Genomic DNA, 55,813 nt, shown 5'->3' with positions numbered 1-55,813 from the left:
CCGGTAACAGGATCGGCATCAGGGCCAGGGCGACCACCGGGGCGACCAGCAGCATCGCCACGCCGCCCACCAGGGCGCCAAGCAGGCTGCCGACCAGGCTGAACACGCCACCGACGATACCGAACACCAGTTTCAGCATCGCGCCGATCAGGGCGAAGACCAGCCAGAAACCGGCGGCGAGGACGACGAGCGAAGTGAGGACGATCATGGCGAAGCTCTCCGTTACGCAAGGCCGCCCGTGGGCGGTTCGTTCCTTGGATGCGGCCTTTCGCAAAAGAGTTTAAAGACGTTTTCGCGACCGGGGGTTACGAGTGTTTAACAGCCCCCATGCTCCACTTTCCCCCAGTCGATTTACGGGGCGGGCCCTTCCATGGGTAAACGTTCATCCATCATCACCAGCTTGCGCGACATCGCGTTCGACCTGTCGGACGGCGAACACCCGGACCTGGCCTCCATGGGGCGCGAGATCGGGCGCGAGCTGCACGCGCGCAACGGCGAGGTCCTGGCATCCCTGGGAGCGCTTCGCGAGCGTCGCCGCGGCTTCGAGCGCTGGATGCTGGCCGAGCGTTCCAAGCCACCCGTGAGCGTGCTGGTTATGGCGTGGCCACCGGATTACTCCACCCCCGTGCACGACCATGGCGGATTGTGGGGGCTCGAAGCCACCATTGCCGGCGCGCTCGAGGTCGAGTCGTTCGACAAGGGCGACGACGAGCACTCCCTGCGCAGCAGCGGCCGCACCTGGCTGGGTCCGGGCGACGCCACCTGGTTCGACGGTGCGGAAACCCATGCACATCGCTGCCGCAATCTGTCGCGGCACGACACGGCCCTCACGCTTCACGTGTATGGTGGCGATCTGGCACAGTACCTCGCGTATGAGCAGCCCGGTCCCTCCGGACACTGGATCGCACGACCGAGGCAGTCGATCATTGCGGGACGCCTGACGGCCTGACGGTCTCACGGCCCTCCACCCCACCCTACGGGCGAAGGACCAACACATGTTTCAGAAAGTCGCCATCATCGGCGGTGGCGCAGCAGCGGCGACGCTGGTGAGTGAATTACTGGAGCGGCGAACCCCCAAGCCGCTCCATCTCGACTGGTACGCCGGTCGACCCGACGCCGGTCGCGGCGTCGCCTATGGCACGCCGTCGGAGCGTCACCTGCTCAACGTACGTGCCGCTTCGATGGGCATGTTCGTCAGCAAACCTGGCGGTTTCCTCGAGTACGCGCAGTCGCTCGACCCGCACGTCAAGGGTTCCGATTTCCTGCCGCGCAAGTTGTACGGCGATTTCCTGCGATCGCGTGTCGAGCAGGCGATCGGAAACGCCCACACGTTCAAGCACCACATCAACGTCGTGCCGTTCACCGCCGATTCGCTGGTGCCTTCGAAGGAAGGCATCACCATCGGCTACGGCGACGAGTCCGCCCATGCGGACGCGGCCGTGCTCGCGATCGGTTCGCTGCCTCCGCGCCCGCTGCCGGGCGTGCAGGACGCGGCGATGGCCAGCGGTCGCTATGTCACCGATCCGTGGCCTTACCTGGCCTCGGCCTCCGAAGACGACAGGCCCTTGCGTGTCCTCGTGATCGGGCTGGGCCTCACCGCCGTCGATGTCCTGCTGGAGCTGTCGGCGAAGTGGCCCAATGCGCGATTCACCGCGCTATCGCGCCACGGCAAGCTGCCGGAACCGCACCTGGATTCACCGTCGGTACCCGGTGACGACGGCAGCGACCTTATCGAGGCGCTGCGCGACGATCCCAACGCACGCAACTGGTCGAAGCGCCTGCGCAAGGCGATGGGATTGGGTCGCTACGCGCACGGCGCCAACAGCGACGAAGAACGCGCCGTGGACTGGCGTACCGTCATCGACGGCATGCGTCCGCACACGCAGTCCTTGTGGGCCGACCTTCCCGTGGCCGAACGCGCCAGGTTTCTGCGCCATGCGCGCTGGGCGTGGGAACGTGCACGCCATCGTATGCCGCCGCAGGTCACCGACGCGGTGATCAAGCTCGAAAAGGCCGACCGCCTGAAGCGCCTGCGCGGTCGCATGCGCTCGGTGAGCCTCTCGCCTGACGGTGAACTCGCGGTGCTGCGCGCCCTGCCCGGCGGCAACGAAATCACCGAAACCTACGACATCGTCGTGCAGACCGTCGGCCTCAACACCGATACGCTGCGTACTAAGCATCCCCTGGTACGGCAGTTGATCGTCGACAATCTCGTGCTGCCCGATTCGCTGGGCCTTGGCCTGAAGGCGCAACGCGACGGTCACCTGCTCGATCACGATGGCAAGCCACGCGCGAACCTCTTCGCTATCGGCAGCCTGCTGCGCGGTGCGCTGTGGGAATCCACGGCCATCCCCGAGATCCGAAGGCAGGCGCAGTCGGTGGCGAACATGCTGGTGTCCAACAAGCCGGAAAAGGCGACGAAGTAGCGTCGTCGCCTTTCAGGTTTCTGTTTTCAAAGCAACGATAGCCCACCTATCGTCGTTCCAGCGAACGCTGGAACCCAGCGCGAGGCGAGCGGTTGTCGCGTCGCGGCCTCCTACGCAAAGGCCGATGCAGCGCCCTCGCCCTACTGGCGAACCGAGGCGCTGGGTTCCTGTTTTCACAGGAACGACGAGCTCGCGATCCGTCGTTCCAGCGAACGCTGGAACCCAGCGCGAGGCGAGCGGTTGTCGCGTCGCGGCCTCCTACGTGGAGCCGATCCAGCGCCCTCGCCCTACTGGCGAACCGAGGCGCTGGATTCCTGTTTTCACAGGAACGACGAGCTCGCGAACCGTCGTTCCAGCGAACGCTGGAACCCAGCGCGGGGCGATCGGCTATCGCGTCGAGGCTTCCTACGCACAAGCCGATGCGGTGCCCTCGCGGTGCTGGTGAACCGAGGCGCTGGGTTCCTGTTTTCACAGGAACGACGAGCTCGCGAACCGTCGTTCCAGCGAACGCTGGAACCCAGCGCGGGGCGATCGGCTATCGCGTCGCGGCCTCCTACGCAAAGGCCGATCCAGCGCCCTCGCCATGCTGGTGAACCGGGGCGCTGGGTTCCTGTTTTCACAGGAACGACGAGCGAGCGAACCGTCGTTCCAGCGAACGCTGGAACCCAGCGCGGGGCGATCGGTTGTCGCGTCGCGGCCTCCTACGCAAAGGCCGATCCAGCGCCCTCGCCATGCTGGTGAACCGGGGCGCTGGGTTCCTGTTTTCACAGGAACGACGAGCGAGCGAACCGTCGTTCCAGCGAACGCTGGAACCCAGCGCGGGGCGATCGGTTGTCGCGTCGCGGCCTCCTACGCAAAGGCCGATCCAGCGCCCTCGCCATGCTGGTGAACCGGGGCGCTGGGTTCCTGTTTTCACAGGAACGACGAGCGAGCGAACCGTCGTTCCAGCGAACGCTGGAACCCAGCGCGGGGCGATCGGTTGTCGCGTCGCGGCCTCCTACGTAGAGCCGATCCAGCGCCCTCGCCCTACTGGCGAACCGAGGCGCTGGGTTCCTGTTTTCACAGGAACGACGAGTGAGGCTGTCGCAGCCTTGCTCGTTTACGCCATATCAAACGCAACCGGCGGTGACAGCCGTCGTCGCCGCACGTCGCTCCAGCGCCACGCTCACAATCGTCGCCAGCAAGCCAGCCACTGTCACGGCGGCGCCCGCCAGGCTGACGACCGGCAGCGCGTAACCCGCGGCGATCACCGCACCGCCCAACCACGCACCACCGGCGTTACCGAGATTGAACGCCGCGATATTCAGCGTCGAGGCGAGGTTCGGCGCGTCGCCCGCCACATGCACCACGCGGGACTGCAACGGTGCCACCGTGGCGAATGCCGCGACGCCCCAGACGAAAACCGTGACGATCGACGCGACGGTCGAGTGCATCGTCCAGGCGAAGGCGGCCATGAGCACGGCCAGCACCACGAGGATGCCCATCAGCGACGGCATGAGTTTCCAGTCGGCCAGGCGGCCACCGAGCATGTTGCCGATGGTGGTGCCCAGACCGAACAGAACCAGCACGGCACCCGTCCACTGCGGGCTGATGTGCGACTGCTCCTGGAGGATCGGCGCGATATAGGTGAACACGGTGAACACACCACCGAAGCCCAGCACGGTCATCGCCAGCGCGATCAAGGCCTGCGGCTCGCGCAGCACCTTCAGTTCACGTGCCATGTCCGGCGCCTTGAGGTTCGGCAGGGCCGGGACGAAACGGACCACCGCCACCGCCGCGATCACACCGAGCAAGGTCACCGCCCAGAACGTGGAGCGCCAGCCAGCCCACTGGCCAAGGAAGGTACCGAACGGCACACCCAGCACATTGGCCAGGGTAAGGCCGGCGAACATCATCGCGATGGCGCGGGCGCGCTGGTTGGCGGGCACCAGGTGCGCCGCCACCACGGCGCCAATGCCGAAGAACGAACCATGACAGAACGCGGCCACGACACGAGCCGCCATCAGCACGTCGTAGCCGGGCGCTACGGCGCAGAGGAGATTGCCCAGGATGAACAGGCCCAACAGCAGCAACAGGGCGCGCTTACGTTCGAGCTTCGCGGTGAGGGCGGCCAGTACCGGCGCGCCGACCGCAACGCCCAGGGCGTAACCGGACACCAGCATGCCGGCGGAAGGGATGCTCACCTTCAGGTCGGCGGCCACCTCGGGCAACAGACCCATGATGACGAACTCGGTGGTGCCAATGGCGAAAGCGGCCACCGACAACGCCAGCAGGGGCAGACGGGACGACGGGGTATGCATAGGATAGGCTCGGAAGAAAGCGATGGTGTCCATTCTCCGGCCGGGCCAGGCATGCAAAAACTCCTCTACGCGACAAAGATTGTTGCCGCAAACTTGAAGATCGAAGGGGCCGCCCCGTGATCATCACCCTGATTGCCCTCACGGCCCTGGGCCTGCATGTCGCCGGCGTCTTCGCCGCCATGCACGCCGTGATGCACACCCGCACCGCGCAGGGCGCCTTCGCCTGGGTGCTCGGCCTCGTGCTGCTGCCCTACGTCACCCTCGTGCCCTACCTGTTCCTGGGCGCCAGCCATTTTGGCGGCTATGTCGACCTGCACCGCCAGCGCCAGGCGCGCTTCTTCATGCTCCACGAAGAAGCCGGCAAGACCCAGAATGCCCTGCTCCCCCATCCGCCCGCGGTCCAGGACGAGCGGTATGCGGCGATCGGCCGGATGCTGAAGACCGCCATGCACGGCGGCAACGCCCTCACCTTGCTGGTGGACGGCGACGAAGCCTTCGACGCGATGTTCGCCGCCATCGGCAAGGCCGAGCGTTACCTGCTCGTGCAGTTCTTCATCATCCACGACGACGGCCTTGGGCGCCGGCTGCGCGATGCCTTGCTCGAACGCGCGGCGGCCGGCGTCGAGGTCTGCGTGCTCTACGATGGCATCGGCAGCCACGCGTTGCCCGACAGCTATGTCGCCACGCTCCGCGACGGCGGTGTCCGCGTGCATCCCTTCGCGACGCGGCGCTGGCGCAACCGCTTCCAGCTCAACTTCCGCAACCATCGCAAGGTGCTGGTGGTGGATGGCACGCACGGTTTCGTCGGCGGCCTCAACGCCGGCGACGAATACCTCGGCGAGAAGCCGCCGCTGGCGCCCTGGCGCGATACCCACATGCGCATCGAAGGGCCGGCGGTGGCCGACCTGCAACGCGCGTTCGCGGAAGACTGGTACTGGGTGACTGGTGAGCGTCCTCCTTCGCAGCCTCCGCAGGAACGCTGCGGCCGCGCGAATACGATGATCGTCGCCACTGGTCCGGCTGACCGGCAGGAAAGCTGTTCGCTGTTCTTCACCACGGCCATCCATGCGGCGAAGAAGCGCGTGTGGATCACGACGCCCTACTTCGTGCCCGACCAGGCCGTGTTCGGCGCGCTGCGGCTGGCCGTGTTCCGTGGCGTGGACGTTCGCATCCTCATTCCCATCCGCCCCGACCACCGCACCGTCTTCATGGCCTCCACGCTGTACGCGCACGAGGCCACGCTCGCGGGTATCCGCATGTTCCGCTACCGACCCGGCTTCGTGCACCAGAAGGTCATGCTCATCGACGACGACACCGCAGTGGTGGGCAGCATGAACCTGGACAACCGCAGTTTCCGGCTGAATTTCGAGATCACCGCGTTGAATGTCGACGAGGGGTTCGCGGCCGATGTCGAGGCGATGCTGGAAAGGGATTTCGCGGAAAGCGACGAGGTGAATCCGAACGACTACCGGCGCCTGTCCTACTTCCGGCGCGTGTCGCTGCATGTCGCGCGGCTGTTCGACCCCGTGCTCTGACGCCTTGCGCAAACCCCGTTACTTCGCTCCACTGCGACAAGGTTTCGGAGATATCGCATGTTGCGCACCCTGTTCTTCCTCGGCGTCGCCGCCATGACCGCCCCCGCCTTCGCCGCGTCGGATCGCTTCGTCGAGCGCAGCGTGGACGTCCAGGGCCGCACCTATCGTTACCGCGTCTTCGTTCCCACGGTGTCGTCGAAGCATCCGGCCGTGGTGCTCTTCCTGCATGGCAGCGGCGAGCGCGGCGACGACAACACGAAGCAACTGGCCCAGGGCCTGCCGCCCTGGCTGGAGACGCATCCGGACTTTCCCGCCGTGGTGGTCATTCCGCAGGTGCCCGATGAGCAGGAATGGACCGATCCGGCGAACGCCGCGATGGCCATGGCCGCGCTGGAAAAAAGTGTCGAGGAATTCCACGGCGACCGCCACCGGCTCTATCTCACCGGTCTGTCCATGGGCGGTTACGGCTCCTGGCAGCTTGCCGTGGACCACCCGCACACCTTCGCGGCGGCAGCCATCATCTGCGGTGGCGTCACGGCACGCCTCAACGGTCGCGCCCTGTATGTCCACGGCGTGCCGGAAGGCGAGGATGCCTACGCCTGGACGGCGAAGAAGGTCGGCAAGCTACCGGTCTGGCTGTTCCATGGGGGCGACGACGACGTGGTGCCGACCGAGCAGTCCCGGCGGATGGACGCCGCGCTCACCGCGCGCCACGCCAAGGTGAAATACACCGAGTTCCCCGGCGTGAATCACGGCTCGTGGGACAAGGCTTATGCGACGCCCGACCTGTGGACCTGGATGTTCGCGCAGAAACGCTGATCCGGCCGGCTCGCTCAGGAGCCGCGCACGTGCCCCATCAGGCGCTTGAAACCGCCGGAGAACAGGGCCCAGCCGATGCAGACGCCGATCAGCGCGCCCACCAGCTCGAACAGCACGCGCAGGCCGATGGCGTCGGGATCGTGCACGGCGGCCAGCTTCAATCGCAGCAGCGTGGTGGACTGCATCGGCACCACGTTGAAGTAGAAGAGGTTCCACATGTCCTCGCCACCGGCAACGACCAGGGTGAGCACATAGGCGATGGAGAGCTCCTTGCCCGCACTCCAGCCACCGCTCTTGCCGAACAGGAAGCGCACCAGCAGGTAGATCACGATGCCGACGAGCAGGGCGATGCCGCCCGCTTCCAGGGCACCGTCGATGCCGTAGCCCATCCAGCTGCGATCGTATGGCATGCAACGCTCTCTTGAAGGTTCAGGAGCGCATTATGCCCGGGCGTCGGCCCGGGATTCGCGTTCAGGCTCGTCGCGGCCGAAACGCAGGTAGAGCGACAGGGACAGAGCCACCGCCGCCAGCGAGGCCATGCCCGCCAGCAGGAAGATCGCCGGATAGTCGAAACGGCCCGCAACCCAGCCACCCACCGGACCGGTAAGGCCCAGCGCCACGTCAAGGAAGACCGAATACGCGCCCAAAGCCGCGCCTCGGTTATGCATGCTCACCCGGCTGACGGCCTCCACGCCCAGGGCGGGGAAGATCAGCGCGAAGCCCGAGCCGGTCAGGGTGGCACCGGCCAGCGCCAGGTGCGGGGTGTCGCCCAGCCACAGCATGGCCAGGCCGACGCACTCCACCAGCAGCGAGGCGATGGCCACCCGGTAGCCGCCGAAGCGGCCGATGGTGTTGCCGAAGACCAGCCGCATGCCGATGAAACAGCCGCCGAACACGGACAGCGACAGCGCCGCGTCGGCCCAGCCACGGCTCGCGTAGTACAGCGCCACGAAAGTGGACAGCGAGCCGAAGCCGATCGAGCCAAGGGCAAGGCCCGCGCCGTAGGGCATCACGCGGGACAGCACGCTCTTGAACGGCAGGCGCTCGCCATGGCTTGGCGGCACGCGGGCCTTCCAGAACGCCAAGGGCAGCGCGACAAGGCCCAGCGCAAAGGTGAGGATGCCCAGCGAAATGAAACCGAAGTGGCCTGCCAATGTCACGCCCAGCGGCGCGCCCAGCGCGATACCGCCGTAGGTGGCGATGCCGTTCCAGGAGATCACCCGTGCGGTGTGCTCGCCGCCGATACCGCCGATGCCCCAGGTGATCGAGCCGGTGCTCACCCAGCTCTCGGCAAAGCCCAGACCGAGGCGGCTCATCAGCACGAGTGCCAACGACAGCACGGGCATGGTCGGCACGAGGGCTGCGAGGGCCAGGAACAGGCCCGAGAGTGCCAGCACGATCAATCCGGCGATGACGGTGCGTTTGGGTCCCATGGCGTCGGCCATGCGTCCCGCGTGCGGTCGGCTCAGCAGAGTCGCAAGATACTGCGCGCTGACCGCCAGGCCGGCGAGCACGGTGGCATAGCCCAGGTTCGCGTGTACGAAGCCCGGCAGCACCGCGAGGGGTATGCCGATGCTGAAGTAGCACACGAACGTGAAGACGACCGCGGAAAGGATGCGCGCGGTGACGGCGAATCGCCGTCCACGATGGGGAACGAGAGGGGGGAAGGACATGGCTACCTATTATAGGCGTCGTTGCTGCAGTGCGTCATCGTGTCGCATGAAGCTTTTTTCATGCGGACGGGGAAATCGCGCGCAAGCGCGCTCCTACATCAGGAGCGGGCTTGCGCGTGACGGTTCAGTCCAGCATCACCGGCTTGCCGCTCTGCAATGATTCGCGCATGGCGATGGCGATGCGGGTGGCTTCCACGGCGTCGTCCATCGTCATGTCGAACGGCGTGTCGTCGAGGACCGCATCCACGAAGTGCTTCGCCTGGGTCACGAAGGCCGGGGCGAAGCGCTCGTAGAACGACGGCACGACCGTGTTGCGTACGCCCGCCGCGTCGGAAATCTCGATCCGGTCCGCGCGCGGGTTACGCCCCACGCTCACCTTGCCGGCCGTGCCGGTGACGTCGGTATGCGTGTCGTGCCCGTGCGCCTGCGTGCGCGAGGCATGGAACATCGCCATGCGGCCGCCTTCGAACTCGACGATGGCGATACCGTTGTCGACATCGCCGATGTCCTTCAGCGGCGGATACATCGCGACGGTGCCGGTGGCATAGGCTTTTACCGCCTTCGGACGACCGAGCAACCAGCGCGCCAGGTCCACGTCGTGCACGCTGCAATCGAGGAAAATGCCACCGCTGGTCGGCGCGAACTTGAGGAACGCGCCGGAGGGGTCGGCAAGATCCGCCGTCTGCGAGTACACGAGGAAGGGATGGCCAATGCCGCCCGCGGCGATGTGCTTATACGCGTTGCGATAGCTCTCGTCGAAACGACGCACGAAGCCAACCATCGCGCGCTTGCTCGCCTTCGCCGCGTGGGCGGCGGCTCGGCGGCATTCGTCGAGATCGAGCGACAGCGGCTTTTCGCAGAACACGTGCTTGCCGGCGTCCAGCGCCTGTTCGATCTGCGCCGGGTGCAGCGACGTGGGTGTCACCAGGAACACGGCGTCGATGGACGGATCGGCGAGCATGCGCTCGTAGCTGTCGTGGATGGTCGCCACGCCCAGCGTGTCGCGCGCCCAGTCGCGTTCGCTTTCGACAGGACTGCACACGGCGACCAGTTCCGCCCGAGGCACCGCCCGGGCGAGGTTTTCGGCATAGCGCTGGCCAAGCCGGCCGAGGCCGGCGAGACCGATACGAAGGGTGGTCATGGGCGTGGCCTTTAGATGTTCACCTGCACGGCCTGGCCTTCGCGCCAGGAACGCGCGGCGGCTTCGGCCAATTCCAGCGCCTTGATGCCGTCGGCGATGGTCGTGCGCACCGGCGTGCCGGCGGCCAGCGCGTCGAAGAAATGCGCGATCTCCGCCGCATAGGCATCGCGGTAACGCTCAAGGAAAAAGTGCTCGGGCAGGTCGTGCGCGATGTTAGTGGCCGTATGCGCCACGACCTGGGTCGGCGTGACGTTGCCGGCCTGGAGCATGCCCTTGCTGCCGAGCACCTCGAAACGCTGGTCGTAGCCGTAGGCGGCGCGACGCGAGGTGTTGATCTGGCACAGCTTGCCGCTCTTGGTGCGGATGGTGACGGCGGTGGTGTCGATGTCGCCCGCACCTTCGATCGCCGGATCGGTCAGGCAGCTACCGGCCGCGTGCACGCTCACCGCCACGTCGCCGAGCACCCAGCGGAAGATGTCGAAGTCGTGGATCAGCATGTCCTTGAACACGCCACCCGAGCTCTTGATGTAATTCACCGGCGGCGCGCCCGGATCGCGGCTGGTCACCACCAGCACTTCCGGCGTGCCGATCTCACCGTCGTCCAGTCGCTTCTTCAGCGACGAGAACGTGGGATCGAAGCGACGCTGGAAGGCGATCATGCAGACCACGCCCGCCTTCTCCACCGCGGCCTGGCAGGCACGCGCGCGCTCCACGTCGAGGTCCACCGGCTTCTCGCAGAAGATCGCCTTGCCGGCGGCCGCCGCGCGCTGGATCAGGTCGGCATGCGTGTCGGTGCTGGAACCGATCACCACCGCGCCCACCGCCGGATCGTTCAGCGCCTCATCGACGCTGGCGACCTTCGCGCCGTGCTTCGCGGCCAATTCCTTCGCCGAGGGCTCGTGCACGTCCACCACGTAGCGCAGCTTCGCTTCGGGATGTCGGGCGACGTTGCCCGCATGGATCTTGCCGATGCGACCGGCACCGAAAACGGCAACTTCAATCATCGTATTCTCCTCGGGAAATCGTTTCTTCGACGGTCAGTTCAAGCTTGTAGGCCAGCGCGACGAACAGCGCCTGGCACAGGCACATCGTGCTGGTGAGGCCACGGAAAGCGAACGCGCTGCCCTCCTTCACCTTCAGCAACACATCCGAGTGGCGTGCCAGCGGGCCGAGATCGCTCTCGGTGATCGCCAGCACGTTCGCGCGATGCTGCTGCGCCACGCGCATCGCATAGAGGGTTTCCTTGCCGAACGGCGGAAAGCTGATGGCGATCAGCGCATCGCCCTTGCGGATGCTGCGCAGCTGCTCGCGGTACATGCCGCCCAGGCCGTCGACCAGGTGCACGCGTTTCTGCGTGTGCTGCAGGGCGTAGGCGATGTAGGTGGCGATGGCGAACGAGCGGCGCACGCCGACCACGTAGATGTTCTCGGCGGCGGCGAGCAGTTCCATCGCCTTCTGGAAACGCGGCTCGTCGAGTTCGTGGGCCAGTTCGTCCAGGCCCGCGCGGCTGGCGTCGATGAAGCGCGAGGCGATCTCCACGGCGGGCATCGCGCTGTCGCGGTCCTCGATCACCTTGCGGATTCGCTGCTGGTAGCTACGCGCCGGCGAGGCCTGGGCGGTCCAGGCGTTACGGAACACGGCCTGCATCTCGGTGAAGCCGGAATAGCCGAAGCGCTGGGCGAAGCGGACCACGGCCGAGGCGTGCACGCCGCAACCCTCCGCGATCTCACCCACCCTCTGGACCATGATGGAACTGCGGTGTTCCTCAAGGTACCGGGCGACACCCTGCAACTGGCGCGGCAGGGCCTCGAACTCCTCGGCGATGCGCTGCATGAGCGCGTCGGCTTCGCTGCGTTTGGCCATGAATGGCTCCGTGTCGGGGGACGGACGGCATTGAAGCACGCGATGGAACATTTTTTCCAATTATTTTTTTGCTGCAATGCAAGTTGCAACCGGCATTCCACGGAGCCATGCTCGGCCCGCTTTCGGCAAACAGCGGCCGCGAGGCCGTATCGCGTTCGACACCATCCCCGGCCGGGCTCCCGGCCACCTGTGGAGGCACTATGCGATCCAAACTGTTCCACGCCTCATTGGCGGCCGCCCTGGCCCTGGGCCTCGGTCTTTCCACCCCTTCCGCCCATGCCGCCCCCGGCGACCGCTACGTGCTGGTCTCCCACGCCGCCGACTCGGATTCCTGGTGGAACACCATCAAGAACGCGATCAAGCAGGCCGGCGAAGACTTCGGCGTGGCCGTCGACTACCGCGGCTCCGGCAACGGCGACCTGAGCGAAATGGCCCGCCAGCTGGAATCTGCGGCCGCCCGCAACTACCAGGGCGTGTCGTTCGACATCGCCAGCTTCGCGGTGCTGAAGGCGCCCGCCGCCAAGATCTCCGCCAAGGGCATCCCCATCGTCACCATCAACTCCGGCACGCGGGACGAGAGCAAGAAGCTCGGCGCGATCATGCATGTGGGCCAGGGCGAATACGACGCCGGCAAGGCGGCCGGTGACCGCGCCAAGGCCGCCGGCATCACCAGCTTCGTCTGCGTGAACCACTACGCCACCAACAACGCCTCGTTCGAGCGCTGCCAGGGCTTCGCCGACGCCATCGGCCTGAAGGACTGGCGCAAGACCTCGATGATCGACACGGGCATGGACCCGACGGTGGTCGCCAGCAAGCTCAGCGCCTACCTGCGCGCCAACCCGAAGACCCAGGCGATCCTCGCCCTGGGCCCGAACGCGGCGGAACCGGCCATCAAGGTCGTGCAAGACATGCACCTGGTCGGCAAGATCAACTTCGGCACCTTCGACCTGTCGCCAGCCATCATCGACGGCATCAAGTCCGGCACGATCCAGTACGCCATCGACCAGCAGCCCTATCTGCAGGGCTACATGGGCATCGCCGCCCTGGTGATCGCCCACGACCAGAAGACCAACGACCCGGCGAAGATCATCGCCGCGCTCAAGGCCAATCCGAAGTTCCAGGCCCGCCTCAAGCAGTACGACCTCAAGCCCATCTATACCGCCACCGGCGTCAGTTCGGGTCCCGCGTTCGTGACCAAGGACAACGTCGCCACCGTGGAGAAATACGCCGGCCAGTACCGCTGACCGTCGGGAGTCGAACATGAGCGCCATCAACGAGAGCGTCACGCAAATGATCCAGAGTCAGCGCGCGCAAGCGCCGCAAGCCACGAAACCCTCGGATGAGCGGGTCAGGAAGGTATCCCCCTGGCGCATCCTCCTGGAGAGACCCGAGCTGGGCTCGATCGCGGGCACCGTGCTCGTTTTCGTGTTCTTCGGCTTCACTGCCGGCGGCTCCGGCATGTTCGCCCTCGATGGCGTCATCAACTGGGCCCAGGTGGCAGGCTATCTCGGCATTCTCGCCGTAGGTGCCTGCCTGCTCATGATCGCCGGCGAATTCGATCTATCGATGGGTTCGATGATCGGATTCTCCGGCGTCCTGGTCGCCATTCCCCCCATGTACCTCGGCTGGCCCCTGTGGGCGGCGGTGATCTTTTCCTTCGTCGCCTCCATGGCGCTGGGCTGGCTCAACGGCTACCTCGTGGTCCGCACGAAGCTGCCGTCGTTCATCGTCACCCTCGCTTTCATGTTCATCCTGCGTGGCCTGACGCTGGTGCTGTCCACCGGCTTCGCCAACAGCACCATCGTCAGCGGCGTGGGCGACAAGTTCACCAGCGACCCGGTCATCAGCGCGTTGTTCTCCGGCACCACGATGCACTGGCTGTTCACTGCATTGGCCGGCATGAACCTGATCGACAAGCTGCCTAGCGGCGACCCGGTCGTGGGCGGCATTCCGAAGGTGCTGCTGTGGTGGGCCGCCATGGCCATCGTCGCCGGCTTCGTGCTTGCCCGTACGCGCTTCGGCAACTGGATCTACATGGTCGGCGGCGACTCCAACGCCGCCAAGAACGTCGGCGTACCCGTGCGTCGCGTGAAGATCTCCCTGTTCGTGCTCACCGCCTTCTGCGCCTGCCTGTTCGGCGTGCTGCAGGTGGCCGACGTGGGTTCGGCGGCGGCCGATCGCGGCCTGCAGAAGGAGTTCGAGGCCATCATCGCCGTGGTCATCGGCGGCACGCTGCTGACCGGCGGCTTCGGTTCGGTGATCGGCGCCTGCTTCGGCGCGCTCATCTTCGGCGTCGTGCAGATCGGCATCTCGTACACCAACATCGATTCGGACTGGTACCGCGTATTCCTCGGCGGCATGTTGCTGCTGGCGGTGCTGTTCAACCACTACATTCGCAGCCGCGCTGCGAGCAACAAGTGAGGACCGCCGCCATGGCCGACGAATACATCCTCGAACTGGACAACGTCAGCAAGTTCTTCGGCACGGTGATCGCCCTGCAAGGCGTCACCCTGCGCTTGAAGCGCGGCGAGGTCCATTGCCTGCTCGGCGACAACGGTGCAGGCAAGTCCACCCTCATCAAGACGCTCGCCGGCGTGCACCAGCCCAGCAGCGGCGAGTACCGCGTGGAAGGCCAGGCGGTTCGCTTCGGCTCACCGCGCGAAGCGCTCGATCGCGGCATCGCCACGGTCTACCAGGACCTTGCTTTGGTACCCCTGATGAGCGTGGCCCGCAATTTCTTCGCCGGTCGCGAGCCGCGTCGCAAGCTGTTCGGCGTGATCCCCGTGATCGACATGAACTACGCCAACGAGACGGCACGCGAGAAGCTGGCCGAGATGGGCATCTTCGTGCGCGACGCCGGCCAGGCCGTGGGCACCATGTCCGGCGGCGAACGGCAGTGCCTCGCCATCGCCCGCGCGATCCATTTCGGCGCCAAGGTGCTGATCCTCGACGAACCGACGGCCGCTCTTGGCGTCAAGCAGTCGTGCAACGTGCTCAAGCTGATCCACAAGGCCCGCGAGCGCGGCATCTCGGTGATCTTCATCACCCACAACGTACATCACGCCTATCCCATCGCCGACAGCTTCACGCTGCTCAACCGTGGCCAATCCATGGGCACCTTCGCCAAGAGCGACATCTCGAAGGAAGAAGTGCTCGACATGATGGCCGGCGGCACCGAGATCCAAAGCCTCGTCGACGAACTGGAAGGCCGCGCGGCCTGAACACGGAAACCACTCATGCGTAGCCCCCTGCCCCGTTCCTCCTCCCGTCCCATCGACGTGGCCTGCCTCGGCCGCCTCGCGGTGGACCTTTATGCCCAGCAGATCGGTGCGCGTCTCGAGGACGTCACCAGCTTCGCCAAGTACCTGGGCGGCTCATCGGCCAACGTAGCCTTCGGCACCGCGCGCCTCGGCCTGCGCTCGGCCATGCTGGCCCGCGTCGGCGACGACCACATGGGGCGATTCCTTACCGAGACACTGGCCGGCGAAGGTAGCGACACCAGCCAGATCCATGTCGATCCGGACCACCTCACCGCCCTGGCGATCCTGGGTATCAAGGATCGCGAGACCTTCCCCCTGCTGTTCTATCGCGAGAACTGCGCCGACATGGCGCTGACGCCCGACGATATCGACGAGGGTTTCCTTGCCGGTTGCCGTGCGCTCGCCATCACCGGCACGCATTTCTCGCAGCCCGGCGTGCATGCCGCCGCCAGCCGCGCGCTGGAACTGGCCCGCAAGCACGATGTCCGCACCGTGCTGGATATCGACTATCGCCCGGTCCTGTGGGGGCTCACCGGCCGTGCCGATGGCGAGCAACGCTTCATCGCCGGCGGCAGCGCCGACCTGATCGCGGCGTTGCGTGCGGTTCGTGCCGTCAGCGAGGCCACCCTCGTCGTAAAGCGCGGCCCGCTGGGATGCAGCATCGTCGACGGCCCCGTGCCCGCCGACATCGACGACGCCCCAACCTATCGCGGCAGCCGCGTCGACGTATTGAACGTGCTCGGCGCTGGCGACGCCTTTCTGTCGGGCTTCCTCGCCGGCTGGCTCGGCGGCGAATCGCTGGAACGCGCCTGCGCCTTCGCCAACGCCTGCGGCGCCATCGTCGTTTCCCGGCATGCCTGCGCACCGGCCATGCCGTGCCGCGACGAACTCGACGCCTTGCTCGCACGCGACGGTGCCATCCGCCGCCCGGACCTCGACGCCGAACTGTCCCACCTGCATCGCACCGCCATCGCTCGCAAGGTGTGGGACGAGCTGTACGTGTTCGCTTTCGATCACCGCACCCCGTTCTTCGAACTGGCGCGCGAGGTCGGCGGCGACGAAGCGCGCATCCCACGGCTGAAGGAACTACTGGTCCAGGTCATCGCCGATACCGAACAGGCCGGCAAGCTGCACGGCCACGTCGGCCTGCTCTCCGACGATCGCTACGGCCAGGACGCGCTCAACGCCGCCACGGGGCGTGGCTGGTGGATCGGTCGCCCGGTCGAGTTGCCCGGTTCCAACCCACTCGAATTCGAACGCGGTCGCTCGATCGGCAGCCAGCTCGTCAGCTGGCCGAAGGAACACGTCATCAAGTGCCTGGTCGCGTTCGATCCCGACGCACCGGCCATGCATCGCCTGGAACAGGAAACCCAGCTTCACGCCCTGTACGACGCGGCGAAGATCAGCGGCCACGAGTTGCTGCTCGAAGTCATTCCGCCGAACTGCCGTGACCAGGCGCATCGTGACGAGCTCACGCTGCGCTCGCTCAAGCGCATCTACAACATCGGCATCAAGCCCGACTGGTGGAAGCTGTGCCCGCTGGGTCGCGACACCTGGCAAGCCGTCGACGCGCTGATCGAGGAACGCGATCCCTACTGCCGTGGCGTCGTCCTGCTCGGCCTCAACGCGCCGGTGGAAACGCTGGCCGAAGGTTTCGTGGCCGCCGCCGGCAGCCGCACCTGCCGTGGCTTCGCCGTGGGCCGCACGCTGTTCAAGGAACCCGCTGGCGAATGGCTGGCCGGCCGCATCGACGATGCCACCTTCATCGCCCAGGCACGTGCCGCCTTCGAGCGGATGATCGAACTGTGGCGCCAGGGCCGGAAGACCTCGCATCCCGCACTGAAGGAAGGCGCCGCCGCATGAGTGCCACCGTCCGCCTCACCTGTGCCCAGGCCCTGGTGCGCTACCTCGCCGCGTTGCGCTGTCGCGACGCGGATGAGGAGAACGCCGTGCCGCTGTTCGGTGGCGTCTTCGCGATCTTCGGGCACGGCAACGTGGCCGGTCTCGGCGAAGCACTGCATGCGGCGCGCGACGAGCTGCCCACGTTCCGCGCACATAACGAACAGGCAATGGCCCATGCCGCTATCGCCTACGCCAAGACAAACATGCGTCACCGCATGATGGCGGTCACGACCTCCATCGGCCCCGGCGCCACCAACCTCGTCACCGCCGCCGCGCTCGCGCACGTCAACCGCCTGCCCGTGCTGCTGTTGCCGGGCGACATCTTCGTGTCGCGCGCGCCGGACCCCGTGCTTCAACAGCTGGAGGATTTCTCCGACGGCACCGTCTCGGTCAACGACTGCCTGCGACCGGTGTCGCGATACTTCGATCGCATCGTCCGACCGGAACAGTTGCTCACCGCCTTGCCGCGCGCCATCCGCGCGCTGACCGACGCCGCCGCCTGCGGCCCCGTGACGCTCGCCCTCCCGCAGGACGTGCAGACCGAGGCCTACGACTTCCCCGCGTCCTTCTTCGAACCGCGCGAAATCGTCTTCCGCGCGCCGATCCCCACCGACGACGAGCTGATGGCGGCCCTCGACGCCATCGAAGCCTCGGAGCGGCCGGTGATCGTCGCCGGCGGCGGCACCCTCTATGCCCGGGCCACGCCCGAACTGATCGCCTTCGCCGATCGCCACGGCGTGCCCGTCTGCGAGACGCAGGCCGGCAAGGGCGCGATGCCGTGGAACCATCCGCTGCAACTGGGCCCCGCCGGCGTCACCGGTTCCACCGCTGCCAACACGTTGCTTCGCGATGCCGACCTCGTGATCGCCGTCGGTACGCGCCTGCAGGATTTCACCACCGGTTCCAATGCGCTGTTCCGCCATGTGCCGATCCTCTCGGTCAACGTCAACGCCTTCGATTCGCTCAAGGGCGATGGCGTGGAGGTGGTCGGCGACGCGGCCGTGGTGCTCGACGACCTGAGCTTCGGCCTGGAGGGCTGGGCCGCACCGGAGACCTGGACCCAGCGTGCCCGCGACGCGGCACGCGAATGGGTCGACACCGTCACCCGCATCACCGGCGAGCGCAAGGCGCCTCCCGGACAGCTGCCTTACGACGGCGAGGTCATCGGCGCCGTACAGCGCTCGTCGCCGCTCTCCGCGCAGCGCGACATCGTGGTCTGCGCGGCCGGTACCTTGCCTGCCGAACTGGAAAAACTCTGGCGCACCGAGACGGCCGGCGGCTACCACATGGAATACGGCTACTCGTGCATGGGCTACGAGATCGCCGGTGGCCTCGGCGCGAAAATGGCCGCACCGGATCGCGAAGTGATCGTGATGGTCGGCGACGGCAGCTATCTCATGATGAATTCCGAAATCGCCACCTCGGTGATGCTGGATGCCAAGCTCATCGTCGTCGTCCTCGACAATCGCGGCTACGGTTGCATCAATCGTCTCCAGCAGGCCACCGGCAGCGCCCCGTTCAACAACATGTTCGATCACTGCGTGCAAGGCCGTCACGGCGCGCCGCATATCGACTTCGCCGCGCACGCCCGCGCCATGGGCGCCATCGCCGAGCACGTCGCGGACATCGCCGGCCTTGAAGCCGCCATGGAGCGCGCCCGGGCCGCGGACCGCACCTACCTCATCAGCATCGACACCGATCACACGCGCACCACCGCCGATGGCGGCGCCTGGTGGGAAGTGGCCGTGCCGGAAGTCTCCACGCGGGAATCGGTGCGCGACGCGCGTGCCGGCTACGAATCCGCCACCGTGGGCCGCAAGGCCAGGAACACGTCAGCATGAAGAACGATCCCATACGCATCGGCATCAATCCTATCTCCTGGAGCAACGACGACCTTCCGTCGCTGGGTGGTGAAACGCCGCTCTCCACCGCGCTCACCGAAGGTAAGGCCATCGGCTACGAAGGCTTCGAGCTGGGCAACAAGTTCCCGAAGGATCCCACCGAGCTGCGCGAGCTGATGGCCGGTTACGGCCTCGACGTGGTCTCGGGCTGGTACTCCGGTCGCGTCGCGGCGCGCAGCGCGAAGGAGGAATGCGAAGCCGTCGGCAAGCATCTTCGCCTGCTCGCGGAGAACGGTTGCAAGGTGATGGTTTACGGTGAAGTGGCCGATGCCATCCAGGGCGAAGCCGTACCGCTCTACAAGCGCCCCCGCTTCCGTACGGCCGCCGAGTGGAAGGCCTACGGTGACCGTCTCACCGAATTCGCGAAGTTCACGCTGTCGCACGGCGTACGCCTCGCGTATCACCATCACATGGGCGCCTATGTGGAATCGCCCGATGATGTTGATCGCCTGATGGAAAATACCGGCGACGATGTCGGCCTGCTGTTCGACAGCGGCCATACCTATTTCGGTGGCGGCGACCCGCTGACCGTGCTCGATCGTCATATCGAACGCATCTGCCACGTGCATTGCAAGGATGTCCGCCCGGGCGTCGTGCGAATCGCGCGCAATCGCCACTGGACGTTCCTGCAATCGGTGCTCAACGGTGCATTCACCGTACCGGGTGACGGCATCATCGACTTCGCCGCCATCATCGAACGCCTGAAGTCGCACGGCTACCGCGGCTGGCTGGTCGTCGAGGCCGAACAGGATCCCTCGGTCGCCCCGAGCTACGAGTTCGCCAACAAGGGCTATCGCACCCTGCGCTCGCTGCTCGACCGCGAAACGGTCCAGGAGGTCGCATAAGCCTGCTTGTCAAAGCGGCGGATCGTGGTGAAACCATCGTCACCGTCACGCCGGAGTCCGCTCACTGGAAGCACGTCGGCTTCGAGGCACGCCGCGTGCGTGCCGGCGAATCCACGACGGTGAGCCTGCCGGCCGACCGCGAGGGTTGCCTCGTCGTGCTCACGGGTACCGTCGACATCTCGGTGGACGGCCAGGACTTCAAGAACCTTGGCGGCCGGAGCAGCGTGTTCGACGATCGTTCGCCGCACGCCGTCTACGCACCGCCTTCTTCCGTGTACCGCATCCGCGCCTCCAGCGACGCCGAACTGGCGATCGCCAGCGCGCCCGCCACCGGCAAGCTGCCGGTGCGCCTGATCGATCCGGCCACGATGAAGCGCTCGGTGCGTGGTACGGGTGCCAACACGCGCTACGTCTGCGACATCCTTCCCGAGACGGAAGCCGCCGAGTCGCTGCTGGTGGTGGAGGTACTCACGCCTGCCGGCCATTCGTCCAGCTATCCGCCGCACAAGCACGATACCGACGCGCTACCGGAAGAGAGCGTGCTCGAGGAAACCTACTACCACCGCATCGATCCGCCGCAGGGCTTCGCCTTCCAGCGCGTCTACACCGACGAGCGCGACATCGACGAATCGATGGCCGTCGGCGATCACGACGTGGTCATGGTGCCGCGTGGCTACCACCCCGTGGTGATGCCGCACGGCTACCGCGGCTATTACCTCAACGTGATGGCCGGCCCGCGCCGCGAATGGCACTTCCGCAACGATCCCGCCCACGAATGGATGATCGCGCGCTGACGCGCGATCGGAGTACAGCGAACATGTCCGCCCAGCCGTCCAGCCAGTCCCTTCCCCGCATCGGTCATTTCATCGCCGGCAAGCCCTACGGCGGCGCGCCGATCGGTAGCGCCCCCGTCTACAACCCCGCCCACGGCCAAGTGGCCGCCGAGGTGGACCTCGCCTCCGTCGCCGATGTCGACGCCGCCGTGCGCGCCGCGCATGCCGCCTTCGGCACGTGGTCGCAGACCCCGCCCCTGCGCCGCGCGCGCGTGATGTTCCGCTTCAAGGAGCTGATCGAGCGCGACATGGATCGGCTCGCCCGGGTCATCGTCGCCGAGCATGGCAAGGTGCTCTCCGATGCCAAGGGCGAACTGGTGCGCGGTCTTGAGGTCGTCGAGTACGCCTGCGGCATCCCCGAACTGCTCAAGGGCGAGTACACCGAACAGATCTCCAACGGCATCGACGCGTGGACGATGCGCCAGGCGCTCGGCGTCTGCGCCGGCATCACCCCCTTCAACTTCCCAGCCATGGTGCCCATGTGGATGTTCCCCATGGCCATCGCCTGCGGCAACACGTTCGTGCTCAAGCCCTCCGAACGCGATCCCTCTCTAGCCCTTGAGCTGGCCCTGCTGCTCAAGGAAGCCGGCCTGCCGGACGGCGTGTTCAACGTGGTCAACGGCGATAAGACCGCCGTGGATGCCCTGCTCGACCATGACCTGGTGCGAGCGGTCAGCTTCGTGGGCTCCACGCCCATCGCCGAGTACATCTACGCGCGCGGTACCGCCCACGGCAAGCGCGTCCAGGCGCTGGGCGGCGCCAAGAACCACATGGTGATCATGCCGGACGCCGACCTCGACAAGGTCGCCGACGCGCTCATGGGTGCCGGCTACGGCGCGGCGGGTGAACGCTGCATGGCCATTTCCGTGGCCGTCGCCGTGGGCCAGGCCACCGCCGATGCCCTCGTGGCCAAGCTGAAGCCGCGCGTGGAAGCCCTGCGCATCGGCCAGGGCTTGGACGAAAGTATCGAGATGGGTCCGGTAGTCACCGGTGTCCACCGCGACCGCATCACCGGCTATATCGACGACGGCGTGGTCGCCGGCGCCGAGTTGGTGGTGGACGGGCGCGGCTACCAAGTACCGGGCTGCGAGCAAGGCTTCTTCGTAGGGGGAACCCTGTTCGACCGCGTTACTCCCGATATGCGCATATACAAAGAGGAGATATTCGGACCGGTACTGTGCGTCGTACGTGTGCCGGATTTCGCCAGCGCATTGAACCTGATCAACGAACATGAATATGGTAATGGCACGGCGATCTTCACGCGGGATGGACAAATCGCACGCGAATTCGGACACCGTGTACAAGTAGGCATGATCGGCATAAACATTCCCATTCCGGTGCCCATGGCATTCCACAGTTTCGGTGGATGGAAGAAGAGTCTCATGGGTGACCACCACGCCCACGGCCCGGAATCCGTGCGCTTCTACACAAAACAGAAGGCCATTACACAGCGTTGGCTGAACCACGATGAAAGCGCCGGCGCGGAATTCGCCATGCCGACGCATTAGTAAGACAAAACCCTTAGAATGCGCCGGTTGAACGCCGTGAAAATGTTGTGCGTTGCAACTTAAATAATCAAAACCCAATCACGAAAAAGCGTAATTTTGTCATTTCAGGGAGAAGGGTACATGCGCATTAATCTCAAACAACGGCCACTTGCCGGGCTCATGGTCGCCTGCCTCGGTTTCGCCGCTTCCGCGGCCCATGCCGACGACCTTGCCAACAGCAAATACCTGTTCGGCGACTGGGGTGGCGAGCGCACCCGCCTCGCCGAGAAGGGCATCACGTTCGACTTCGGCTACGGTTTCGAGGCGGCACATAACTTCTCCGGTGGTGACAAGCACATCACCCGCTACACCGACCAATGGAAGTTCGGCAGCACCTTCGACCTGGACAAGCTCTGGGGTTGGCGCGGCGGCACCTTCAAGCTGATCATCACCGACCGTAACGGCCGCAACATCGGCGCCGACGCCAACATCGGCAACAACCAGCTGATCCAGGAAGTCTACGGCCGCGGCCAGACCTGGCATCTGACGATGTTCGCCCTGGAGCAGAAGTTCTTCAACGACCGCCTGACCTGGACGATCGGCCGCCTGCCGGTCGGCGAGAACATCGGCTCGTTCTCCTGCGACTTCCAGAACCTGACCTTCTGCGGCGCCCAGCCCGGCAACATCGTGGGCGATTACTGGGTCAACTGGCCGACCAGCCAGTGGGCCACCATCCTCAAGCTCGACACCACGAAGGACACCTTCGTGCAGATCGCGGCCTACCAGGTCAACCCGAACTACGTGAACGACCAGTGGGCCCGTCGCAACGGCTGGAAGCTCAACAACCCGGGCGGCACCACCGGTGCGCTGATCCCGCTGGAGTTCGGCTGGAAGCCCATGGTCAACGGCCTGCCGGGTTCGTACCGCGTCGGCGTCTGGTACAACACGTCCAAGGGCAACGACCTGTTCTACGACGTGAACCACCAGCCGATCGCCCTCACCGACGCCAAGCCGCTGCAGCATGACTCGCGCCAGGGCGCGTGGATCACCTTCCAGCAGCAGATCACCGGCGAAGCCGGCGGCAAGGGCGCCACGGTGTTCCTGAACATCACCTCGGCCGACCACTCGACCTCGCAGACCAACAACCAGATCGCGCTGGGCATGGAGTACAAGGGCATCTTCGATCGCCCGAACGACTTCATCGGCGTGGCGTTCGGCGGTTCGCATGCCAACGGCGAGTACGCCAAGCGCCAGCGCCTGTTCAACGCCGCCAACCCGGGCCAGGCGCAGATCGTGCAGAGTGGCTACGAGAAGGTGACCGAAGTGTTCTACAGCTGGTCGCCGATCCCCTCGATCGCCATCCGTCCCAACCTGCAGTACATTCAGGATCCGGGCGGCAGCAACAAGCGCGACAACGCGTTCATCCTGGGCCTGAAGACCAGCGTCGCGTTCTGATCCACAAGGCCCGGGGCATCCCCGGGCCTTTTCGTTGGATCACCCCTCGTTTTCCGCCGAGGCGGAGAGGTCGAAGGTGTCATCCCCTTCGTCCACCACCAGCCGCATCACGATGGGGCGGCAGCAGACCTGGCAGTCCTCGATGTAGGTCTGGCTGCCGGCGGAGGTGTCCACGGCGACCTCGATGGTCTCGCCGCAGTAGGGACAGGCAATATCGGTAAATTCGTACATGGCGCTATGCTACGCCGTTGCGGCATGACGGATACCTACTCCATGATCGAACTCATCGGCTTCGACGGCGACGACACTCTCTGGCACAGCCAGGAGTTCTACGATCGCGCCCAGGACGAGTTCGAGGCCATCCTCGGCAAGTACATCGACCTGGGCAGCCACGGCCTGCACGACAGCCTGCTCGCGACCGAGCGCGGCAACATCGCGCTGTTCGGCTACGGCGCCAAGGGCATGACCCTGTCGATGATCGAATCGGCCATCGAACTGACGGAGGGCCGCATCGAGGCCCGTGACATCCACCGCATCGTGCGCCTGGGCAAGGACGTGCTGGCCCACCCCGTGGACCTGCTACCCGGCATCCGCGACGCCGTGGAGACCGTGGCGAAGACCCACCGCGTGGTGCTCATCACCAAGGGCGACCTGTTCCACCAGGAAAACAAGGTCGCCCGCTGCGGCCTCGCCGACGTGTTCCACCGCATCGAGATCGTCTCCGAGAAGGACCCGGCCGCCTATGCGCGCCTGTTCCGGGAGTTCGACGTGCCGGCCGAGCGCTTCGCCATGGTCGGCAACTCGCTGAAATCCGACATCGCGCCGGTCGTGGAACTGGGCGGCTGGGGCGTATACATGCCTTATCACAGCACCTGGGCGCACGAAGTGGTGACCGGCTTCACGATGACCGAGCGCGTGGTGGAAGTGCGCGGCGCGGCGGGGATTCCGGAGGCCATCGCGCAGATGGGCTGAGGCCTCCGCCCCTCGCTCCACGTTTCTTTCGCGCCCCACCTACCACCCTGTCCCCGTACCGACGGAGGACACGCGTGGATCGACGGATCAAACTCGGCTGGCAGGTCGTCCGGACCACCGCCAAAGGCTTCAGCGACGACGAGCTGATGACCCGCGCGGCGGCGCTGGCGTTCTATTCCGCCCTTTCCTTCGCGCCGCTGCTCGTGCTGTTGCTCTGGGTGGTGGCGTCGCTGCGCCCGGAATGGCAGGCCCAACTCGTGGACAGCCTCAACGGCCTCGTGGGCCCGCGCGCCTCCGACGCCGTGAAGCTGTTGATCGCCAACGCCAAGGAGAAACCCAGCGTTGGCAGCATGGCCGGCGTGATCGGCCTGGGGGTCACCCTGATCGGCGCCTCGGCCGTGTTCGCCCAGCTCCAGGGGGCGCTGAACCGCGTGTGGAACCTGCAACCCAGGCCGGGCAACACCAGCCGGGCGATCCTGGGCTGGTTGCGCGCCCGCCTGCATGCGCTCGGCCTGCTCCTGTCCGTGGCCTTCCTGCTGGTCATTTCCTTCTCGGCGAGCGCCATGATCGCCGTCTTCGTCCGCGGCGGCACCACGGGCTGGCACGTGCTGGAGATGATCGTTTCGCTGGCCGTGTTCATCGTGGTCTTCGGCGCGATCTACAAGGTGCTTCCCGACGCCATCATCGAATGGCGCGATGCCGTGATCGGCGCCAGTCTCACGGCCCTGCTCTTCGTGGTGGGCAAGTTCGCGATCGGCATTTATCTGGAACGCAGCAATGTCGGCGGTCCGTATGGACCGGCCGGCGGCGTGGTGGTGCTGCTGGTCTGGGTCTATTACTCCGCGCTGATCCTGCTTTTAGGGGCCGAACTGACCGAAGCCGTGGCCGAGGCGCGTGGTACGCCGATCCGTCCGCGTCCCTACGCCATGTCCACCAAGGCGTCCGCTGTTGACCCGGCTGTCACGGCACCGGCGGTACTAGTGGAGGCCACCGAAAAGGAGGACACGCCATGAAGCTCCACCTCATCGCAGCCGCCGCGCTCACCCTCGCCGCAGGTACCGTCGCGACCGCTCCCGCCCAAGCCCAGGCCCGCCGCAGCCAGCATCAGGTCTGCCGCGACGTGCAGGTCAAGCAGATCAACTCGAAGGACGACAACCGCCTGATCGGTACCGGTGTCGGCGCCGTCGCGGGCGGACTGATGGGCAACCAGGTGGGCGGCGGCAAGGGCAAGACCCTGGCGACCGTGGCCGGTGCGGTAGGCGGCGGCTACGCGGGCAACCAGATCCAGAAGAACCACCAGGACAAGAACGCCACCTACACCACCAAGCGCGAATGCCACTGGGTGGACGATTGATGTAAGGCGAACGCGGGACGACCGGTCTTGATGGGAGGGGCGCGATGGCGCCCTTCCCTGCTCCCGGAGGTTGTATGAGCACCGATCCCGAGCGCCGTCGTTTCCTCGGCGTCCTGGCCGCCACGGCGGCCTTTTCCGTGTCCCTGCCGTTCCTGTTGCGCGGGACGCGTCCTGCCGTCGCCGCCGAGGCGCCGCCGCCGGCCACGCCCGGCGAGGTGACCCTCGACTGCTTCGCGCCGGATAAGAAGCCGCTGGGCGCCTGCAAGGAGCCGCGCGTCGTGCTGACGGACGCGCAGTGGCGGGCGAAGCTCGATCCGCGTGCCTATGTCGTCACCCGGCAAGAAGGCACCGAGCGGCCCTATTCCGGGCCTGGCTGGAATCGCCACGACAATGGCATCTATCGCTGCATCGGCTGCGACACGGCCTTGTTCGACTCGGCGACGAAGTTCGATTCGGGTACCGGGTGGCCGAGCTTCTGGCAGCCGATCTCGCGGCGGAACGTCGTGCAGAGTGATGACCGGAGCCTGGCGTTCGAGGATCGTACGGCGATCAGCTGTGCCCGGTGCAGCGCGCACCTGGGGCATGTCTTTGACGATGGACCCGATCCGACGGGGCTGCGTTACTGCATGAACGCGGTGGCGATGCGTTTCGTGCCGGTATCCGCCGCCTGACGCGTGGGATCGCGCGCAAGCGCGCTCCTACAGGTCAGCGGGGCTCTGCTTTTGTAGGAGCGCGCTTGCGCGCGATCACGCCAGCGCGCTCCTACGGGATCACCGCTCGATCGGTGTCAGCTTGAATTCCTTCGGCGGCGTTTCCTCCTTGAGGTAACGCACGAAGTAATCCCAGCGGCGACGGGTCATGTACTGCGTGGCCGCGCCGTAGCCGTGATGGGCGTTCGGGATCATCACCAGATCGAAGTCCTTGTTGGCCTTGATCAGCGCGTCCACCACCAGCAGCGACTCGTACGGCGGCACGTTATCGTCCGAGGTGCCGTGGGCGATCATCAGGTGGCCCTTGAGCCCGTCGACCCACTTCTGGTTGGCCTGGTCGTCGTAGTTCGACTTGCCGTCCTTGTCGGTAACCAGCAGGCCCTGCCACTTCTCGGCCCAGTCGTCTTCGTAGTTGCGGTTGTCGTGGTTGCCCGACTCGGAGATGCCCACCTTGAACACGTCGGCATAGCGGAACATCGCGGTGGCCGTGGCATTGCCGCCACCCGAATGGCCCCAGATACCGACGCGGTTGCCGTCGATCCAGGCGTTCTTCTGCACCAACTGCTTCACCGCCGCGACCTGGTCGGGCAGCGTGTTATCGCCGATGTTCTGGAAGTAGGCGTCATGGAAGGCCTTGGAACGCCACGGCGTACCCATGCCGTCCACCGCGACCACGACGAAGCCGAGCTCGGCCAACGCCTGGTTGTCGCCATGCGAGGGCACGAAGCTGCGCGTGCGCACCGAACCGGTCTGCGGACCCGGATAGATGTAGACGACCAGCGGATACTTCTTCGACGCGTCGAAGTTCGACGGCTTGAACATGTGGCCGTAGAGATCGGTCTTGCCGTCGCGCGCCTTCACGGTGAATGCGGTCGGCGGCACCCAACCGGCAGCCTTCAGGCGCGAGATATCGGCGCGTGCGACTTCCTTCACCGTCGCACCCGTGTCGCCGCGACGAACCAGGGCGACCGGCGGCGTATCGATGGTGGAGTACGAATCGAAGAAGTACGTACCGTCCTTCGACATCGAGACCGTATGGTCCGCGTTCTCCGGCGTGAGCAGCGTGAGGCCCTTGCCGTCGAAGCCCACCTTGTAGAACTGCTGGTAGTACGGATCGACGCCCTTCTCGCGGCCGACGCCACGGAACCAGATCGTCTTCGTCTTCGGATCGATGCGCAGCACCTCGGTGACGTTCCAGTCGCCGCTGGTGATCTGCTGTTCGAGCTTGCCGGTCTTCAGGCTGTACATATACAGGTGGCCCCAGTTGCTCCGTTCGGAGAACCAGATCACCTGGTCGGTCTCGGGCACGTACTGCCAATTGGCCATGCCGTTGCCGCTTTCGAAATAGGTCTTGGCCTTTTCCTCGAACACGGTGCGCACGGCGCCGGTTTCCGGATTCGCCACGCGGAACCACTCATGCGTATGGTCGCGCGAGGTCGACACGAAGGCAATGCTCTTGCCGTCGGCGGCCCAGCGCACGTCATCCCATACGCCCGGGCTGCACGAGATGTCGTCGCAGAGTGTGGAACGATGCTGATCGGCCGGCATCTTGAAGCGGACCATCTTCTTGGTCGGCACGTCGATCACGACGCGCTCAATCATCGTCACGTCCTTGTCGCCCGGCAGCGGGTACTTCCAGGTATCGACCTTCGGGTGGCCCACGTTGACGCTGACCAGCGTCATCTCGCCCGTTTTGCGCTGGTCCTGCTGGAAGGTCGCGATCTTCTTTGAATCCGGCGACCACACGAGGATGGCCTCGTCGGTGTGCTTCCAGCCGGCATTATCCGTGGCGTAGCCGAAATCCTTGACACCATCGGTGGTCAGGCGAGTCTCGGCACCGGTGGCGATATCGCGCACCCAGAGGTTCCAGTCGCGGATGAAGGCTTCGGACTTGCCGTCCGGCGACTTCAGGCCCGGCTCCTCGCCGTAGGGCTTGCCGTTCGGGTCCTTCTTCACCGCTGCCAGGTCGCACTTGTCGAGCAGCTTGTCGCAGACGTACTGCTTGCCACCGGAGGTCACGTCGAGGCCGTCGTCGGGACGCACTACGAAATCGCTCACCGGCAGCTTGCCGGCGTCCACCTTCTTGCCGGTGGCCGTGGCGAGGGCCTTGGCCAGCTTGTCGCGATCGAAGGCGTGGCTGGCCTGGCCCGTGGCGAGGTCCAGGCGCAGGTACTGGTCACCGTCTTTGTCGTGGTCGCGGTACCAGAGGTGACCGTCGTCGATCCACTTCACGCGCTGGACCGAGTGGTCGACCAGCGGCATCGTGTTGTTGGCCAGCATGCTGTCGGCGCGGCGATAGTCGTCGACGCTCACCGCCTGGGCGGAGGCGGCCCCGATCAGACCGAAGAAGATGGCACCAGCCAGCGCCGGATGATGTTTGGACATAGGAGGGATTCCCCGTGATGGCACGGCGGCACGGGTCGCGCCGCGAACCGGACGAGGCTAGCCCCCGGGGACCGCCCCGGCGTATGCCATTGGTCATGGTCCCGACCGGTCGCCCCCCACGCGGAACCGATGCGCCTGGCGCTCGACCATCTTCAGGGTCAGGGCGTCCGGAAGCAGCTTGAAGAGCACTTTGATCGCCGTATTGACCTTGCCGTTGACCAGCACGACCTTGCCGGCTTCCACCGCGTCCATGCCCTGCTTCGCCACCGTGGTGGCATCCATCCACAGATACCCGGGCATCTTGGAAACCATGTCACGCGAGCCGTTCACATCGTGGAATTCCGAATAGGTGAACCCTGGGCAGAGCCCCGTGACGTGAATCCCGCTGCCCTTGGTTTCCAGCGCCAGCGACTGCGAGAACTTGATGAGGAAGGCTTTTGAAGCCCCGTAGAGCGTATGCCCCGCTGAACCCGGGATATGCCCCGCCAGCGAGGCGACATTGACGATGCGGCCATAGCCGCGCGCCTTCATGCCTGGCAATAGCCGGTAGGCCAGTTCGACGGGCGCCGTCATCATCAGCTGGATGAACGCGGCATGCGCCGCCCAGGGCTGCTCGTCGAGGTATCCGGGCAAGCCGTAACCGGCGTTGTTGATCAGCACGTCGACATGCAGATGCTGCGCGTCGAGCGCGGCGACCAGCGCCTCGGGGCCGTCGACGCGCGACAGGTCGAGCGGCGCCACGATCGCTTCCACACCGTGGCGATCGCGCAATTCGGCGGCCAGGGATTCCAGCCGATCCGCGCGACGCGCCGTCAACACGAGATCGTGGCCGCGGCGCGCGAGTTCGCGTGCGAAAGCTTCGCCGATACCGGCGGAGGCGCCGGTCACCAGCGCGCGTCGATTGGATGCCATGGGTGCGTCTCCCTGCAATGAATCAGTCTCGAGTATGCACCGGACGAGCATGAACGAATGCACGTCCGTGGTGGAGGTGGCGACAGGGTCTTCACGATGCCGTGCCGCCCACGAACGCGATGCTGGCACCTCCCGCAACCCACGGAGATACGCCATGACCAGCACCGACCATGACATCAAGATCCTCAACGGCCTCATCGAGACCACGATCGACAGTGCCGAAGGTTACGGCGAGGCCGCCAAGGATGCGCACAACACGCGTTATGCCGCGTCGTTTCAGCAGCGCGCCGCCGAACGTCGCCAGGTGGCGACGCGTCTGCAGCAGCAGGTGAGCTCGCTCGGCGGCAAGCCCGAGGACGATGGCACCGTACTCGCGAAGGCCCATCGCATGTTCGTCGAACTGCGCGCGAAGATGGGCTCGAAGGACGATGTCGCCATCGTCGATGAAGTCGAGCGCGGCGAAGACCATATCAAGGCGAAGTACGAGGACGCGTTGAAGGATAACGACGTCACTGCCGGTACGCGTTCGTTGATCAACGAGGCGTACGTTTCAGTGAAAAGCGGGCATGATCAGATGCGTGATCTGAAGCATGCGCTGCATGGTTCGAAGTAAGACATAAAAAAGCGGAGGCCTTTGCCGGGCCTCCGCTTCTTTGCTTCGTTGGCTATCGCGCGCGAGCGCGCTCCTACTGGTGGAGCGCACTTTCGCGCGATGCGTTTATTTACCCTGGTCTTCCGCCATCAAGGCGTTGATCTTGTCCTTGTGCGCCTCGTAGAAGGCCACGTTCTTCTGGTTCACCTTCGACTGATCGACGTAGCCGGCCAGCTGCGGGTTGTTCTTGGCTTCCGAAGCGATGGCCGCGTTGGTCACCGCGAGATTGGCGAGCAGGAACTCGCGCGGGGTGAAGCCATTGGCCTTGATCAGGGGCCCGATGCGCGGATCGGAGTCGGTGATCTGCTTGGCGAGATCGTCGAGCGAGTGGATCTTCGAGAAGTCGGTCTGCGCGTTCTTCGGCTGGATGCCCTGCTTCTTGGCTTCCTGCGACACCTTCACGATGCGGTTGAACACATCGTCGTTCAGGTTGTAATTCTGGATGGCCTGCTTGTCGGCGGCGGGAATCTGCGCGGCCGGGTTGGCGGCCGGCGCGGCCTCCTGCTGGGCCTGCGGAGCCGGGGCGGCCTTCTGCGGCTGCGCGAAGGCGGCCGGGGCGAGCGAGGCGGTGGCCAGCAGCGCGGCGAGGATGTAGCGATGTTTCACGGGCTTCTCCTTGGGAGGTCGTGGCTGGACGGGTGGGCCAGCATAAGCGGCCAAATGTTACGTATGTGTGGGCGCGGTCAGAGAGTCTTCAGGAATCTTCGGCACGTTCCAGCCCATGGCGTTGTAGAGCTTGTAGCGAAGCACGCCGGTGTACTCATGGATGGCGAAATCCGCGAAGAAGATGTTTTCCGACGACGGCAGCCAATCGTAGCGGGCGGTGACGTAATCGCCACGCACCGGTTCGGCACGGATGCCGAAATGCGAGAAGTACAGCACGGAACGCTTCAGGTGCACGGCCGAGGAGACCAGCACCACCTTGTCCGCGCCGAAGCTCATCAGCAGCGGGCGAGTGAATTGCGCGTTCTGGAAGGTGTTCATGCTGTTGCCTTCCAGGACCAGGTCCGCGCGCGGCACGCCGAGGCGATCCAGCGTAATGGCGTAGGTCTCGGCTTCGGAGCGCCCCAGCTTCATGGCGTCACCGCCACTCACTTCCAGCTTGCACTCCGCGCCCGTGGCCTTGCACGAGCGATACAGCTCGGCGGCCCGCAGGATGCGGCCGTTGGCGTAGAGGCTCTGCTCCACGATGCCAGGACCACTGCGCACGGTACCCGCGCCCAGCAGGATGATGAAGTTGCGCTGCCCCCAGGTCGCCACATCGGGGGCGAAACCCGACTGCAGGTTACCCAGCAGCAGGCCGGTCAGCGGCCCGCAACCGGCAAAGAACAGCCAGGCCAGGGCCAGTACGATGAAGACCGGCCCCGAACGGCGGCGGCGACGCCACAGCAGCAGGAGACCGATGACGAGGAGCAGCAGAAAGAAGGGCAGGATCATGGGCGCGGAGCGTAGCAAACCCGAACGACCTGCGCGCAACCCCCTGGGGTGTACATTGCCCCGACCATCAGGGAATGGAACGGATACGTGGCGATCGACGAAGCCATCACCCCCGAACGCGACGAACGGCTAAGCGCCGAGCGCGCCTACGAGCTGTACTGGGCCGACCTGCTCGGCGCCGACGCGACCTTCCTCTGCGTGGGCCAGGGTTGCGAGGCGCACCTGATCTGCGCCTGCCTGGAAAAACCCGAGCAGAACCTGCGTATCCGCCCGTACTTCCGCTCGCGACGGCTGGAAGACCACGCGGCCACCTGCGAGGTAGTGCACGCGCGTGGCGGGGAGAAAGAAGAAAACAAACCCGACGTCTTCGAGGCCCAGCGACCGGCGGATCATTTCCGCGCCGCGCCTTCCGTGACCGCGCCTGCCAGCGTATCGCACGACGGGCTAGCCCCCCGTCGTACCAGCGGCGTCACCGGCACCGCGAAGCGCGCGAGCCATTACTACCGTCTCTCGTCGCTGGTGCAGAAGTTCCTCGAGCATCGCCGCGACGACGACCTCGACGAAGCCAGCGTGGAGATCGGTGGCGAAACCACCACCTACGCCGCGCTGTTTCGCAACGTCTACCGGCAGAAGGTCGCCGAGCTGACCGGCACGCGCGCCGTATGGTGGGGCAAGGCCTCCATTCGGGCGACGAAGGAAGGCGGCTACTTCCTCACCTTCTCGCGGCCCTTCCGCCACGACGACACCGAGCTACGCCCCACGATCACCCTCGCGGCGAAGGACATCGAGGCCTATGCCGTACGCAGGCTTCTCAAGGCCCGGCTCGACAAGTTGATCGACGAGGGTGGCCGCTGCGTCGTCTTTGCGTGGGCCAAGCCCTGGATGCCGACGAACGCCGAATCGGCCTTCGTGCGGTTCTACGTGAACAACCTCGACCATATCGACGTCCGCGGTACCGAGGTGCTCGACGAGCTGAAAAACACCTCGCGCGTCGCCCGCTGAGCGACGTAGCGTTGACGCGCGTCGGCGGACCATCGCGCCATGTCCCGCCGCAAACGCCTACGCCTTCCCTTCGTACGCCACCCGCGTGACGCATCGCATGATTTCGACGATGCCAGCTACGACGGCGGTATATCGGGCGGCCCGTACTTCCGGCACATCGTCCTCGCGGTGATCCTGGTAGTCGCCCTGGTCGCCATCGTGCGCTGCGTCACATAACGTTTTCGACCCCTACCCCATTCGGGGGTAGGGCGTAATCTTTGCGTGCGCAATGCTTCGATCCTCCCCCCGAGCGCCGAGAGGATCGGCCCGATGTACCGCATCGAAAACCCCCTTCCCCAAGCCACACCCCGCCCGGCCACCGTGATCGTCGACCTCGCCCAGCGCTCCGCCGCACTGGATCGTGGCGACCGCCCCGGTGCCGAAAACCTCCTCGAAAACCTTCGCGGCCGCGCCGCCCTGACCGAAATCGTGCTCGACGGCACGGCCGACGACCTGTTGCTGGTCTATCGCGCCGCGCGTCCCACGGACGGCGATGGCACGGGGGCGATCCTGTTCCGCCGGCATGCGGAGGGGCTGACCTGCACGCAAGGCCACCCCCCGGCCGTGCGGACCCTGGCCAGCATCCTCTTCGACAGCCTGCGCACCGACATGCCCAATACGCCGCTGGTCGCCCACGTCGCCCTCGCCCTGCGAGCCATCCTGCCGTGCGGCACTTCCGTGCCGGAGCCCAACGGCATCACCCGCGGCGGCCTCGCCGGCTGGCAGGAGCGCCGCGCGGTCGCGTTCATGGAAGAGCGGCTCGACCAGTCCTTCCCGGTCTCCGCCGTCGCGGAAGCCTGTGGCCTGTCGGTGAACCACTTTTCCCGCGCCTTCCGCCGCAGCATGGGCAAGCCACCGCATCGCTGGCTGCTTGATCGGCGCATCGAGCGCGCGCAGACCCTGCTGCGTTCCAGCGACATGACCCTGGCCGATGTCGCGCTGGCCTGCGGCTTCGCCGAGCAGAGCCATTTCACCCGAGTGTTCACCCGCACCGTGGGTATCCCGCCGGGCGCATGGCGGAGGTCGGCAAACTGATGGACGTCGAAGCCAAGGCCCCTGCGGCCCCCAACGCCGATCGTCCCGCCTTTGAACATGGCGACATCATGATCGAGCGCGACACGAGCCCTTCCGCCGCCCTGGCCCTGGGGCGCGACCTCATGCTGGCCGGCTCCCGCCTTCGCGACGCGGTGGGACGCCGCGCCCAGCGGGAGTTCGGCATCACGGCCCTGCAGGCCGAGATGCTCCTCCTGCTGGCCGGACGCCGGAGCATGATCTCCACGGAACTGGCCATGGCCTGCGGCGTCAACGCCAGCACGGTCACCCATGCCGTGGATGCCGGCATCGAACGGGGCCTGATGGGCCGCGAGCGCAACACCGCCGACCGGCGCCTGGTGGACATCGCGCTGACCACCCTGGGCAAGCGCATGGCCGACCGGGTCAGGACCCTGGTGGCCGAGGTGGCGGCGGATGCCCTGCGGGGCATGCTGCCGCCTGACCTGGCCCGCTTCGCGACCAGCCTGGCGCAGGTGGGGCGGAACCTGGAAAAGAGCTAAACAGGGAGGGCGATCCTCAGATCGCCCGGCGACCGAGGATGAGGTGCAGGCCGAACAGGGTGAAGATCGCCCCGGCCCCACCGTCGATCCAGCGCGCGGCGCGCACATAGCCCCGACGCATCGCCGGCAGGGCGAAGATGGCCGCCACCACACCGAACCACAGGGCGGTTTCCGCCGTGACCAGCGCCCACAAGCCCCAGCGCGCGGCCGGCTGCACGCCCTCGCCGAGGAAGGCCGAGAAGATCGAGGCGAAATAGATCGCGGCCTTCGGGTTGGCGAGGTTCGTCAACAGGCCGCGCAGCAGGGCGCGGCCCGGGCTGGAATCGTGGACGTCCACCACGGGAACGGCCGCGTCCGGCTTGGCCTTCCACGAGGCCCGCAGCATCTGGATGCCCATCCAGCACAGGTAGGCGCCACCGGCGATGGCGATGCCGCGTTCCAGCCAGGCCAGGCGATGCAGCAGCAATTGCAGACCCAGCAGGGCCAGTGCCGCCCAGACCGCCACGCCCAGGGCGATGCCGATCACCCCCGCGATCGCCTCGCGTCGCGAGCGGCTGGCGGCGAGCTGGGAGACGAAGAAGAAGTCCGGACCCGGGGTGATCAGGGCCACCAGCTGGACCAGGGCGATGGTGAGGAAAAGATTCATGAGGCCGGCCTGCTGCCTTGGGTGGGGATCGCCGATTAGGCGCCTTCGCCTGGCCCGACGCAAGGCGGTGGACACCGGCCTGCGCCGGTGCGACGAGCCGGTCGCCCCGGGTTGTCTCCGCTGATACGAAAGGCTTTTCCGCAGCGCGCCTTGCCCCCTGCGCCCACCTCCCGTAACCTCGCGTTTTTTAAAGCGGTCACGGGGCTACCCCCGGCCTTCGCAAGGGGTAAGTCACGATGCTGGGTCTCTTGGGCCACGTACTGTTTGGCCTGTTCGGTTTGGCGACGCTGATCGCCATCGCCTTCTGTTTTTCCAACAACAAGCGCGTGGTCGACTGGAAGCTCGTCGCCACGGGTGTTGGCCTGCAGATCGTCTTCGCGGCGATCGTGCTGAAGGTGCCCCTGGGCCGCGACGTCTTCGACACCATCGCCACGGGCTTCGTGCGCCTGCTCGACTACGTGGACGTGGGGTCGCGCTTCATCTTCGGCAGCCTGCTCGACAGCGAGAAGTTCGGCGTGATCTTCGCCGTGAAGGTGCTGCCCACCATCGTGTTCTTCGCCGCCCTCACCGGCGTGCTGTACCACCTGGGCGTGATGCAGCAGATCGTCAAGGGCATGGCGTGGGTCATCACCAAGGTGATGCGCGTGTCCGGCGCCGAGACCACCAGCGTCTGCGCCAGCGTGTTCATCGGCCAGACCGAGGCCCCGCTCACGATCAAGCCGTACATCGAGCGCATGACCCAGGCCGAGCTGATGACCGTCATGATCGGCGGCATGGCCCATATTGCCGGCTCGGTGATGGCCGCGTACGTCGCCATGCTCGGCGGCGACGATCCGGCACAGCGCATGTTCTTCGCCAAGCACCTGCTCACCGCGAGCGTCATGGCCGCCCCGGCTACCATGGTGCTGGCCAAGATCCTCGTGCCGGAAACCGAAGAGCCGCTGACCCGCGGCACGGTGCGCATGGAAGTCGAGAAGACCACCGCCAACGTCATCGACGCCGCCGCCGGTGGCGCGGGCGACGGCCTCAAGCTGGCGATGAACGTCGGCGCCATGCTGCTCGCCTTCATCGCCCTCATCGCACTGGTCAACGCGCCGGTGCAGTGGGTCGGCACGCTCGGCGGCGATCACAGCGTCAACGCCTGGCTGACGGCGCATGCCGGCCATCCGGTGGTGCTGAGCCTCGAAACCATTTTCGGCTGGGTCCTCGCGCCGGTCGCCTGGCTCATCGGCGTGCCCTGGCAGGACGCCACCCTGGTCGGCAGCTTCATCGGCCAGAAGGTCGTCATCAACGAATTCGTGGCGTATGCGGACCTCGCCCGTCACCTGCAGGACCTGCAGCCGGAAAGCCGCCTCATCGCCACCTATGCGCTGTGCGGCTTCGCCAACTTCTCGTCCATCGCGATCCAGCTCGGCGGCATCGGCGGCCTTGCCCCGAACCGTCGTGGCGATCTCGCCCGTCTCGGCCTGCGCGCCGTGCTGGGTGGCACCATCGCCACCTTCATGACGGCGACCATCGCCGGCGTGCTCGAACGCTTCTGATCGAATGCCCGCCGTCCGTCTCCTGGTCGTCGGCGGTTACCACGAGGAAGAGCGCTGGCGGGTGCCACGTCTTCCTCGTCCCGGCGAGCCGGTCACGGCCTCCGCCTTCGAACGCTCTCCCGGCGGCAAGGCCTGGCACCAGGCCGTCGCCGCCGCGCGGAGCGGTGTCGTCACCGGCCTGATCGCCGCTATCGGCGACGACGTGATCGATCCATCCGGCCTGCCCGGCCATACCGTCGCCCGCTGGCAGCTCGTGCCCGGCACACGCACGGGTCGGGCCACCGAGATCGGCGATGGCAAGGGCCCGACGCTTTCGGTGCTGTCGCACGGCGCCAACGATCATCTTTCCGCCGCCTTTGTGGCAAAGCAGAGCGATCTCTTCGCCGAGGCGCGTGTGTTGCTGGTTTCCGCGCAGACGCATATCGACACCGTGGCCGCCACGCTGGAACTGGCCGGCGAGCGACGCATGCTGCGCCTATTCGACCCGGGCCCGCTGCCGCCGGGGCTATCCGTTCGCGAATTCGCCAGCACCGATGTGCTGCTGCTGGATGTCTACGAGTTCGCCCATGCGTGCGGACACTTCCTCAACATCGACATCAGCGCGCAGGCCGTTACCGGCATGGGCGATACGACCATCAACGCGCTGGCTCGTCGTCTTTGCGCGGGTACCGTGGTGGTCTCGCTGGATCGCAGCTGTCTCGTCTCGCACGGTGCAGACCGTCGCGGCGACGATGCCGAGCTGTATCGCCTGCCGACCTGCGGCATGGGCGACCGCTTCAAGGGCGTGCTGGCGGCGAAGCTCGTCGACGCCGAACGATTCCGCGATGCCCTGACCGCCGCCTGCAACGTCTGAGCCGGTCCGCACCCACAAAAAAACCCCGCCGACCGCAGGTCGACGGGGTTTCCCTTCACCTCATCAGCCGTTCTTCTTCAGCCACGCATCCACGGCAGGCAGACGCTCCTTGCGCACCTGGTTGCGATAGCGGATGTTGGCGACCGCGCTTTCAGCCTCGCGACGCGACGTAGCCGCGATGTACTTCTGGGCGAAGGCCTCGATCTTCGGGATCGTCGCCAGGTCGAGCGAGTTGCGCGCCAGTCCGGGGTAGTAGCGCGACGATGAGGTGCCGTCGACGAAGGTATCCACCTTCTCCTTGTGCGCGGTGGCGAATTCGAAGGCCAGCTCCGGATGCCCGTTACCCACGCGGGAGATCATCGCAGCGCTATTGGTCGCACCCGGCTCGTCGGTGAGCGCCAGCTCCAGCGCACGCTTGGCCAGCGCATTGTCCTTCGGCGCGGCAAGTAGCGTGTACAGGCGATCCTTCACCAGCGGGGTCTTCTCCGCCTTGGCAGCGGCGTGCATCTTGTCCCAGGTGGCGGCATCGGCGTTATACGCGACCACGGCCAGAATCACCTTGCGCAATTCCGCAGGCATTTTGTCGGTTTCGTAGCGACGACGCGCTTCGGCAAGCACCTTCGGATCGCCCAGGCGGCCCAGCGACGCGATCAGGTCGGAACGCAGGATCGCCACCGGCGATGCCTCGCCGGCCTTCGGCTCCCAGCCCAGCTCGTCGAGCTTCGGCGAAAGGCGGCTCACGGCGTACTTACGCAACACGGCCTGCTGCTTTGCATCGCCGTCGTAGTAGGCGTCCAGCGAAGTGAAGTTGCCGGAGATTTCATCCCACAGCAACGGCGACGCGTCCAGCGGCGTCGCCTTGATCAGGTCGAGTACATTCGAGGTGGGCTGGACGCCAGCCATGCCCTGTGCCCAAGTGTCGGACACGAGGCCCAGCTGGTCGATCGGCTCGAGCTTGGTGAAGACGTCCTGCAAGGCCTTGAACTGCTCGGGCTTGTACGCGGTGCGGTAATACGCCGTCTGGCCCGCATTGACCAGCACCGGGCCGCAACCGGCGACGGTCAGCGAGCCTTGGCCGTCGAGCAGGGTCGAGGCCGGCGCGCCGCCGACGACCTTCGCGGTCACCGGCACGTGCCAGCGCAGCGGCGTCTTGTCCGGGCGATCGCGGGTGAACTCGCCCTGCGACAGCTTCAGCGTGGTGCTGCCGTTGGCGCAGGACACCGACTCCACGCGCACGAGCGGAATGCCCGGCTGGAGGGTGAAATCATGCGCGATGGTGCTGACCGACTTGCCGGCGGCCGTGTCGATCGCCTTCCACAGGTCGTCCGACACGGTGTTCGAATAGGCGTGGGCCTTGATGTAATCCTGCACGCCCTTGCGCCATGCGTCGGGACCGACGTAGGCCTCCAGCATGCGGATCACCGACTCGCCCTTGGAGTAGGTGATGCTGTCGAAGGCCTGGCTGGCCTGCTCCACCGTCGCCACGTGCTGCACGACCGGATGCGTCGTCGCGATGGAGTCCTGATTCATCGCCTGCTCGCGGATGCCGACGGCCTCGAGCTCCGTATGCCATTCCGGATGCAAGCGCTCCGTGGTGCGCGACGCCAGCCACGAGGCGAAGCCTTCGTTGAGCCACAGGTCGTCCCACCAGCGCATCGTCACAAGATCGCCGAACCACTGGTGGGCCATTTCGTGCGCGGCGGTGTTGAACACTTCCTGCTTGTCGGACGGCGTGGAGAACGACGGGTCGAGCAGCAACGCGTATTCGAAGGTGTAGATCGCGCCCCAGTTCTCCATCGCCGAGAAGAACTGGCTCTGGCCCGGCGACGCGATGTTGTCGAGCTTCGGCAGCGGATACGGCACGCCGAAGTACGCGTTGTATTCCTGCAACACGGCCTTGCCGCTGTCGAGGGTGAACTGCGCCTGCGAGATCTTGCCCTTCTGCGTGATCACGCCGATTTCCACGCCATCGGACATCGTGGTGGCACGCTCGAAATCACCCAGGCCGAAGAACACCAGGTAGGTCGACATCTTCGGCGTCGCGGCGAAGCTCACCTTCGTCAGGCCATTGCCGAGATCCTTCTTCGAGGCGGCCGGCATGTTGCTGACGGCCATCTGGCCCGAGGGCACCGTGGCATCCAGGGTGAACGTGGCCTTGTACGCCGGCTCGTCCCACGACGGGATGAAACGACGCGCGTCGGAGTTCTCGAACTGCGTGTAGAGCGCGCGCTTCTTGCCGTCGTGCTCGGTGTCGTAGTCAATCGCGAACAGGCCGTTGGCCTGCGTGCCGATCTTGCCCGTGTATTCCAGCGACAGGCGATAGGCGCCCGCCGGAATGGCATGGTCGAAGGTGAAGGTGGCGGTCTGGGCATCGGCGTCGACGGCTACCTTGGGCGCGGCGAACGTCGCCTTGCCCTTGGCCGGCGCGAGCGAGACCTTCCCGAAGGTCATCCCCAGCGCATTGAGGGTGATCGAGGTGGTGGGCTGGGCCACCGTGACATCGATCGACACCTTGCCGTCAAAGCTGAGCTTCTCGGCGTGCGGCACGATGGAGACGTCGTAATGCGTGGGCGTGACGCCGCGCGGCAACTGGGTCGTGGTCTGTTCGGCAGTGTCGGCTGCCGGTGCGGCGAACGCGACCGGAGACAGGCCGGCGAGCGCGACGGCAAGCGCGCGGACGAGAGGTTTACGCATGGAGGTGTCGCCCCTGGGGATAAGTGCCCCGATGGTCGCGCCGCCCGACGCCGGGCGAGAAGCGCCGGAAGTCATGGGTGACCTACGACCAGAACTTCCACCAGGGCCGTGGATCCAGCCGACGCATGGCCTTCAGGTGGCCGCGGGCGGCCGCCTTGCGATACCAGGCACGGGCCACCGAAAGATTTCGCGGCACGCCATCGCCGTTCTCGTGGAAGCGGCCCAACTCGTACTGGGCTTCGGGATAGCCCTGCGTGGCGGCCATGCGATACAGGCGTATCACTTCCTCGACGTTGCGCGGCACGCCGCGACCGCCATCGATCATCTGGGCCAGCAGGCATTGCGCGGCGACATGATCCCGCTCCGCCGCCAGGGCGAGCCAGCGCACGGCCTCCGGGTCGTTGCGGGCGACACCGTCACCCGTGGACAGTCGGCGGCCCAGATCGAACTGCCCTTCGGCATCCTGCGGTCCCAACCGTGACGCGCGCTCGGGCGACTGTACCGACGCGGGTTCGGCGTCGAGCGAGGCAAGACGCTGCGTGGCCTCATTGTCGCCTTGCGCGGCCGCCAACCCCAGCCAGTGCCGGGCCTGCTGCGGATCCACCGGCAAGCCGTCGCTGCCGTCCATGAACATGCGGCCGAGCGCGAACTGGGCGCTGGCGTTGCCCAGCTCCGCCGCCCGCCGATAGTGCAGCGCGCCAAGACGCGTGCTGCGCGCCACGCCAATGCCATCGCAATACATGTGCGCCACGCTGCACAGGGCGTCGCCGTAGCCACGCGCGTCCGGGTTTCCGCGCTCCACCGCCTTGCTGTAGAAGGCGAAAGCCAGTTCCGCGTCGCGGGGGACGCCACGGCCGAAGTAATGCGACACCCCCAGATTCACGCAGGCCTGGACGTGCCCCTGGTCGGCCGCGAGACCCCACCAGTGCAAGGCCTGTTCGCGGCTGGATTCCACGCCATGCCCTCGCGCATACATTGAACCCAGCGCGCACTGCGCTTCGGCGTACCCCGTATCCGCCGCCCGCCGATACCAGATCACCGCTTCGGCATGATCGCGGGGCACACCGAGCCCCTCGGCATAATGCGCCGCCAGCCGGCATTGCCCTTCCAGGTGGCCCTGTTCCGCCGCGCGGCGGAACCAGTGCGCCGAGCGCTGGCGATCCCGAGCCACCTGCTCACCGTCGAAATACGCCGTACCGACAAGGAACTGGGCTTCGATATCGCCCAGCTGCGCGTCACGCTCCATCCTGCCGAACGCCTGCAAGGCGTCCATCGTCTCGGCCAGTTGCCGTTCGACCGGGGGCATCGCTGTTTTCCCTTCAGACATCCCTATAGCCCCTGATGCGGCGTGTGCCGTGGCCGCATCATAGGGCCGGCCGCAGTGACTGGATATCGGCTTTTTAGGCAGGACGGCATTTTCAACGAAACGGCGAAAGTGATGACGCCCCGGGCCGGTTTTTCCCTTCCATGGCGAGGAGCACCATAGCCCTATTCCCTCAACGGACATCCGCCCATGAAAGCGATCGCCTACCTCCAGAACGGCCTGTCCATCGACGACCCGCAGAGTCTTGTCGATGTGGAACTCGCCCGCCCTGTCCCCGGCCCGCGCGACCTGCTGGTCGCTGTCCGCGCCGTTTCCGTCAACCCCGTCGACACCAAGGTGCGCAACGGCATGCCCACGAGCGAGCCCCGCGTGCTCGGCTACGACGCCGTGGGTCGCGTGGAAGCCGTCGGCAGCGAGGTCAGCCTGTTCAAGGTGGGTGACGAGGTGTTCTACGCCGGTTCGCTGATCCGTCCGGGCAGCAATGCCGAACTCCAGCTCGTGGACGAGCGCATCGTCGGCCACAAGCCGCGCTCGCTCGACGACGCGCACGCCGCTGCTCTGCCGCTGACCGCCATCACCGCGTGGGAACTGCTGTTCGACCGCTTCGGCATCGCCGAGAAGGGCGGCAAGGGTGAATCGCTGCTGCTGATCGGCGCGGGCGGCGGCGTAGGTTCGATCCTCGTGCAGCTGGCCCGCCAGCTCACGAACGTCACCGTCATCGGCACCGCGTCACGCGACGAGACGAAGCAGTGGATCGCGGCGCTGGGCGCCCATCACGTGATCGACCATGGCAAGCCGCTGGGCCCGCAGCTCGAAGCCCTCGGCATCGACGGTGTCGATTACGCCATCGGTCTGACCCACACCGACGCGTATTACGAACAGCTCGTCGAGATCATCCGCCCGCAAGGCAAGTTCGCCTTCATCGACGATCCGAAGACGCTCGATGGCATGAAGCTGAAGCGCAAGAGCATCTCGCTGCATACGGAATCGATGTTCACGCGTTCGACCTACCAGACACCCGATATGATCAAGCAGCACGAACTGCTCGAACGCATCGCGTCCCTGATCGACGACGGCACGCTGCGCACCACGCTGGGCGAACATTTCGGAAAGATCACCGCGGAAAACCTGCGACGCGCGCACAAGCTCATCGAAAGCCACACCGCGAAAGGCAAGATCGTGCTGGAAGGCTTCTGAGGAAGGCGGGTCAGGCCAGCATGCGTCCGACCCGCACCAGAAGGTCGTCGATCTCGAAGGGCTTGGTGATCATGTCCATGCCCTCGCCGAGAAAACGCGCTCGCTCCATGGCGTTCTCCGCGTAGCCGGTCATGAACAACACCGGCAACGTGGGGCGCCAGGCGCGTGCCACGTCGGCCAGTTCACGCCCGCTCATGCCAGGCATGCCGACATCGGTCAGCAACAGGTCGAAGGGCTCGTCGCCGCGAAGCAGGTGCAGAGCCTCTTCCGGCTCGGCCCTGGCGACGCATTCGTAGCCGCCCGCGGTGAGGATTTCCGCCGCCATCATGCGCAACGACGCGGTGTCCTCCACCAGCAGGATACGCTCGCCACGCCCGGTCTCGACACGCCGGCCCACCTTCGGAATGTCCTGCACGGCCTGCGTGCTGGCGGGAAGCAGCATGGACACGTCGGTCCCCTGCCCTGCGGTGCTCCGGATATGTGCCTGCCCACCGGACTGGCGCGCGAAACCGTAGATCATCGACAGGCCCAGGCCGGTGCCCTGGCCCAGGGGCTTGGTCGTGAAGAACGGCTCGAAGACCTTGCCGATCACATCGTCGGGAATGCCGGAGCCATTGTCGGATACGGTCAGCACCACATAGTCGCCATCGGTCAGCTCCGCGTCGCCACGGACACACACGGTCGCCGTACCTACCCGAATCGCACCGCCGGCAGGCATGGCGTCACGCGCGTTGATGACAAGGTTGATCACCGCGTTTTCGAACTGGTTGGGATCGACATTCGCAACGGCGGTGCCATCGGCCAGTTCGAGCACCAGTTCCATGTGCTCGCCGATCGTCCGACGCAGCATGTCTTCCAGCGAGCGCACGCGCTCGTTGAGATCGGTCGGTCGCGTGTCCAGCGGCTGCTGACGGGCAAAAGCCAGCAGGCGATGGGTCAACGCGGCCGCACGTCGTGCCGAACCCAGGGCCGCATCGGCAAGGCGCGGCACGCGGTCCGTATGGCCCGCATCGACCTGCCGGTTGATCAAGTCGATACCGGTGATGATGCTGGTCAGCAGATTGTTGAAATCGTGCGCGATGCCACCCGTGAGCTTGCCCAGGGCGTCCATCTTCTGCGCCTGCAACAACTGGGACTCCGTGCGCTCGCGCTCGGCGATCTCGATGGCGAGCTGTGTATTGGCGGTATCGATACGCTCGAGTTGGTCGCGTTCGCGACGCCGCTGATCCGTGACATCGTCCACAAACACCAGGCCTGCGCCAGGGCGATAGGGCGTGATGCGCCACTCCGCCTCGCGCAGCCCCATGGCGGAATGCATGGCCAGCACACCGCGCCATCGCTTCTGTGTATGCAGGGCATCGCGCATCCCGGCGATCATCGCGTCCTGTCCCTCCTGGAAACACGCCGGCAAGGACTCGTCGCATCCCTCGTCGCCGACCAGCCGACGAAAGGCGTCGTTGGCCTCCATGACTTTCAGGCTGCCATCCACGACCGCGATGGGCGCCGCGATATTGGTGAATATCTCGCGGAAGCGCGTCTCGGCGTCGCGCAAGGCATCTTCCGCCTTACGCACGCGAAGCAGCGTACCGATGGTCGCGAGCAGGACATCCGGGTCGACCGGATGGATGAGGTACGCGTCCGCTCCATTGTCGAGGCCCGTGATGAGGTCCCCCGTATCGATGGATGCCGCCGACACGTGGATCACGGGCAACAGCGCCGTCGTCGGCATGGCGCGCAAGCGCCGCACGACATCGAACCCGCTCATGTCGGGCAGGTTCACGTCGAGGATCACGGCGGCGACCTCGTTGGCCCCGAGCATGGCCAGGCCTTCCGAACCCGTACCCGCCTCAAGGGCGACGTAACCGTGATGCTCCACCGTTCGCCGCATGGCATAACGGGTGGCGACGTTGTCGTCGACGATCAGCAGCCGGTCACGCGTTTCCATCGGGCACCTCGGCCGGCAGCTTCAACGGCAACACCACGTGGAAGGTGGAACCTTCGCCCGGGACACTGATGACGCCCACTTCACCCCCCAGAAGATGAGCGAACTGTCGGCAGAGCGACAGCCCCAGGCCCGTGCCACGCACGCGCTTCTGCAAGGGCGAATCCACCTGGGTGAAATCCTCGAAGAGAATGCCCTGGAGATCGGGTGGAATGCCGATGCCCGTGTCCCGCACCGAGAACCGCACGCGATCGGCGGCTTCCAGTTCCGCAGAGACACGCACCTCGCCACGCGGCGTGAACTTGAGGGCGTTGGAAATGAAGTTGCGCAGGATCTGGGCAAGCTTCTTGTCGTCGGTATACAGCTTGGGCATGCCGCGCGGCTCCTCAAAGACGAGGTCTGCCTCGGTGCTGTCCACGATGGGCCGGAACATGCCGCGCAACGCGGCGAACAGATCCATCAACTCGAACCATGCCGGAGAGATGGTGATGCGCCCGGCCTCGATCTTCGCCAGGTCGAGCAGGTCGTCCACCATGTCGCTCAGTTCGCGCGCCGCGCCCGACACGAAGCCGACCTGCTTGTGCTGCTCCTCGTTGAGCGGGCCATCGAGTTCGTCCACGAGCAATCGCGTCATGCTGAGAATCGAGTCCAGTGGCGTGCGGAACTCGTGGCTCATGTACGACAGGAAGCGGCTTTTCAGCTCGGAGGCCTGCCGCAGCTGCTCCGCCTGGTTGTCCAGTTCGGCGTAGAGCGCCAGCACGCCCTGGTTGGTCTCGTCGAGTTCGGCACGCAGTGCCTCGTTCTCGGCGCGGAGACGGGCGATATCGTCGCTGTCGTTCATGCGCGTCCCTCCAGGGCGATGGCGAAGACCGTGACATCGTCACGGCCGCGACTGAAGTCACGATACAACAGCGCGGTGATCACGGCCGGATGGCGTGTCAGCAACCCGGGGTAGTCACGCAGGCTCCAGCGCGATTGCAGGCCGTCGCTGTGCATCAGCAGGAGCTTGCCACCGGCTTCCGGGAAATCGAACGCCTGCGCACGACGGGTCGGCCCGCCCACGATACCTGGATGCGACGCGAGGCCCCGCGAACCTTCGAAGCTTTGCAGGCTTGCGGAGACGTTGCCGATACCGGTGAAACGCAGGCGATCGGCCTGCGCGTCGTAGCGCGCCAACGCGACCGCGCCACCGCGCGTGGACGACATCGCCGCGCCGAGGCGCCCCATGGTCTCGACCGGCTCGTCGCATGGCGCTTCCATGAAGGCCATCGCGCAGGCGGATGCCGCTTCGTGGGCGGCGGGCCCGTGCCCCAGGCCGTCCACCACCAGGGCAGCCGCGCCCTGCGCGCAGAGGGCGAACGCCCAGCCGTCGCCACACACGGGTTCATCGGCCAGCAATTGCTGGGTGGCGCCGAAGCGCACGTCCGCGCGCGGGAAAGCGCGCGGGTATAGGCGCGTCATCACCACCGCACCCCGCGCGTCGGCATACATGTCCATGACCTGGGCCTGGCGCTGGATGGCGCCGAGACCTTCGCCCCGGGAACCTGCCGTGGAGTAACCGTCAGGTAGGCACTCCGCCAGCACGAATCCCGGACCACGGTCGAGCGAGGTCACCTCCACGCCTTGCGTGCCGTGGCCCGGCACGATCGCGATGTGGATTTCGCCCCCGCGCGCATGACGCAGCACATTGCTGGCCAGCTCGGTGGCGACCAGGGCGACGCGCCCCGCGTCGCCCTCGTCAAAGCCGATCTGCTGGGCGACCTGTTGCGCCACGCGTCGCGCATGGCCGATCTGGGTGGCATCCTCGACCGGGACGTTGCGGGTCAGGCCACCGGTAAAGGTCAGTTCCATTTACAGATCGTCACCCGCGTACCCACGCCCGGTGCGCTCTCCAGGGAAAATTCGTCGACCAGGCGACGCGTTCCGGTGAGGCCAAGACCGAGGCCGTTGCCCGAGGTCCAGCCATCCGTCATCGCGAGCTTGACGTCGGCGATGCCGGGGCCTTCGTCGCGAAAGACAAGACGCAGGCCCTTGCGGCTGCCCTCTTCGACCACTTCCCAATCCATATCGCCACCACCGCCGTAGATCACGGTGTTGCGTGCCAGCTCACTGGCGGCAGTGACCAGCTTGGTCTGGTCGACCAGGCGCAAGCCGCACTCCACGGCAAGCTTGCGCGCGACCTGTCGCGCGAGCACGACGTCCTGCTCGGAACGCACGGGTTGCGAGCCGGTACGCTCGGGCCTCATTGCGCGTCCAACCGTTCGCGCAGCCGTTCCATGCCACGCTCGACGTTGAGCGCCGTGCTGACGCCAGGCAGGTAGAGGCCCAGTTCGACGAGCGTGATCGCTACCGCAGGCTGCATGCCCACGACCACCGTCTCGGCGTCCATCACCTTCGACAGGCCGGAGATGGTGTTGATCATGCGGCCGATGAAGGAATCGACCATGTCCAGCGCGGAGATATCGATGAGCACACCACGCGCGGAGGTCCGGCTGATACGTTCGGCCAGGTCATCCTGCAGGGTCAGCGCCAGCTGGTCGTGCATGTCGACCTGGATGGTGACGAGCAGGAACTCGCCCATGCGCAGGATAGGGATGCGTTCCATGGCGTCAGCTCGCCTTGCCGACCTGGTACCCCGAGCGCTTCAGCGCCAGGGCGAGCGCATCGGCGAGATTGGCCTTGGTGACGATGCCTTGCAGGTCCAGACCCAGGTGCACGATGGTCTGCGCGATCTGCGGACGGACGCCGCTGATGATCGCATCGGCACCCATCAAGCGGATGGCGGTAACCGTCTTCAGCAGGTGCTGCGCGACCAGCGTGTCCACCGTCGGCACGCCGGTGATATCGATGATGGCGATCTCCGAACCCGTGTCCACGATGCGCTGCAGCAGGGACTCCATCACCACCTGGGTACGCTGCGAATCGAGCGTGCCGATCATCGGCAAGGCGAGGACGCCATCCCACAACTTCACCACCGGGGTGGACAGCTCCAGCAGTTCTTCCTGCTGACGGGCGATGACTTCCTCGCGCGATTTCTGGAAGGTGCGAATAGTGTGCATGCCGAGCGTATCCAGCATCTCGGAGATGGCCCACAACTGGTTCGCCAGCTCCGCCGGATCGGTCGCGTACTCTTTCTGGAGCAGATCGAACAGCGGGCGTTTCAGCGAGAAGATGAAGTGCGCCGTATGCGCCGAATCGAAGCCTTGCAGCGCGCGGCTGCGTGACAGCTTTTCAAGGAAGGCACGCGTCTCGCTCCATTCGTTGCTCGCCACGCTGCCGGTGTCGCCCGTCGCCGAACCCGCGACCAGCAGGCGGAGGAACTCACGCGTCTGTCCTTCGAATTCGGAATGGCCGATGCGCGTATCGCGCGAGGCGCCGCTGGCCTCAAGGTTGACCGACCAGCTCGCCAGCAGCTGGGACTCGTTGGAGCGAATGGCGTCGATGGTGCGCTGGCTGAGTGTGGACATGGTCATCCCCTGGAAAATGGCTATGATGCGTGCAGCCGTGAAGCAATGGAATAGTGTAAATGACAGCCATTCGCGTTGACATCGCCTTCACGCAGAACGCTATATTTGCTCGCGGTTAACCGTGCCACCCTGTTCCGGATGCCCATGAATTCACATCCTGCCCTCGTCGTGCTGCTCGTCGAAGATGACGACACCATCCGTGAACTCACCGCGATGCTGCTGGAAGGCGAAGGCCATATCGTGCACGCCGCACGCGACGGCGACCACGCCGAGCGCTGACTGGGAGAGGGTAACAAGGCCGACGTCCTGTTCACTGATGTGCGCATGCCTGGCAAGCTGACCGGCCAGGAACTGGCCCTTCGCCATGCCCACATGCCGGTGCTGGTGACCTCGGGGGAAACCCGCGAGCAGCATCCGTGGCTGACCCACGGCATGCGCTACCTGGCCAAGCCCTACGATCGGAAAGCGCTGCTCGCCGCGCTACGGGAAGTGACGGAACACGCGACGTCCGCGTGATACCCGCCAGTCGTCGACGCCTGGCGTAGCCGACGCCACGCAGGCTCAGCCCCGGTCGACGACCCAGGCAATCTTTCCATCCGCGAAGCCGAACTCGGACGTCCCCTGCATCTCGATCACGGTGCCACCGCGCGGGCCGTCCGGGATGTCTTCCGCGATCTCGCCGTGGAAATCGATGGTCGCGACGATCGCGCCTTCACGATTTTCAAGCGATACGACCTGTTGCTCGCGCGCGGCGAACAGCTGCGCGCCGACGCGCGCCAGCTTTTCGAAATCCGCCTTGCCATGTGTCGCCACAGCTAGCTGATCGCCCACGTGGTGCTCGAAGCGCACGTCGTCGGACAGCGTGGCGAGCATGCCCTCGATGTCGAAGCCGTTATAGGCGGCGACATAGGCGTCGATCAGCGTCTTCTTGTCGTCATCGGTCACGGGAAAGCTCCGGGAATTCGGTATCGGCGTGCCGCTCGCGAAGAAAGTCGATGAAGACCCGCAGCTTCCTCGGCATGTGCACGCGACTCGGATAGTACAGGTGGAACGCGCCGAAGGACGGCCAGTAGTCGCGCATCACCGGGACCAGACGCCCGCTACGGAAATCATCGCGCACTAGCGGCTCGAAATGCTGGCCGATACCGACGCCGGCACGTACCGCATCGATCATCAGATTGCCGTCGTTGGTGATCAGGGCGGGCGTGGGCTCCACATCGATATAGCGCCCGTCTTCCTGGTAATCTCAGCGAATCACGCTGCGGCCTGCATCCAGCCGCATGCAGGCGCAGCGATGGTCCAGCAGTTCGGCCGGCGTCCGAGGAAGACCGTGCCTGGCCACATAGGCCGGCGAGGCGAACGTGGCGATCCGGTCCGCCCGGCCGATGGGAACCGCCACCATGTCGGCGGCCAGGCTCTCGCCAAGACGGAACCCCGCATCGAAGCCGTGCTCCACCAGGTCGACGAAGCGATTGTCACAGCACAGCTCTACGACGATATCCGGATACCTCGCAGCGAATTCGCCCAGGTAGGGCAGCACGACGAGGCGGGCGACCACTTCCGGTAGGTTGATCCGCAGCAGGCCTGACGGCGCCTCGCGCGACTCGTCCACGCCATCGATGGCGCGATCGATCGCGGCCAGGCCCGGCTGGGCCTCCTCCAGGAATCGCCGGCCGATCTCGGTGACGCCCACCTTGCGCGTGGTGCGATCTAGAAGGCGAACGCCCAGCCGACGCTCCAGCATACGGATGGTCTGCGACAGGGCCGAGGGCGACACCCCCAGCTCGGCGGCCGCACGGGTGAAGCTGGCATGGTGGGCCACGCGGGCGAACACGGCGATGGCAGGGAGCAGATCGGCGGGCACGGTGGCACCCATCGTGAAGAATGACTTCAAAGGGTATGCCCGCTGACCGCGTTTATCTAGGACAAATCCGGCCCTATCGTGAAGCAAGTCTTCCGAAGGAACCCTCCCCATGAGCCTGCAACTCGACGATTACCTCACCCTCGGCCGTTCCGGCCTACGTGTCAGCCCGGTGTCGCTGGGCACGATGACCTTCGGCGACGACTGGGGCTGGGGTTCGCCCGAGGCGGAGGCCCGAGCCATCCTCGACGCCTACATGGAGCGCGGCGGTAACTTCATCGACACCGCCAACTTCTATACCGGCGGCACCTCGGAAACCCTGCTGGGCAAGTTCCTCACCGGCCGCCGCGACCGCGCGGTGATCGCCACCAAGTACACGCTCAACACCGAGCCCGGCAACGTCAACGCCGGCGGCAACCACCGGCGCAACATGGTTCGCGCCGTGGAGGCCAGCCTGCGTCGACTCGGCACCGACTACATCGACCTCTATTACCTGCACGTCTGGGACCACCTGACGCCGGTGGACGAGATCATGCGCGGCTTCGACGACTTGGTGCGCGCGGGCAAGATCGTCTACGTCGGCATCTCCGACGCACCGGCCTGGCAGGTGGCGCGCATGCAGACCCTCGCTGACCTGCGCGGCTGGGCGCCTCTGGTCGCCCTGCAGATCGAGCACAGCCTGGTGGAGCGCTCGGTGGAGCACGACCTGCTGCCGATGGCCCACGAACTGGGCCTTGGCGTGCTGGCCTGGTCGCCACTGGCCAGCGGCGTGCTGAGCGGCAAGTACAGCCGCGCGGACATTGCCGCCCTGCAAGGCAAGCCCATGTTCGATGGCACCCGGGCCGCCGTTGCCGCCGCAATGGGCTCGTTGAGCGAGCGCAACCTCGACATCGTGGACACCCTGAAGGCGGTGGCCGAGGACGTAGGCCACACCCCGGCCCAGACCGCCATCGCATGGCTGCTCGATCGACAGGCCCCCCGGGTCATCCCCATTCTGGGCGCCCGCACGGCGGCCCAGTTCACCGAGAACCTCGGCGCCCTGGAGATCACCTTCAACGACGATCAGCGCCGTCGGCTGGAGGCGGCGAGCGCCATCGCCCCCATCTTCCCGGGCCGGTTCCTGCCCCGCGTGCGTGACCAGGTACTGGGCGGGGCGCGCGTCGTCCGCCCGGCCTGACCTCGTAAGCTTTTTCCGACGCCCGGCGATACTTTCGTCTCTTGCCGCCGATACGAAGCCCCCGTATGGTCCGGGGCTTCGTATGTCTTGCGAGCCGTCGCCCATGTCCCATCCGCAGGAATCCGCGCCCGAGCATCTCCAGCGCAGCCTTTCCAACCGCCACCTGCAACTCATCGCCATCGGCGGCGCCATCGGCACCGGCCTGTTCATGGGCTCGGGCAAGACGATCAGCCTGGCAGGCCCCTCGATCCTCTTCGTCTACCTCATCATCGGCGTGATGCTGTTCTTCGTGATGCGGGCGATGGGCGAGCTGCTGCTCTCCAACCTCCAGTACAAGTCGTTCATCGACTTCTCCACCGACCTGCTCGGCCCCTGGGCCGGCTTCTTCTGCGGCTGGACCTACTGGTTCTGCTGGATCATCACCGCCATCGCGGACGTGATCGCCATCGCGTCCTATGCGCAGTTCTGGTTCCCCGGGCTGGCACCGTGGATACCCGCCGTGCTCTGCGTGCTCCTGCTGCTGACGCTGAACCTCACCACGGTGAAGCTGTTCGGCGAACTGGAATTCTGGTTCGCCCTGATCAAGATCGTGGCGATCTGCGCGCTCATCGTCACCGGCTTTGGCATGATTGCCTGGCACTTCCACTCGCCGGACGGCCACGAAGCCTCACTCACCAACCTGTGGAGCGACGGCGGTTTCTTCCCCAAGGGCATCGGCGGCTTCTTCGCCGGCTTCCAGATCGCGGTATTCGCCTTCGTCGGCATCGAACTGGTCGGCACCACCGCCGCCGAGACTGCCAACCCGGAGCGCAACCTGCCCAAGGCGATCAACTCGATCCCCGTGCGCATCATCCTGTTCTACGTGCTGTCGCTGATCGTCATCATGTCGGTGATGCCGTGGCGCGAAGTGCTGCCGGGCAAGAGCCCCTTCGTGGAGCTGTTCGTGCTCGCTGGCATCCCCGCCGCCGCCAGCCTGATCAACTTCGTGGTGCTCACCTCGGCCACGTCGTCGGCCAACAGCGGCATCTTCTCCACCAGCCGCATGATGTACGGCCTAGCGGACGAGGACCACGCGCCCAAGGCGTTCAAGAAGCTGTCGCGTGCCGCGGTGCCCTCCAATGGCCTGCTGTTCTCGTGCATCTGCCTGTTCGGCGGCGCGATGCTGGTATACCTCATTCCGAACCTGGTCACGGCCTTCACCCTGGTGACCACGCTCTCGGCCATCCTCTTCATGTTCGTCTGGTCGCTGATCCTGTTCGCGTATATCGCGTATCGGAAGAAGCGCCCGGAACTGCATGCCGTGTCGGCGTACAAGATGCCCGGTGGCGTCGTGATGTGCTGGGTGTGCCTGGCCTTCTTCGCCTTCGTGCTGGTGCTGCTCACCCTGGAAAGCGACACCCGCCAGGCGCTGATCGCCAGCCCCGTCTGGTTCGCCATCCTGGGCGTGAGCTACCTGCTGCGCCGTCGCAAGGCCTGATCAGCGATCACCATCCTATGTAGGAGCGCGCTTGCGCGCGATGGGGGTTACCGCAAGCACCCATCGCGCGCAAGCGCGCTCCTACAGACATCTATCGGGTCCAGGCCCTCACCGCCGCGATGAACGCGTCGGGGTCGTCGGGCGACAGCAACCACTTGCGACCGGATGCCAGCGTCAGCACCACGCCGTGATCGCGGTTGCGCGCATACACGCGCACCGCGCCCAGCCGACGCGACCAGTACATCCCATGCACGGCAAAAAAGCCGCCATTGCCGAACGTCCTGACCAGGCCGCGGAACGCCGCCGGATCGCTCTCGATGGTCGCCCCGCGCAACTCGGCGGACACCCGCCCCACCTGGCGACGCACCACGAGCTGCCCATCGCCAACGTCGTAGCGCAGGGGCGACATCGCATAGGCGATCGACAGGATCACGAGCAACAGGCCGGCCAGCGGCACGCTGAAGGTGCCGTTGGGCCGCGAGGCCATGACGGCCACGACGATGATCGCGAAAACAACCGTCAGGAGCCCCGTCCAGCGGACGGCCGTACTCATGCTGGTCTGGAATACCTTCATCGCACGAACCTCAGGGCGCCTTGACCGGGATCGGCGAGGAGTACAGGAACTTCCCCGCCGCCACCTCAATATAAGCCGAGGCGACCGGCTCCAGCTTGCCCTGCTTCAAGCGCCAGGCGGAGACCAGCCAGTCTTCGTTCGCACGCCAGCCGACATGACCGTGGCCGATCATGCCCAGCAGCGTCTCGCCACGGAAGGCGATGGGGAAGAACGTCGCCTCGCTGGCATAGCCGGTCATGCGATAGCCGGCGATGTTCTGGCCGAACATCGGCAGGTCGGCAAACCCATTGTCGGAACCCTTCGGGGCGATGCCGCCCGGGGCCGTCGCCGCTGCCACGGCGGCCGTATAGGTCGCCTTGTCCATGCCCTTGTCGAGCTTGTCGATGGTGCCCGGCTGCGGACGTGCCGCGTAACGCGTGGCGTATTGCAGGGCAAGCTTGCCGAAATCGGCGCACGGCATTTCCTTCGGGCCGCAGATCGCGCCGGACAGCGACAGCGTGCGGTCGAAGCGCGACACCAGTTCCACCGCCGGACCGAACGACGCCCCCTTCCACTGGCTCGCCGCCAGCACCACTTCCGACAAGTTGCCGTCGTCCATGCGCAGGGCGACGATGTCGTTGCCCACGCGGGCGAGCGCGTGCGTGGTCATGCAGTCCTCGCCCCAGACCGGCGGCATGTCGACCGCCGCGGCCTTCTTGCCATCGAGCCGGTACGGCGCTTCCGACACGCAGTGGGCCGTGCCGCCGATCGAATAGGCCGAACCGATGGGCGAACCTTCCAGCACGCGGTTGGTGACGTTGCCATTGTCGAAACTGATCTCGCCGCGCAACGTCGCATCGGGCTGGAAGGGCAGCGACTTGGCGTCCTTGATTTCCACGTCCTTCGCCAGCGTGATCACATGACGGGCGGCAAGCGCCTGGACCAGATCGGAGGCACCGCCGGTATCCGGTAGCGCCTTCTGCACGACATCGAGCGGACCACCCGGCTTCTGGCCGATATGGCTCAGGATGTCGATACGACGCTGGTACAAATCCGCCAGCATCTTCGGAAACTCGTCGACGGGCGTGCCGGACTGGAAGGTCCAAGTGGTGTCGTCACGCTCGGCCAGCCAGTGGCGCTGATCGAGCCGGATCGCCTCGGCCAGTTCCGGATGCGCCTTGATCGCATCCTGGTACACCTTACCCAGCTCCGCATCCAGCGTCGACAGTTTCGGCGTGGCACACACCAGCTTCTCCGCCGCGCTCGACGCCTTGGCGCAATCGAACCCCGCCGCGTTCGCCATGCCCGGCAACAGAAGCACCCACGCCAACCCAACCAAACCCTTCATCCACCCACTCCTCATCCGCCAACGAACCACCACGGCCCGCCCTCGCTCGGGACGCATTAGACATGGGTTGGGGTTGGGAAACCATGACGAAACCTGCTGCGCACTTTCAGTCGTTAAACTGGCAGTGGGACTCTACAGGGATGACAACATGATGATTGATGACGCCGCTCCGTTATCTTTTACGGAGTTGAACAACCGTATCGATGCTCTGCCTGATTTTGATAAAGCTCGCCGCCCTTCTCCGAAATCGGCAAAGCGCTGGCTCATTGGAGGATTCATTGCGGCGGCGCTTGGCATGACTGTGGGCCACATCGACATCCCTCCCATTGCGAAGCTGATCACCGTCTATCTTGCGCTGGCCCTTGAGCTCACCGGATTCGCGGTTCATCTATGGATGATCCGACGTGAGATGTTTGATTTCTCACCCTCCCGAACGTTTGCAGAACAGCTCGATTTCGATTTCCCGAACTACAACTCGTTGATGCGTTACCTCATATCGCAGCCGACAGATCTATTGAAGCTTCACGCCAATATGTCTCGCTATCGTCGGGAACGTATGGGAATGAAGGCCCCGTTCCTTTACGGGAGTGCGCAACTACTTGGCATTCTCCCTTTTACCCTGGCAGTGGCCTACCAGGTGAAAGTAACGCTCGCCAATCGGAACATAGGAATCATTGATGGCGTAATCGTTTTCGTCATCTTTACGCTCTACGTCGCCAGTTGGACGTCGGTAGTTACCAAGTTCAAGCTTGATGCAATGGATATGCTGCTGCAGGAGGCCGTCCGACTCCAAATGGAAGAAGTCGCTACCAATGCCTCCGAGGATTCTCTGCCCAAATTCGGCCACAGCCCCCAAACCCCGGTCGCGCCCCTCCGATAACCCGCTATAGTCGATTGATCCATCCGGCCGGCCGAGGGGGCGGGCGTCAGGATCGGGACAGGGGAAAGCCATGGAAGTCTGCACGGACGCCCACGGGCGTCACAGGATCCAGCTCGCGCCGGAGCCCGCTCGATGAGCGGCTTCCAGCCCGTTCGATTTCGCCAGGACGACGCGCTCACCCGGGTGTCATGGCAGGAATTCGAACGACTCGTCGCCGAACACTTCCGCCAGCAAGGCTACGAGGTCGAGCACACCGGCACCGGAAAAGGCTGATCTTGCCCCCGTTTCACGGACACCCCTATAAGCGATTAACTATCGCAATAGGAGGTGGACGATGACCAAGAGCAAGGCAGGCAGAAAGGGGCAGGAGTTCAGCCTGGAGTTCAGGCAGCAGGCA

Annotated in this window: 55 protein-coding genes and 1 pseudogene (1 of these 56 cut by a window edge); 31 read left to right on the top strand and 25 right to left on the bottom strand. The window is 65.7% G+C overall.

Features of this window, described 5'->3' with window-relative positions; translation table 11 throughout:
• Positions 1 to 208, bottom strand: partial view of a hypothetical protein gene (locus GAK28_RS06870; RefSeq protein ID WP_291776504.1) — the 5' portion only. The gene continues 83 nt to the left of window position 1, outside the view; 208 of the gene's 291 nt are visible here — the first part of the coding sequence; it begins with the start codon at positions 206 to 208; its stop codon lies beyond the left edge, outside the window.
• A 162-nt stretch (positions 209 to 370) separates the two neighbouring features.
• Here GAK28_RS06870 and GAK28_RS06865 point away from each other — a divergent pair, with 162 nt between their 5' ends.
• Together GAK28_RS06865 and GAK28_RS06860 are read left to right on the top strand one after the other, a co-directional pair.
• On the top strand, positions 371 to 949 hold the full coding sequence (locus GAK28_RS06865) for a cysteine dioxygenase family protein (RefSeq protein ID WP_291776502.1): 579 nt from the start codon (positions 371 to 373) through the stop codon (positions 947 to 949).
• A gap of 46 nt (positions 950 to 995) precedes the next feature.
• On the top strand, positions 996 to 2,426 hold the full coding sequence (locus GAK28_RS06860; protein ID WP_291776500.1) for an FAD/NAD(P)-binding protein: 1,431 nt from the start codon (positions 996 to 998) through the stop codon (positions 2,424 to 2,426).
• A 1,109-nt stretch (positions 2,427 to 3,535) separates the two neighbouring features.
• On the opposite strand, the gene GAK28_RS06855 is transcribed toward GAK28_RS06860, so the two are convergent.
• Positions 3,536 to 4,726: an MFS transporter gene (locus GAK28_RS06855; RefSeq protein WP_291776498.1), complete on the bottom strand. Its 1,191-nt coding sequence runs from the start codon at positions 4,724 to 4,726 to the stop codon at positions 3,536 to 3,538.
• Between the two features lie 116 nt (positions 4,727 to 4,842).
• Between GAK28_RS06855 and cls the strand changes: the two genes are divergently transcribed.
• The gene (gene cls / locus GAK28_RS06850; RefSeq protein ID WP_291776496.1) at positions 4,843 to 6,261 is read left to right on the top strand and encodes a cardiolipin synthase; all 1,419 of its coding nucleotides are present in this window, start codon (positions 4,843 to 4,845) and stop codon (positions 6,259 to 6,261) included.
• Positions 6,262 to 6,318: 57 nt separating this feature from the next.
• On the top strand, positions 6,319 to 7,080 hold the full coding sequence (locus tag GAK28_RS06845) for a prolyl oligopeptidase family serine peptidase (RefSeq protein ID WP_291776494.1): 762 nt from the start codon (positions 6,319 to 6,321) through the stop codon (positions 7,078 to 7,080).
• 14 nt (positions 7,081 to 7,094) lie between these two features.
• On the opposite strand, the gene GAK28_RS06840 is transcribed toward GAK28_RS06845, so the two are convergent.
• The 5 genes from GAK28_RS06840 to GAK28_RS06820 form a co-directional block, all read right to left on the bottom strand.
• Entirely contained in the window at positions 7,095 to 7,490 is a 396-nt protein-coding gene (locus GAK28_RS06840; protein WP_291776492.1) for a hypothetical protein, read from the bottom strand.
• A 30-nt stretch (positions 7,491 to 7,520) separates the two neighbouring features.
• Positions 7,521 to 8,753 (bottom strand): MFS transporter, encoded by a 1,233-nt coding sequence (locus tag GAK28_RS06835; RefSeq protein WP_291776490.1) that lies wholly within the window; start codon positions 8,751 to 8,753, stop codon positions 7,521 to 7,523.
• 124 nt (positions 8,754 to 8,877) lie between these two features.
• Positions 8,878 to 9,894, bottom strand: a complete 1,017-nt coding sequence (locus tag GAK28_RS06830; RefSeq protein WP_291776489.1) for a Gfo/Idh/MocA family oxidoreductase — start codon at positions 9,892 to 9,894, stop codon at positions 8,878 to 8,880.
• A gap of 11 nt (positions 9,895 to 9,905) precedes the next feature.
• Entirely contained in the window at positions 9,906 to 10,898 is a 993-nt protein-coding gene (iolG, locus tag GAK28_RS06825) for an inositol 2-dehydrogenase (protein WP_291776487.1), read from the bottom strand.
• Positions 10,891 to 11,757, bottom strand: coding sequence for a MurR/RpiR family transcriptional regulator (locus GAK28_RS06820; RefSeq protein WP_291776485.1), 867 nt, complete (start codon positions 11,755 to 11,757; stop codon positions 10,891 to 10,893). The genes iolG and GAK28_RS06820 overlap by 8 nt, the downstream gene beginning before the upstream one ends.
• Positions 11,758 to 11,957: 200 nt before the next feature.
• Between GAK28_RS06820 and GAK28_RS06815 the strand changes: the two genes are divergently transcribed.
• The 9 genes from GAK28_RS06815 (at position 11,958) to GAK28_RS06775 (ending at position 23,440) form a co-directional block, all read left to right on the top strand.
• The gene (locus GAK28_RS06815; RefSeq protein WP_291776483.1) at positions 11,958 to 13,001 is read left to right on the top strand and encodes a sugar ABC transporter substrate-binding protein; all 1,044 of its coding nucleotides are present in this window, start codon (positions 11,958 to 11,960) and stop codon (positions 12,999 to 13,001) included.
• A gap of 16 nt (positions 13,002 to 13,017) precedes the next feature.
• Positions 13,018 to 14,178: an ABC transporter permease gene (locus tag GAK28_RS06810; protein ID WP_291776481.1), complete on the top strand. Its 1,161-nt coding sequence runs from the start codon at positions 13,018 to 13,020 to the stop codon at positions 14,176 to 14,178.
• 11 nt (positions 14,179 to 14,189) lie between these two features.
• Complete coding sequence (locus GAK28_RS06805) at positions 14,190 to 14,978, top strand: ATP-binding cassette domain-containing protein (protein WP_291776480.1); 789 nt, start codon at positions 14,190 to 14,192, stop codon at positions 14,976 to 14,978.
• Positions 14,979 to 14,993: 15 nt separating this feature from the next.
• Positions 14,994 to 16,880, top strand: coding sequence for a 5-dehydro-2-deoxygluconokinase (locus GAK28_RS06800; protein ID WP_291776479.1), 1,887 nt, complete (start codon positions 14,994 to 14,996; stop codon positions 16,878 to 16,880).
• On the top strand, positions 16,877 to 18,760 hold the full coding sequence (gene iolD / locus GAK28_RS06795) for a 3D-(3,5/4)-trihydroxycyclohexane-1,2-dione acylhydrolase (decyclizing) (RefSeq protein WP_291776477.1): 1,884 nt from the start codon (positions 16,877 to 16,879) through the stop codon (positions 18,758 to 18,760). The genes GAK28_RS06800 and iolD overlap by 4 nt, the downstream gene beginning before the upstream one ends.
• Positions 18,757 to 19,665, top strand: coding sequence for a myo-inosose-2 dehydratase (iolE, locus tag GAK28_RS06790; RefSeq protein ID WP_291776475.1), 909 nt, complete (start codon positions 18,757 to 18,759; stop codon positions 19,663 to 19,665). The genes iolD and iolE overlap by 4 nt, the downstream gene beginning before the upstream one ends.
• Positions 19,662 to 20,459: a 5-deoxy-glucuronate isomerase gene (gene iolB / locus GAK28_RS06785; RefSeq protein ID WP_291776765.1), complete on the top strand. Its 798-nt coding sequence runs from the start codon at positions 19,662 to 19,664 to the stop codon at positions 20,457 to 20,459. The genes iolE and iolB overlap by 4 nt, the downstream gene beginning before the upstream one ends.
• Before the next feature lie 23 nt (positions 20,460 to 20,482).
• Positions 20,483 to 22,006 carry a CoA-acylating methylmalonate-semialdehyde dehydrogenase gene (locus tag GAK28_RS06780; RefSeq protein ID WP_291776473.1) on the top strand — a complete coding sequence of 508 codons (1,524 nt, stop codon included), beginning with the start codon at positions 20,483 to 20,485 and terminating at the stop codon, positions 22,004 to 22,006.
• 120 nt (positions 22,007 to 22,126) lie between these two features.
• A complete protein-coding gene (locus GAK28_RS06775; RefSeq protein WP_291776470.1) occupies positions 22,127 to 23,440 on the top strand; it encodes a carbohydrate porin in 1,314 nt (437 codons plus the stop codon).
• A 39-nt stretch (positions 23,441 to 23,479) separates the two neighbouring features.
• On the opposite strand, the gene GAK28_RS06770 is transcribed toward GAK28_RS06775, so the two are convergent.
• Positions 23,480 to 23,671 (bottom strand): CPXCG motif-containing cysteine-rich protein, encoded by a 192-nt coding sequence (locus tag GAK28_RS06770; RefSeq protein ID WP_291776468.1) that lies wholly within the window; start codon positions 23,669 to 23,671, stop codon positions 23,480 to 23,482.
• Positions 23,672 to 23,713: 42 nt separating this feature from the next.
• Here GAK28_RS06770 and GAK28_RS06765 point away from each other — a divergent pair, with 42 nt between their 5' ends.
• From GAK28_RS06765 to msrB, 4 genes are all read left to right on the top strand, one after another.
• The gene (locus GAK28_RS06765; protein WP_291776466.1) at positions 23,714 to 24,412 is read left to right on the top strand and encodes an HAD family hydrolase; all 699 of its coding nucleotides are present in this window, start codon (positions 23,714 to 23,716) and stop codon (positions 24,410 to 24,412) included.
• A gap of 74 nt (positions 24,413 to 24,486) precedes the next feature.
• A complete protein-coding gene (locus tag GAK28_RS06760) occupies positions 24,487 to 25,425 on the top strand; it encodes a YihY/virulence factor BrkB family protein (protein ID WP_291776464.1) in 939 nt (312 codons plus the stop codon).
• Complete coding sequence (locus GAK28_RS06755; protein WP_291776463.1) at positions 25,422 to 25,766, top strand: glycine zipper 2TM domain-containing protein; 345 nt, start codon at positions 25,422 to 25,424, stop codon at positions 25,764 to 25,766. The genes GAK28_RS06760 and GAK28_RS06755 overlap by 4 nt, the downstream gene beginning before the upstream one ends.
• A 74-nt stretch (positions 25,767 to 25,840) precedes the next feature.
• Positions 25,841 to 26,437 (top strand): peptide-methionine (R)-S-oxide reductase MsrB, encoded by a 597-nt coding sequence (msrB, locus tag GAK28_RS06750; RefSeq protein ID WP_291776461.1) that lies wholly within the window; start codon positions 25,841 to 25,843, stop codon positions 26,435 to 26,437.
• Between the two features lie 99 nt (positions 26,438 to 26,536).
• On the opposite strand, the gene GAK28_RS06745 is transcribed toward msrB, so the two are convergent.
• On the bottom strand, positions 26,537 to 28,861 hold the full coding sequence (locus tag GAK28_RS06745; RefSeq protein ID WP_291776459.1) for a S9 family peptidase: 2,325 nt from the start codon (positions 28,859 to 28,861) through the stop codon (positions 26,537 to 26,539).
• A 93-nt stretch (positions 28,862 to 28,954) separates the two neighbouring features.
• Complete coding sequence (locus GAK28_RS06740; RefSeq protein ID WP_291776457.1) at positions 28,955 to 29,773, bottom strand: SDR family oxidoreductase; 819 nt, start codon at positions 29,771 to 29,773, stop codon at positions 28,955 to 28,957.
• Positions 29,774 to 29,927: 154 nt separating this feature from the next.
• On the opposite strand from GAK28_RS06740, the gene GAK28_RS06735 reads away from it, so the two are divergent.
• Positions 29,928 to 30,386, top strand: a complete 459-nt coding sequence (locus GAK28_RS06735; protein WP_291776455.1) for a PA2169 family four-helix-bundle protein — start codon at positions 29,928 to 29,930, stop codon at positions 30,384 to 30,386.
• A gap of 105 nt (positions 30,387 to 30,491) precedes the next feature.
• On the opposite strand, the gene GAK28_RS06730 is transcribed toward GAK28_RS06735, so the two are convergent.
• Together GAK28_RS06730 and GAK28_RS06725 are read right to left on the bottom strand one after the other, a co-directional pair.
• Positions 30,492 to 31,031, bottom strand: a complete 540-nt coding sequence (locus tag GAK28_RS06730; protein WP_291776453.1) for a hypothetical protein — start codon at positions 31,029 to 31,031, stop codon at positions 30,492 to 30,494.
• Positions 31,032 to 31,088: 57 nt separating this feature from the next.
• Entirely contained in the window at positions 31,089 to 31,862 is a 774-nt protein-coding gene (locus tag GAK28_RS06725) for a YdcF family protein (RefSeq protein WP_291776451.1), read from the bottom strand.
• Between the two features lie 87 nt (positions 31,863 to 31,949).
• Between GAK28_RS06725 and GAK28_RS06720 the strand changes: the two genes are divergently transcribed.
• The 4 genes from GAK28_RS06720 (at position 31,950) to GAK28_RS06705 (ending at position 34,456) form a co-directional block, all read left to right on the top strand.
• Complete coding sequence (locus tag GAK28_RS06720; protein WP_291776449.1) at positions 31,950 to 32,864, top strand: hypothetical protein; 915 nt, start codon at positions 31,950 to 31,952, stop codon at positions 32,862 to 32,864.
• Positions 32,865 to 32,903: 39 nt separating this feature from the next.
• Entirely contained in the window at positions 32,904 to 33,080 is a 177-nt protein-coding gene (locus GAK28_RS06715) for a hypothetical protein (RefSeq protein ID WP_291776447.1), read from the top strand.
• Positions 33,081 to 33,173: 93 nt separating this feature from the next.
• Positions 33,174 to 33,938, top strand: a complete 765-nt coding sequence (locus GAK28_RS06710; RefSeq protein ID WP_291776446.1) for an AraC family transcriptional regulator — start codon at positions 33,174 to 33,176, stop codon at positions 33,936 to 33,938.
• The gene (locus GAK28_RS06705; protein WP_291776444.1) at positions 33,938 to 34,456 is read left to right on the top strand and encodes a MarR family transcriptional regulator; all 519 of its coding nucleotides are present in this window, start codon (positions 33,938 to 33,940) and stop codon (positions 34,454 to 34,456) included. The genes GAK28_RS06710 and GAK28_RS06705 overlap by 1 nt, the downstream gene beginning before the upstream one ends.
• A 16-nt stretch (positions 34,457 to 34,472) precedes the next feature.
• On the opposite strand, the gene rhtC is transcribed toward GAK28_RS06705, so the two are convergent.
• On the bottom strand, positions 34,473 to 35,102 hold the full coding sequence (gene rhtC, locus GAK28_RS06700) for a threonine export protein RhtC (RefSeq protein ID WP_291776442.1): 630 nt from the start codon (positions 35,100 to 35,102) through the stop codon (positions 34,473 to 34,475).
• A gap of 236 nt (positions 35,103 to 35,338) precedes the next feature.
• Between rhtC and GAK28_RS06695 the strand changes: the two genes are divergently transcribed.
• Positions 35,339 to 36,643, top strand: coding sequence for a nucleoside transporter C-terminal domain-containing protein (locus tag GAK28_RS06695; RefSeq protein ID WP_291776440.1), 1,305 nt, complete (start codon positions 35,339 to 35,341; stop codon positions 36,641 to 36,643).
• Positions 36,644 to 36,647: 4 nt separating this feature from the next.
• Entirely contained in the window at positions 36,648 to 37,496 is an 849-nt protein-coding gene (locus GAK28_RS06690; RefSeq protein WP_291776438.1) for a PfkB family carbohydrate kinase, read from the top strand.
• Between the two features lie 63 nt (positions 37,497 to 37,559).
• Here GAK28_RS06690 and GAK28_RS06685 read toward each other — a convergent pair whose 3' ends face one another.
• Positions 37,560 to 40,190 carry a M1 family metallopeptidase gene (locus GAK28_RS06685; protein ID WP_291776436.1) on the bottom strand — a complete coding sequence of 877 codons (2,631 nt, stop codon included), beginning with the start codon at positions 40,188 to 40,190 and terminating at the stop codon, positions 37,560 to 37,562.
• Between the two features lie 82 nt (positions 40,191 to 40,272).
• A complete protein-coding gene (locus tag GAK28_RS06680; RefSeq protein ID WP_291776434.1) occupies positions 40,273 to 41,496 on the bottom strand; it encodes a tetratricopeptide repeat protein in 1,224 nt (407 codons plus the stop codon).
• A 207-nt stretch (positions 41,497 to 41,703) separates the two neighbouring features.
• Here GAK28_RS06680 and GAK28_RS06675 point away from each other — a divergent pair, with 207 nt between their 5' ends.
• Complete coding sequence (locus tag GAK28_RS06675; RefSeq protein WP_291776432.1) at positions 41,704 to 42,711, top strand: zinc-binding alcohol dehydrogenase family protein; 1,008 nt, start codon at positions 41,704 to 41,706, stop codon at positions 42,709 to 42,711.
• 10 nt (positions 42,712 to 42,721) lie between these two features.
• Here the strand turns inward: GAK28_RS06675 and GAK28_RS06670 are convergent, their stop codons facing one another.
• Genes GAK28_RS06670 through GAK28_RS06645 form a run of 6 tightly spaced genes read right to left on the bottom strand, consistent with a single transcriptional unit; the run spans position 42,722 to position 48,120 of the window.
• On the bottom strand, positions 42,722 to 44,656 hold the full coding sequence (locus GAK28_RS06670) for a response regulator (RefSeq protein WP_291776431.1): 1,935 nt from the start codon (positions 44,654 to 44,656) through the stop codon (positions 42,722 to 42,724).
• Complete coding sequence (locus GAK28_RS06665; protein ID WP_291776428.1) at positions 44,643 to 45,494, bottom strand: ATP-binding protein; 852 nt, start codon at positions 45,492 to 45,494, stop codon at positions 44,643 to 44,645. Before GAK28_RS06665 ends, GAK28_RS06670 begins: the two co-directional genes overlap by 14 nt.
• Positions 45,491 to 46,504, bottom strand: a complete 1,014-nt coding sequence (locus tag GAK28_RS06660) for an ATP-binding protein (RefSeq protein ID WP_291776426.1) — start codon at positions 46,502 to 46,504, stop codon at positions 45,491 to 45,493. The genes GAK28_RS06665 and GAK28_RS06660 overlap by 4 nt, the downstream gene beginning before the upstream one ends.
• On the bottom strand, positions 46,495 to 46,899 hold the full coding sequence (locus GAK28_RS06655; protein ID WP_291776424.1) for an anti-sigma regulatory factor: 405 nt from the start codon (positions 46,897 to 46,899) through the stop codon (positions 46,495 to 46,497). Before GAK28_RS06655 ends, GAK28_RS06660 begins: the two co-directional genes overlap by 10 nt.
• Complete coding sequence (locus tag GAK28_RS06650) at positions 46,896 to 47,258, bottom strand: STAS domain-containing protein (RefSeq protein ID WP_291776422.1); 363 nt, start codon at positions 47,256 to 47,258, stop codon at positions 46,896 to 46,898. Before GAK28_RS06650 ends, GAK28_RS06655 begins: the two co-directional genes overlap by 4 nt.
• 4 nt (positions 47,259 to 47,262) lie before the next feature.
• Positions 47,263 to 48,120 carry an STAS domain-containing protein gene (locus tag GAK28_RS06645; protein WP_291776420.1) on the bottom strand — a complete coding sequence of 286 codons (858 nt, stop codon included), beginning with the start codon at positions 48,118 to 48,120 and terminating at the stop codon, positions 47,263 to 47,265.
• Between the two features lie 144 nt (positions 48,121 to 48,264).
• On the opposite strand from GAK28_RS06645, the gene GAK28_RS06640 reads away from it, so the two are divergent.
• Together GAK28_RS06640 and GAK28_RS06635 are read left to right on the top strand one after the other, a co-directional pair.
• Positions 48,265 to 48,399 (top strand): hypothetical protein, encoded by a 135-nt coding sequence (locus tag GAK28_RS06640; RefSeq protein WP_291776418.1) that lies wholly within the window; start codon positions 48,265 to 48,267, stop codon positions 48,397 to 48,399.
• Between the two features lie 45 nt (positions 48,400 to 48,444).
• A complete protein-coding gene (locus tag GAK28_RS06635; RefSeq protein WP_291776417.1) occupies positions 48,445 to 48,636 on the top strand; it encodes a hypothetical protein in 192 nt (63 codons plus the stop codon).
• A gap of 45 nt (positions 48,637 to 48,681) precedes the next feature.
• Here GAK28_RS06635 and GAK28_RS06630 read toward each other — a convergent pair whose 3' ends face one another.
• Positions 48,682 to 49,065, bottom strand: a complete 384-nt coding sequence (locus GAK28_RS06630; RefSeq protein WP_291776415.1) for a nuclear transport factor 2 family protein — start codon at positions 49,063 to 49,065, stop codon at positions 48,682 to 48,684.
• Positions 49,055 to 49,996 (bottom strand): annotated as a pseudogene (locus tag GAK28_RS06625) (LysR family transcriptional regulator). The gene GAK28_RS06630 and the pseudogene GAK28_RS06625 overlap by 11 nt, the downstream one beginning before the upstream one ends.
• A gap of 97 nt (positions 49,997 to 50,093) precedes the next feature.
• Between GAK28_RS06625 and GAK28_RS06620 the strand changes: the two are divergent.
• Complete coding sequence (locus GAK28_RS06620; RefSeq protein WP_291776413.1) at positions 50,094 to 51,158, top strand: aldo/keto reductase; 1,065 nt, start codon at positions 50,094 to 50,096, stop codon at positions 51,156 to 51,158.
• 82 nt (positions 51,159 to 51,240) lie between these two features.
• Positions 51,241 to 52,635 (top strand): D-serine/D-alanine/glycine transporter, encoded by a 1,395-nt coding sequence (gene cycA, locus GAK28_RS06615; RefSeq protein WP_343161845.1) that lies wholly within the window; start codon positions 51,241 to 51,243, stop codon positions 52,633 to 52,635.
• 91 nt (positions 52,636 to 52,726) lie between these two features.
• Here cycA and GAK28_RS06610 read toward each other — a convergent pair whose 3' ends face one another.
• Both GAK28_RS06610 and GAK28_RS06605 read right to left on the bottom strand, forming a co-directional pair.
• Positions 52,727 to 53,188 (bottom strand): PH domain-containing protein, encoded by a 462-nt coding sequence (locus GAK28_RS06610; protein ID WP_291776409.1) that lies wholly within the window; start codon positions 53,186 to 53,188, stop codon positions 52,727 to 52,729.
• A 31-nt stretch (positions 53,189 to 53,219) separates the two neighbouring features.
• Entirely contained in the window at positions 53,220 to 54,536 is a 1,317-nt protein-coding gene (locus GAK28_RS06605) for a lysozyme inhibitor LprI family protein (protein ID WP_291776407.1), read from the bottom strand.
• A 148-nt stretch (positions 54,537 to 54,684) separates the two neighbouring features.
• Here GAK28_RS06605 and GAK28_RS06600 point away from each other — a divergent pair, with 148 nt between their 5' ends.
• Both GAK28_RS06600 and GAK28_RS06595 read left to right on the top strand, forming a co-directional pair.
• Complete coding sequence (locus GAK28_RS06600; protein WP_291776406.1) at positions 54,685 to 55,416, top strand: hypothetical protein; 732 nt, start codon at positions 54,685 to 54,687, stop codon at positions 55,414 to 55,416.
• Between the two features lie 132 nt (positions 55,417 to 55,548).
• Positions 55,549 to 55,689: a restriction endonuclease gene (locus tag GAK28_RS06595; RefSeq protein ID WP_291776404.1), complete on the top strand. Its 141-nt coding sequence runs from the start codon at positions 55,549 to 55,551 to the stop codon at positions 55,687 to 55,689.
• The last annotated feature ends 124 nt before the right edge of the window (positions 55,690 to 55,813 follow it).

The sequence above is a fragment of the Luteibacter sp. genome, from assembly GCF_009912395.1.
GTDB lineage: Bacteria > Pseudomonadota > Gammaproteobacteria > Xanthomonadales > Rhodanobacteraceae > Luteibacter.
This window is presented reverse-complemented; position numbering and strand designations above follow the sequence as displayed.

Bases quoted from the DNA above. Each gene is read 5' to 3' on its own strand.
- GAK28_RS06725 (WP_291776451.1), bottom strand. From the start codon at position 31,862: ATGATCCTGCCCTTCTTTCTGCTGCTCCTCGTCATCGGTCTCCTGCTG.
- GAK28_RS06610 (WP_291776409.1), bottom strand. From the start codon at position 53,188: ATGAGTACGGCCGTCCGCTGGACGGGGCTCCTGACGGTTGTTTTCGCG.
- cycA (WP_343161845.1), top strand. From the start codon at position 51,241: ATGTCTTGCGAGCCGTCGCCCATGTCCCATCCGCAGGAATCCGCGCCC.
- GAK28_RS06835 (WP_291776490.1), bottom strand. From the start codon at position 8,753: ATGTCCTTCCCCCCTCTCGTTCCCCATCGTGGACGGCGATTCGCCGTC.
- iolE (WP_291776475.1), top strand. From the start codon at position 18,757: ATGAAGAACGATCCCATACGCATCGGCATCAATCCTATCTCCTGGAGC.
- GAK28_RS06735 (WP_291776455.1), top strand. From the start codon at position 29,928: ATGACCAGCACCGACCATGACATCAAGATCCTCAACGGCCTCATCGAG.
- GAK28_RS06640 (WP_291776418.1), top strand. From the start codon at position 48,265: ATGAATTCACATCCTGCCCTCGTCGTGCTGCTCGTCGAAGATGACGAC.
- GAK28_RS06740 (WP_291776457.1), bottom strand. From the start codon at position 29,773: ATGGCATCCAATCGACGCGCGCTGGTGACCGGCGCCTCCGCCGGTATC.
- GAK28_RS06845 (WP_291776494.1), top strand. From the start codon at position 6,319: ATGTTGCGCACCCTGTTCTTCCTCGGCGTCGCCGCCATGACCGCCCCC.
- GAK28_RS06605 (WP_291776407.1), bottom strand. From the start codon at position 54,536: ATGAAGGGTTTGGTTGGGTTGGCGTGGGTGCTTCTGTTGCCGGGCATG.
- GAK28_RS06650 (WP_291776422.1), bottom strand. From the start codon at position 47,258: ATGGAACGCATCCCTATCCTGCGCATGGGCGAGTTCCTGCTCGTCACC.
- GAK28_RS06600 (WP_291776406.1), top strand. From the start codon at position 54,685: ATGATGATTGATGACGCCGCTCCGTTATCTTTTACGGAGTTGAACAAC.
- GAK28_RS06865 (WP_291776502.1), top strand. From the start codon at position 371: ATGGGTAAACGTTCATCCATCATCACCAGCTTGCGCGACATCGCGTTC.
- GAK28_RS06710 (WP_291776446.1), top strand. From the start codon at position 33,174: ATGTACCGCATCGAAAACCCCCTTCCCCAAGCCACACCCCGCCCGGCC.
- GAK28_RS06755 (WP_291776463.1), top strand. From the start codon at position 25,422: ATGAAGCTCCACCTCATCGCAGCCGCCGCGCTCACCCTCGCCGCAGGT.
- msrB (WP_291776461.1), top strand. From the start codon at position 25,841: ATGAGCACCGATCCCGAGCGCCGTCGTTTCCTCGGCGTCCTGGCCGCC.
- GAK28_RS06860 (WP_291776500.1), top strand. From the start codon at position 996: ATGTTTCAGAAAGTCGCCATCATCGGCGGTGGCGCAGCAGCGGCGACG.
- GAK28_RS06715 (WP_291776447.1), top strand. From the start codon at position 32,904: ATGTCCCGCCGCAAACGCCTACGCCTTCCCTTCGTACGCCACCCGCGT.
- GAK28_RS06670 (WP_291776431.1), bottom strand. From the start codon at position 44,656: ATGGAAACGCGTGACCGGCTGCTGATCGTCGACGACAACGTCGCCACC.
- GAK28_RS06675 (WP_291776432.1), top strand. From the start codon at position 41,704: ATGAAAGCGATCGCCTACCTCCAGAACGGCCTGTCCATCGACGACCCG.
- GAK28_RS06635 (WP_291776417.1), top strand. From the start codon at position 48,445: ATGCCTGGCAAGCTGACCGGCCAGGAACTGGCCCTTCGCCATGCCCAC.
- GAK28_RS06660 (WP_291776426.1), bottom strand. From the start codon at position 46,504: ATGGAACTGACCTTTACCGGTGGCCTGACCCGCAACGTCCCGGTCGAG.
- GAK28_RS06620 (WP_291776413.1), top strand. From the start codon at position 50,094: ATGAGCCTGCAACTCGACGATTACCTCACCCTCGGCCGTTCCGGCCTA.
- GAK28_RS06855 (WP_291776498.1), bottom strand. From the start codon at position 4,726: ATGCATACCCCGTCGTCCCGTCTGCCCCTGCTGGCGTTGTCGGTGGCC.
- GAK28_RS06705 (WP_291776444.1), top strand. From the start codon at position 33,938: ATGGACGTCGAAGCCAAGGCCCCTGCGGCCCCCAACGCCGATCGTCCC.
- GAK28_RS06690 (WP_291776438.1), top strand. From the start codon at position 36,648: ATGCCCGCCGTCCGTCTCCTGGTCGTCGGCGGTTACCACGAGGAAGAG.
- GAK28_RS06770 (WP_291776468.1), bottom strand. From the start codon at position 23,671: ATGTACGAATTTACCGATATTGCCTGTCCCTACTGCGGCGAGACCATC.
- GAK28_RS06645 (WP_291776420.1), bottom strand. From the start codon at position 48,120: ATGTCCACACTCAGCCAGCGCACCATCGACGCCATTCGCTCCAACGAG.
- GAK28_RS06680 (WP_291776434.1), bottom strand. From the start codon at position 41,496: ATGCCCCCGGTCGAACGGCAACTGGCCGAGACGATGGACGCCTTGCAG.
- GAK28_RS06805 (WP_291776480.1), top strand. From the start codon at position 14,190: ATGGCCGACGAATACATCCTCGAACTGGACAACGTCAGCAAGTTCTTC.
- GAK28_RS06820 (WP_291776485.1), bottom strand. From the start codon at position 11,757: ATGGCCAAACGCAGCGAAGCCGACGCGCTCATGCAGCGCATCGCCGAG.
- GAK28_RS06765 (WP_291776466.1), top strand. From the start codon at position 23,714: ATGATCGAACTCATCGGCTTCGACGGCGACGACACTCTCTGGCACAGC.
- GAK28_RS06685 (WP_291776436.1), bottom strand. From the start codon at position 40,190: ATGCGTAAACCTCTCGTCCGCGCGCTTGCCGTCGCGCTCGCCGGCCTG.
- GAK28_RS06665 (WP_291776428.1), bottom strand. From the start codon at position 45,494: ATGAACGACAGCGACGATATCGCCCGTCTCCGCGCCGAGAACGAGGCA.
- GAK28_RS06830 (WP_291776489.1), bottom strand. From the start codon at position 9,894: ATGACCACCCTTCGTATCGGTCTCGCCGGCCTCGGCCGGCTTGGCCAG.
- iolG (WP_291776487.1), bottom strand. From the start codon at position 10,898: ATGATTGAAGTTGCCGTTTTCGGTGCCGGTCGCATCGGCAAGATCCAT.
- GAK28_RS06695 (WP_291776440.1), top strand. From the start codon at position 35,339: ATGCTGGGTCTCTTGGGCCACGTACTGTTTGGCCTGTTCGGTTTGGCG.
- iolD (WP_291776477.1), top strand. From the start codon at position 16,877: ATGAGTGCCACCGTCCGCCTCACCTGTGCCCAGGCCCTGGTGCGCTAC.
- GAK28_RS06775 (WP_291776470.1), top strand. From the start codon at position 22,127: ATGCGCATTAATCTCAAACAACGGCCACTTGCCGGGCTCATGGTCGCC.
- GAK28_RS06800 (WP_291776479.1), top strand. From the start codon at position 14,994: ATGCGTAGCCCCCTGCCCCGTTCCTCCTCCCGTCCCATCGACGTGGCC.
- GAK28_RS06655 (WP_291776424.1), bottom strand. From the start codon at position 46,899: ATGAGGCCCGAGCGTACCGGCTCGCAACCCGTGCGTTCCGAGCAGGAC.
- GAK28_RS06810 (WP_291776481.1), top strand. From the start codon at position 13,018: ATGAGCGCCATCAACGAGAGCGTCACGCAAATGATCCAGAGTCAGCGC.
- GAK28_RS06595 (WP_291776404.1), top strand. From the start codon at position 55,549: ATGAGCGGCTTCCAGCCCGTTCGATTTCGCCAGGACGACGCGCTCACC.
- GAK28_RS06840 (WP_291776492.1), bottom strand. From the start codon at position 7,490: ATGCCATACGATCGCAGCTGGATGGGCTACGGCATCGACGGTGCCCTG.
- GAK28_RS06780 (WP_291776473.1), top strand. From the start codon at position 20,483: ATGTCCGCCCAGCCGTCCAGCCAGTCCCTTCCCCGCATCGGTCATTTC.
- GAK28_RS06815 (WP_291776483.1), top strand. From the start codon at position 11,958: ATGCGATCCAAACTGTTCCACGCCTCATTGGCGGCCGCCCTGGCCCTG.
- GAK28_RS06745 (WP_291776459.1), bottom strand. From the start codon at position 28,861: ATGTCCAAACATCATCCGGCGCTGGCTGGTGCCATCTTCTTCGGTCTG.
- rhtC (WP_291776442.1), bottom strand. From the start codon at position 35,102: ATGAATCTTTTCCTCACCATCGCCCTGGTCCAGCTGGTGGCCCTGATC.